The sequence below is a fragment of the Deinococcus radiopugnans ATCC 19172 genome, assembly GCF_006335125.1.
Classification (GTDB): Bacteria; Deinococcota; Deinococci; order Deinococcales; family Deinococcaceae; genus Deinococcus; species Deinococcus radiopugnans.
This window is the reverse complement of sequence record NZ_VDMO01000022.1, coordinates 1-55,518: the sequence shown is the minus strand read 5'-3', so window position 1 is coordinate 55,518 and position 55,518 is coordinate 1. Positions and strand designations below refer to the sequence as shown.

Annotated in this window: 54 protein-coding genes and 5 tRNA genes (1 of these 59 only partly in view); 26 read left to right on the top strand and 33 right to left on the bottom strand. The window is 68.0% G+C overall.

The window, feature by feature from the left end; all coding sequences use genetic code 11:
• Window positions 1-559, top strand: partial view of an NADP-dependent oxidoreductase gene (locus tag FHR04_RS16610; protein ID WP_139404376.1) — the 3' portion only. The gene continues 461 nt to the left of window position 1, outside the view; the window shows 559 of its 1,020 coding nt (coding positions 462-1,020); the start codon falls outside the window, past its left edge; the stop codon is at window positions 557-559.
• 145 nt (window positions 560-704) lie between these two features.
• Here the strand turns inward: FHR04_RS16610 and FHR04_RS16605 are convergent, their stop codons facing one another.
• The 4 genes from FHR04_RS16605 to FHR04_RS16590 form a co-directional block, all read right to left on the bottom strand.
• The gene (locus FHR04_RS16605) at window positions 705-1,346 is read right to left on the bottom strand and encodes a thiamine diphosphokinase (protein ID WP_139404375.1); all 642 of its coding nucleotides are present in this window, start codon (window positions 1,344-1,346) and stop codon (window positions 705-707) included.
• Between the two features lie 47 nt (window positions 1,347-1,393).
• Window positions 1,394-2,410, bottom strand: coding sequence for a hypothetical protein (locus tag FHR04_RS16600; protein ID WP_139404374.1), 1,017 nt, complete (start codon window positions 2,408-2,410; stop codon window positions 1,394-1,396).
• Between the two features lie 75 nt (window positions 2,411-2,485).
• Window positions 2,486-3,454, bottom strand: a complete 969-nt coding sequence (locus tag FHR04_RS16595) for an ABC transporter ATP-binding protein (RefSeq protein ID WP_375782589.1) — start codon at window positions 3,452-3,454, stop codon at window positions 2,486-2,488.
• A 55-nt stretch (window positions 3,455-3,509) separates the two neighbouring features.
• Window positions 3,510-5,057, bottom strand: coding sequence for an ABC transporter permease (locus FHR04_RS16590; RefSeq protein ID WP_139404373.1), 1,548 nt, complete (start codon window positions 5,055-5,057; stop codon window positions 3,510-3,512).
• A 125-nt stretch (window positions 5,058-5,182) separates the two neighbouring features.
• Between FHR04_RS16590 and FHR04_RS16585 the strand changes: the two genes are divergently transcribed.
• The 4 genes from FHR04_RS16585 (at window position 5,183) to FHR04_RS16570 (ending at window position 8,763) form a co-directional block, all read left to right on the top strand.
• The gene (locus FHR04_RS16585) at window positions 5,183-6,202 is read left to right on the top strand and encodes a 4Fe-4S binding protein (RefSeq protein ID WP_039681635.1); all 1,020 of its coding nucleotides are present in this window, start codon (window positions 5,183-5,185) and stop codon (window positions 6,200-6,202) included.
• 64 nt (window positions 6,203-6,266) lie between these two features.
• A complete protein-coding gene (locus FHR04_RS16580) occupies window positions 6,267-7,451 on the top strand; it encodes an acetyl-CoA C-acetyltransferase (protein ID WP_139404372.1) in 1,185 nt (394 codons plus the stop codon).
• A 1-nt stretch (window position 7,452) separates the two neighbouring features.
• A complete protein-coding gene (locus FHR04_RS16575; RefSeq protein ID WP_139404371.1) occupies window positions 7,453-8,115 on the top strand; it encodes an ankyrin repeat domain-containing protein in 663 nt (220 codons plus the stop codon).
• A 96-nt stretch (window positions 8,116-8,211) separates the two neighbouring features.
• Window positions 8,212-8,763 carry a hypothetical protein gene (locus tag FHR04_RS16570; protein WP_039681638.1) on the top strand — a complete coding sequence of 184 codons (552 nt, stop codon included), beginning with the start codon at window positions 8,212-8,214 and terminating at the stop codon, window positions 8,761-8,763.
• 56 nt (window positions 8,764-8,819) lie between these two features.
• Here FHR04_RS16570 and FHR04_RS16565 read toward each other — a convergent pair whose 3' ends face one another.
• The 7 genes from FHR04_RS16565 to FHR04_RS16535 all read right to left on the bottom strand — a co-directional run bounded on the left by FHR04_RS16565 (window position 8,820) and on the right by FHR04_RS16535 (window position 15,545).
• Window positions 8,820-9,146, bottom strand: a complete 327-nt coding sequence (locus FHR04_RS16565; protein WP_139404370.1) for a non-heme iron oxygenase ferredoxin subunit — start codon at window positions 9,144-9,146, stop codon at window positions 8,820-8,822.
• Between the two features lie 70 nt (window positions 9,147-9,216).
• Entirely contained in the window at window positions 9,217-9,849 is a 633-nt protein-coding gene (locus tag FHR04_RS16560; RefSeq protein ID WP_139404369.1) for an SDR family NAD(P)-dependent oxidoreductase, read from the bottom strand.
• A gap of 58 nt (window positions 9,850-9,907) precedes the next feature.
• Window positions 9,908-10,294 (bottom strand): hypothetical protein, encoded by a 387-nt coding sequence (locus tag FHR04_RS16555; RefSeq protein WP_139404368.1) that lies wholly within the window; start codon window positions 10,292-10,294, stop codon window positions 9,908-9,910.
• A gap of 42 nt (window positions 10,295-10,336) precedes the next feature.
• Window positions 10,337-10,870: a 2'-5' RNA ligase family protein gene (locus FHR04_RS16550; protein WP_139404367.1), complete on the bottom strand. Its 534-nt coding sequence runs from the start codon at window positions 10,868-10,870 to the stop codon at window positions 10,337-10,339.
• Window positions 10,871-10,881: 11 nt separating this feature from the next.
• Window positions 10,882-12,834, bottom strand: coding sequence for an acetate--CoA ligase (gene acs, locus FHR04_RS16545; RefSeq protein WP_139404366.1), 1,953 nt, complete (start codon window positions 12,832-12,834; stop codon window positions 10,882-10,884).
• A 186-nt stretch (window positions 12,835-13,020) separates the two neighbouring features.
• Window positions 13,021-13,097: transfer RNA gene (locus tag FHR04_RS16540), tRNA-Pro, on the bottom strand.
• A gap of 72 nt (window positions 13,098-13,169) precedes the next feature.
• Window positions 13,170-15,545, bottom strand: a complete 2,376-nt coding sequence (locus FHR04_RS16535) for a putative bifunctional diguanylate cyclase/phosphodiesterase (protein WP_170213995.1) — start codon at window positions 15,543-15,545, stop codon at window positions 13,170-13,172.
• A gap of 313 nt (window positions 15,546-15,858) precedes the next feature.
• Here FHR04_RS16535 and FHR04_RS16530 point away from each other — a divergent pair, with 313 nt between their 5' ends.
• From FHR04_RS16530 to FHR04_RS16510, 5 genes are all read left to right on the top strand, one after another.
• On the top strand, window positions 15,859-16,650 hold the full coding sequence (locus tag FHR04_RS16530) for a tetratricopeptide repeat protein (protein ID WP_139404364.1): 792 nt from the start codon (window positions 15,859-15,861) through the stop codon (window positions 16,648-16,650).
• 5 nt (window positions 16,651-16,655) lie between these two features.
• On the top strand, window positions 16,656-16,967 hold the full coding sequence (locus FHR04_RS16525; protein WP_139404363.1) for a hypothetical protein: 312 nt from the start codon (window positions 16,656-16,658) through the stop codon (window positions 16,965-16,967).
• 91 nt (window positions 16,968-17,058) lie between these two features.
• Window positions 17,059-17,622 (top strand): DUF2239 family protein, encoded by a 564-nt coding sequence (locus FHR04_RS16520; protein ID WP_139404362.1) that lies wholly within the window; start codon window positions 17,059-17,061, stop codon window positions 17,620-17,622.
• Complete coding sequence (locus tag FHR04_RS16515; protein WP_139404361.1) at window positions 17,619-17,957, top strand: GIY-YIG nuclease family protein; 339 nt, start codon at window positions 17,619-17,621, stop codon at window positions 17,955-17,957. Before FHR04_RS16520 ends, FHR04_RS16515 begins: the two co-directional genes overlap by 4 nt.
• A complete protein-coding gene (locus tag FHR04_RS16510; RefSeq protein WP_139404360.1) occupies window positions 17,903-18,496 on the top strand; it encodes a hypothetical protein in 594 nt (197 codons plus the stop codon). The genes FHR04_RS16515 and FHR04_RS16510 overlap by 55 nt, the downstream gene beginning before the upstream one ends.
• Window positions 18,497-18,566: 70 nt before the next feature.
• On the opposite strand, the gene rplL is transcribed toward FHR04_RS16510, so the two are convergent.
• The 13 genes from rplL to FHR04_RS16445 all read right to left on the bottom strand — a co-directional run bounded on the left by rplL (window position 18,567) and on the right by FHR04_RS16445 (window position 24,679).
• The gene (rplL, locus tag FHR04_RS16505; RefSeq protein ID WP_039681647.1) at window positions 18,567-18,932 is read right to left on the bottom strand and encodes a 50S ribosomal protein L7/L12; all 366 of its coding nucleotides are present in this window, start codon (window positions 18,930-18,932) and stop codon (window positions 18,567-18,569) included.
• A 75-nt stretch (window positions 18,933-19,007) separates the two neighbouring features.
• A complete protein-coding gene (rplJ, locus tag FHR04_RS16500) occupies window positions 19,008-19,523 on the bottom strand; it encodes a 50S ribosomal protein L10 (protein ID WP_039686277.1) in 516 nt (171 codons plus the stop codon).
• 212 nt (window positions 19,524-19,735) lie between these two features.
• On the bottom strand, window positions 19,736-20,431 hold the full coding sequence (gene rplA / locus FHR04_RS16495) for a 50S ribosomal protein L1 (protein ID WP_039681648.1): 696 nt from the start codon (window positions 20,429-20,431) through the stop codon (window positions 19,736-19,738).
• Entirely contained in the window at window positions 20,424-20,858 is a 435-nt protein-coding gene (gene rplK, locus FHR04_RS16490) for a 50S ribosomal protein L11 (protein WP_039681649.1), read from the bottom strand. The genes rplA and rplK overlap by 8 nt, the downstream gene beginning before the upstream one ends.
• 155 nt (window positions 20,859-21,013) lie before the next feature.
• Window positions 21,014-21,586: a transcription termination/antitermination protein NusG gene (gene nusG / locus FHR04_RS16485; protein WP_039681650.1), complete on the bottom strand. Its 573-nt coding sequence runs from the start codon at window positions 21,584-21,586 to the stop codon at window positions 21,014-21,016.
• Window positions 21,583-21,762 carry a preprotein translocase subunit SecE gene (gene secE / locus FHR04_RS16480; RefSeq protein ID WP_039681651.1) on the bottom strand — a complete coding sequence of 60 codons (180 nt, stop codon included), beginning with the start codon at window positions 21,760-21,762 and terminating at the stop codon, window positions 21,583-21,585. The genes nusG and secE overlap by 4 nt, the downstream gene beginning before the upstream one ends.
• A gap of 76 nt (window positions 21,763-21,838) precedes the next feature.
• Complete coding sequence (rpmG, locus tag FHR04_RS16475) at window positions 21,839-22,006, bottom strand: 50S ribosomal protein L33 (RefSeq protein WP_029479293.1); 168 nt, start codon at window positions 22,004-22,006, stop codon at window positions 21,839-21,841.
• 179 nt (window positions 22,007-22,185) lie between these two features.
• Window positions 22,186-22,749, bottom strand: coding sequence for a pyridoxamine 5'-phosphate oxidase family protein (locus FHR04_RS16470; protein ID WP_139404359.1), 564 nt, complete (start codon window positions 22,747-22,749; stop codon window positions 22,186-22,188).
• 100 nt (window positions 22,750-22,849) lie between these two features.
• Window positions 22,850-24,067: an elongation factor Tu gene (gene tuf, locus FHR04_RS16465; protein WP_039681653.1), complete on the bottom strand. Its 1,218-nt coding sequence runs from the start codon at window positions 24,065-24,067 to the stop codon at window positions 22,850-22,852.
• 209 nt (window positions 24,068-24,276) lie between these two features.
• Window positions 24,277-24,351 (bottom strand) — tRNA-Thr (locus tag FHR04_RS16460).
• Between the two features lie 32 nt (window positions 24,352-24,383).
• A tRNA-Gly gene (locus FHR04_RS16455) sits at window positions 24,384-24,456 on the bottom strand.
• Between the two features lie 15 nt (window positions 24,457-24,471).
• Window positions 24,472-24,557: transfer RNA gene (locus tag FHR04_RS16450), tRNA-Tyr, on the bottom strand.
• 46 nt (window positions 24,558-24,603) lie between these two features.
• A tRNA-Thr gene (locus FHR04_RS16445) sits at window positions 24,604-24,679 on the bottom strand.
• Window positions 24,680-25,176: 497 nt separating this feature from the next.
• Here FHR04_RS16445 and FHR04_RS16440 point away from each other — a divergent pair.
• Entirely contained in the window at window positions 25,177-27,147 is a 1,971-nt protein-coding gene (locus tag FHR04_RS16440; RefSeq protein WP_375782588.1) for an ABC transporter ATP-binding protein, read from the top strand.
• Window positions 27,144-29,027 carry an ABC transporter ATP-binding protein gene (locus FHR04_RS16435; protein WP_139404358.1) on the top strand — a complete coding sequence of 628 codons (1,884 nt, stop codon included), beginning with the start codon at window positions 27,144-27,146 and terminating at the stop codon, window positions 29,025-29,027. Before FHR04_RS16440 ends, FHR04_RS16435 begins: the two co-directional genes overlap by 4 nt.
• 265 nt (window positions 29,028-29,292) lie before the next feature.
• On the opposite strand, the gene FHR04_RS16430 is transcribed toward FHR04_RS16435, so the two are convergent.
• Window positions 29,293-30,261: an ABC transporter substrate-binding protein gene (locus FHR04_RS16430; RefSeq protein ID WP_139404357.1), complete on the bottom strand. Its 969-nt coding sequence runs from the start codon at window positions 30,259-30,261 to the stop codon at window positions 29,293-29,295.
• 236 nt (window positions 30,262-30,497) lie between these two features.
• Here FHR04_RS16430 and FHR04_RS16425 point away from each other — a divergent pair, with 236 nt between their 5' ends.
• Window positions 30,498-31,901 carry an RtcB family protein gene (locus FHR04_RS16425; protein ID WP_139404356.1) on the top strand — a complete coding sequence of 468 codons (1,404 nt, stop codon included), beginning with the start codon at window positions 30,498-30,500 and terminating at the stop codon, window positions 31,899-31,901.
• 95 nt (window positions 31,902-31,996) lie between these two features.
• On the opposite strand, the gene FHR04_RS16420 is transcribed toward FHR04_RS16425, so the two are convergent.
• Window positions 31,997-32,500 carry a GNAT family N-acetyltransferase gene (locus FHR04_RS16420; RefSeq protein WP_039681657.1) on the bottom strand — a complete coding sequence of 168 codons (504 nt, stop codon included), beginning with the start codon at window positions 32,498-32,500 and terminating at the stop codon, window positions 31,997-31,999.
• Between the two features lie 162 nt (window positions 32,501-32,662).
• On the opposite strand from FHR04_RS16420, the gene FHR04_RS16415 reads away from it, so the two are divergent.
• Window positions 32,663-33,727 carry a tRNA dihydrouridine synthase gene (locus FHR04_RS16415; RefSeq protein WP_139404355.1) on the top strand — a complete coding sequence of 355 codons (1,065 nt, stop codon included), beginning with the start codon at window positions 32,663-32,665 and terminating at the stop codon, window positions 33,725-33,727.
• Entirely contained in the window at window positions 33,724-34,305 is a 582-nt protein-coding gene (locus tag FHR04_RS16410; protein WP_139404354.1) for a DinB family protein, read from the top strand. The genes FHR04_RS16415 and FHR04_RS16410 overlap by 4 nt, the downstream gene beginning before the upstream one ends.
• Before the next feature lie 242 nt (window positions 34,306-34,547).
• Here FHR04_RS16410 and rocF read toward each other — a convergent pair whose 3' ends face one another.
• Complete coding sequence (rocF, locus tag FHR04_RS16405; RefSeq protein WP_139404353.1) at window positions 34,548-35,447, bottom strand: arginase; 900 nt, start codon at window positions 35,445-35,447, stop codon at window positions 34,548-34,550.
• A gap of 211 nt (window positions 35,448-35,658) precedes the next feature.
• On the opposite strand from rocF, the gene FHR04_RS16400 reads away from it, so the two are divergent.
• Window positions 35,659-36,066: a hypothetical protein gene (locus FHR04_RS16400; RefSeq protein ID WP_139404352.1), complete on the top strand. Its 408-nt coding sequence runs from the start codon at window positions 35,659-35,661 to the stop codon at window positions 36,064-36,066.
• A complete protein-coding gene (locus FHR04_RS16395) occupies window positions 36,063-36,230 on the top strand; it encodes a hypothetical protein (protein WP_156122934.1) in 168 nt (55 codons plus the stop codon). Before FHR04_RS16400 ends, FHR04_RS16395 begins: the two co-directional genes overlap by 4 nt.
• Here FHR04_RS16395 and FHR04_RS16390 read toward each other — a convergent pair.
• Window positions 36,227-36,754 carry a GNAT family N-acetyltransferase gene (locus FHR04_RS16390; protein WP_139404350.1) on the bottom strand — a complete coding sequence of 176 codons (528 nt, stop codon included), beginning with the start codon at window positions 36,752-36,754 and terminating at the stop codon, window positions 36,227-36,229. The genes FHR04_RS16395 and FHR04_RS16390 overlap by 4 nt on opposite strands.
• Before the next feature lie 127 nt (window positions 36,755-36,881).
• On the opposite strand from FHR04_RS16390, the gene FHR04_RS16385 reads away from it, so the two are divergent.
• The 3 genes from FHR04_RS16385 to FHR04_RS16375 all read left to right on the top strand — a co-directional run bounded on the left by FHR04_RS16385 (window position 36,882) and on the right by FHR04_RS16375 (window position 40,360).
• Window positions 36,882-37,538, top strand: a complete 657-nt coding sequence (locus tag FHR04_RS16385) for a metallophosphoesterase family protein (RefSeq protein WP_245616382.1) — start codon at window positions 36,882-36,884, stop codon at window positions 37,536-37,538.
• 310 nt (window positions 37,539-37,848) lie between these two features.
• Complete coding sequence (locus FHR04_RS16380; RefSeq protein WP_139404349.1) at window positions 37,849-38,703, top strand: SDR family oxidoreductase; 855 nt, start codon at window positions 37,849-37,851, stop codon at window positions 38,701-38,703.
• 391 nt (window positions 38,704-39,094) lie between these two features.
• Window positions 39,095-40,360, top strand: coding sequence for a dihydroorotase (locus tag FHR04_RS16375; protein ID WP_139404348.1), 1,266 nt, complete (start codon window positions 39,095-39,097; stop codon window positions 40,358-40,360).
• 16 nt (window positions 40,361-40,376) lie between these two features.
• Here FHR04_RS16375 and FHR04_RS16370 read toward each other — a convergent pair whose 3' ends face one another.
• Window positions 40,377-40,994, bottom strand: coding sequence for an NAD(P)-dependent oxidoreductase (locus FHR04_RS16370; protein ID WP_139404347.1), 618 nt, complete (start codon window positions 40,992-40,994; stop codon window positions 40,377-40,379).
• A gap of 242 nt (window positions 40,995-41,236) precedes the next feature.
• Here FHR04_RS16370 and paaZ point away from each other — a divergent pair, with 242 nt between their 5' ends.
• The 4 genes from paaZ to FHR04_RS16350 all read left to right on the top strand — a co-directional run bounded on the left by paaZ (window position 41,237) and on the right by FHR04_RS16350 (window position 46,721).
• A complete protein-coding gene (gene paaZ, locus FHR04_RS16365; RefSeq protein WP_139404346.1) occupies window positions 41,237-43,366 on the top strand; it encodes a phenylacetic acid degradation bifunctional protein PaaZ in 2,130 nt (709 codons plus the stop codon).
• A 64-nt stretch (window positions 43,367-43,430) separates the two neighbouring features.
• A complete protein-coding gene (locus FHR04_RS16360) occupies window positions 43,431-43,820 on the top strand; it encodes a VOC family protein (RefSeq protein ID WP_139404345.1) in 390 nt (129 codons plus the stop codon).
• Complete coding sequence (locus FHR04_RS16355) at window positions 43,817-44,038, top strand: hypothetical protein (RefSeq protein ID WP_139404344.1); 222 nt, start codon at window positions 43,817-43,819, stop codon at window positions 44,036-44,038. The genes FHR04_RS16360 and FHR04_RS16355 overlap by 4 nt, the downstream gene beginning before the upstream one ends.
• Window positions 44,039-44,147: 109 nt before the next feature.
• Entirely contained in the window at window positions 44,148-46,721 is a 2,574-nt protein-coding gene (locus tag FHR04_RS16350) for a DUF937 domain-containing protein (RefSeq protein ID WP_170213992.1), read from the top strand.
• Between the two features lie 84 nt (window positions 46,722-46,805).
• On the opposite strand, the gene FHR04_RS16345 is transcribed toward FHR04_RS16350, so the two are convergent.
• Together FHR04_RS16345 and gmd are read right to left on the bottom strand one after the other, a co-directional pair.
• On the bottom strand, window positions 46,806-47,762 hold the full coding sequence (locus tag FHR04_RS16345) for a GDP-L-fucose synthase family protein (protein ID WP_039681667.1): 957 nt from the start codon (window positions 47,760-47,762) through the stop codon (window positions 46,806-46,808).
• Complete coding sequence (gene gmd / locus FHR04_RS16340; RefSeq protein WP_039681668.1) at window positions 47,762-48,808, bottom strand: GDP-mannose 4,6-dehydratase; 1,047 nt, start codon at window positions 48,806-48,808, stop codon at window positions 47,762-47,764. Before gmd ends, FHR04_RS16345 begins: the two co-directional genes overlap by 1 nt.
• A gap of 441 nt (window positions 48,809-49,249) precedes the next feature.
• On the opposite strand from gmd, the gene FHR04_RS16335 reads away from it, so the two are divergent.
• A complete protein-coding gene (locus FHR04_RS16335; RefSeq protein ID WP_139404342.1) occupies window positions 49,250-51,997 on the top strand; it encodes an AAA family ATPase in 2,748 nt (915 codons plus the stop codon).
• Window positions 51,998-52,333: 336 nt separating this feature from the next.
• Entirely contained in the window at window positions 52,334-53,074 is a 741-nt protein-coding gene (locus FHR04_RS16330) for an NAD-dependent epimerase/dehydratase family protein (RefSeq protein WP_170213991.1), read from the top strand.
• Window positions 53,075-53,157: 83 nt separating this feature from the next.
• On the opposite strand, the gene FHR04_RS16325 is transcribed toward FHR04_RS16330, so the two are convergent.
• Complete coding sequence (locus FHR04_RS16325) at window positions 53,158-53,829, bottom strand: NUDIX domain-containing protein (RefSeq protein WP_039681669.1); 672 nt, start codon at window positions 53,827-53,829, stop codon at window positions 53,158-53,160.
• The gene (dnaB, locus tag FHR04_RS16320) at window positions 53,829-55,175 is read right to left on the bottom strand and encodes a replicative DNA helicase (RefSeq protein WP_039681670.1); all 1,347 of its coding nucleotides are present in this window, start codon (window positions 55,173-55,175) and stop codon (window positions 53,829-53,831) included. Before dnaB ends, FHR04_RS16325 begins: the two co-directional genes overlap by 1 nt.
• Window positions 55,176-55,518: the final 343 nt, after the last annotated feature.

Below are 55,518 nucleotides of genomic sequence, written 5' to 3'. Positions count from 1 at the left end.
GGTGTTCGTGTCGGGCGCGGCGGGCGCGGTGGGCAGCGCCGTGGGCCAGATCGCCCGCTTGAAGGGGGCGGGGCGCGTGATCGGCAGCGCCGGGTCCGCCGACAAGGTGGCTCACCTGACGGGTAAACTGGGCTTCGACGCCGCCTTCAACTACAAGGACGGCTCGGTCACCAAACTGCTGCGGGAGGCCGCCCCGGGCGGCATTGACGTGTACTTTGACAACGTGGGTGGCGACCACCTGGAAGCCGCGCTGTTCGCCTTCAACACATTCGGGCGCGCGGCGCTGTGCGGGGCCATCAGCCAGTACAACGCCACCGAAGCCCCCAGTGCCCCGCGCAATCTGGGGCTGGCGATTGGCAAGCAGCTCACCCTCAAGGGCTTCATCGTCGGCAGCTACAACCACCTGTTTCCCAAGTTCGTGCAGGAGGTCGGCGGCTGGATCGCGTCCGGCCAGTTGCATTACGACGAGACGGTGGTGGAAGGCATCGACCACATGCCAGGGGCTTTCATGGGCCTGCTGGACGGCCAGAATACCGGGAAAATGGTGGTCAAGCTGTAATACGGATTCCGTTTGTTTCGTGTAGGAACCAGGAGAGCGCCGGTTCCTACACTCCACGTCCGGAACCCGTTTTTCTCTTTCTCGCTCTGCTCGGATTTCCAGGTGTTTCCAACACCTTTCAATCGGAGTCCGTATAATTCAAACTTCAGGGATGGAGGGCGGAAGGCTCGCCCTTCCACAGCGCGGTGACAAGGCCGTAACCGTCCTGCAAAGACGCAGTTACGGCCTCACCGTTGGTCTCGTTGCTGACCGTCCAGCCGCTGCCCAGCGGCACGTCCGCGCCCTGCAGCGGCCAGCGCACCCCACCCAGGATCAGGCCGTGCAGGTCGTGGCAGGCCACCACGCTCAGGGTCACGCCGGGGGGCAGGGCCAGCGACAGGGGAGAGGCGGGCAGCAGCGGCCAGGCCCACTCGTCGCCGCTGCTCAGGGTCACGCGCAGGCCGTCGCGCGCCAGCCGCACGCCGCCCAGCAGCAACGCTGCCGCGTGGTCGAAACGCCCGCCGAAGGCCCCCAGGAACACCAGTTCGGTGGCCCCGCGCCCCAGCGCCACCTGCACCGCCAGCTCGGCGTCGGTCTCGTTCTTGGCCGCCGGGTGGACCTCGCGTGGGGCGTCCACCGTCACACCGTCCGAGGAGTCGAAGTCGCCCACCCAGGCGTCCACGGTCACGCCCAGGCCCGCCGCGTGGCGTGCGCCCCCGTCCGCCGCCACCACCAGGGCCGGGCGCGGCAGGGTGTCCAGCGCGGGGGTGAAGGTCAGCCGTCCGCCGACCAGAATCCAGGCGATCACCGGGGCAGTGGAGCGGCTCGTTGCGCCTGGACTTCTGGCACCGCGGCCTACAGTCCTGGCAGGCCCAGCGCCGCGTGCAGGTCACCCAGCAGGGTCTCGACATTGCGGCTCAGGCCGTCCAGCGCCGGGGTGGAGGTTCGCAGCGGGTTAAAGGCCGACAGGTACAGCAGGCGCGTGCCGCCGCGTGGGTTGAGGCTGGGATCGGCCGTGACCGCCAGCTGCACGAACTTTTCCTGGCCGCCGGGCAGCGTGTAGGTCACGCCAACCAGCGTGTAGGCCCCGGCCTTCTCGGTGGACGAGACCTTGAGCTGCACGCCCGAGGCGCGGGCCAGGGTGGCGCTGGTGGCCGCCGCGTTCAGCTCCTTGACCTTGACCGGGTTGTAGGGATCGCTGGTAAACAGCGCGTTCATGTCCGCGAAGGCCAGGGTCTTGAGCATGCCGCCCAGCTGTTCCACCGGCTGGCTGGCCTGGGCGGCCGGGGCCGGAGGCGCGGTGGGGGCTGCCGTCGGCGCGGCCACCGCCTGGACCGGCCCGGTCTGGCCCAGGTACGGGGTCAGTGCGCCGCTGGCGGTCAGCTTCTGCACCAGTTTCCCGGCGCAGTCGGCCACCGCCTTGCCCTCGTCGCTGTCGAGGTACACGCTGCCGCCCCACCAGCCCCAGGTGCTGACGCCGCCGCTGGTGCCCTCGCAGCTCTCGTTCCACTTGACCGCGCCGCTGGCCGTGTCGGTCAGTTCCATGCTAGCCCGCACCGTCTTGCCGCGCAGGCAGCCCACGATGGGCAGGCACACGCTGCTGCTGCTGCTGACATCGGTCACGCCTCCGGCCATCTGCAGCGGCGCCCCGTCCTTCTTGCGCACGGCCTCCACGTAGCCGCTGGCGGTCAGCGCCCGGTTCATCGCCTCCTCGAAGGCGGCGTAGACGCTGCCCGAACAGTACCCGCCCCGGCACCACCTGTCCCCGATATAGACCACAGCTTTGGGGCCGCTGTACGTCTGCGCGCCGGCCAGGGTACCCAGCATGGCCGCCGTGAGGCTCAGGTTGCGTTTCCACTGTGGGGTGTTCATCAGCGTGACCTCCAGAGACGAGGGGCGAGTGGACGGGGCTCTAGTTGACGGTGACCTGACAGTATGCCATCTCTGTTAGCCCCGGTCATCGGCCACCGTTCGGAGCCGCCCCTCGTCCACTTCCAGCCGCAAGCCTGCGCCGTCCAGCAGTCTCGCCTCCCGTGCGCTCAGGTTCAGGGTCAGGGGTCCCAGGACATGGGCCACCGTGACCGTCTCGCCCGCCTCGGTCACCTGCCGGGAGGTGACGGAAAAAGCGTCGCCCTCGCCCAGCCGCACGGCGTCCTCGGGCACCAGCAGGGCCTGACCGCCGCCTCGCCCCAGCACGTTCGGCCAGCCCAGAAAGGCGGCCACCCACGCGGTTGCAGGCCGGTCAAAAACTTCGCGGGCCACGCCGGTCTGCACGAGCTGCCCGGCGCGCATCACGGCCACCTGCCCGGCCAGCGCCAGCGCCTCACGCTGATCGTGGGTGACCAGCAGCACGCCCGCGCCGACGCGCGTGAACAGGTCGCGCAGGTCACCGCGCAACTCGGCCCGCAGGCGTTCATCCAGATTGCTCAGCGGCTCGTCCAGCAGCAGCAGCGGCGAATTCGTCGCCAGGGCGCGGGCCAGCGCCACCCGCTGTGCCTGCCCGCCAGACAACTGGCCGGGTTTGCGGGCCGCCAGTTCCGGCAGGTTCACCAGCGCCAGCGCCTCCTGCGCCCGGCGGTGCGCCCCTGCCCGCGCCGCGCCGCGCATACGGGGGCCGTAGGCCACGTTGTCCAGCACGCTCAGGTGCGGAAACAGCGCGTAGTCCTGAAACACCAGTCCGAGGTGCCGCGCCTCCGGAGGCAGGGCCGTCACGTCGCGCCCGCCCACCTCCACCCGCCCCGTGTCCGGGCGTTCCAGCCCCGCCACCATGCGCAGCACCGTGCTTTTGCCGCAGCCCGACGGGCCGAGCAGGGCCAGGGTTTGGCCTGCCTGGACCGTCAGGGACACGTCCTGGGCCGCCTGCACCGGGCCGTAGGCCTTGGAAAGGTGGTGGGTGGTGAGGGCAGGAAGGGGCACGCCGCTCAGGCTAGCGCCCTGCCCTTCTCCCAACCTGCCGGGGTCATACACGAGGTCACGTCACCTCCCCCTCGCCGCCGTCCAGCACCGTAAATGCCGTGGCCGACAGCAGCAGCAGCACCGTCGCCAGCGCACACGCCTCGCCCAGGTTGCGCTCGCCGGGGCGGCCCAGGCGGTCATACAGGCCCACGCTCAGGGTGGCCCACTCGGGGCGGGTCAGCACCAGGGTGGCGCCGAATTCGCCCAGCACGGTGGCCAGGGCCAGCGCTGCGCCGCCGCGCAGGGCCGGCAGCGTCAGCGGCAGCGTGACCGTTCGCTGCGCGGCCAGCGGGCCGGCGCCCAGGGTGCGGGCGGCCTCGAACAGCCGGGGCGGCAACGCCCGCAGCGCGGGCAGCACCGAGCGCACCACCAGCGGCAGCGCCAGCAGCGTGTAGGCCGCGATCAGCATGGGCAGCGTGGCCGCCAGCGCCGGGTACGCCAGCAGGTAGCCTACCGCCAGCGACACCGGCGAGACCATCAGCGGCAGCAGCGAGATCAGGTCCAGCACCCGCGAACGCGCCCGCCACGCGCCCAGCGCGTACAGGCCGCCCAGCAGGGTGGCGCCCACCAGCGCCATCGCCCCGAAGCGCAGGGTGTTGCCCAGCAGCAGCGGCGTGTCCGGGTCCGCGAGGATGCCCTGCCAGTACAGCAACGTCGGCCCCCCCGACCCCAGCAGCCCGCGCGCCACCACCGCCAGCAGCGGCGCGAAGCAGATCAGCAGCGTCACGGCGCCCAGCCCCAGAATGCCCGCCCGCACGCCGCCCCGCGCCGGGGGCAGGCCGCCCGCCGGCACGCCGGTTCCGCCGCGCGTCAGGCCGGTGTAGGCCCACGTCGCCCCCAGCGTCAGCAGCAACTGACCTGCGATCAGGGCGCTGGCCTCCGACAGGCGCAGTTGCAGGGCGGTCAGGGTGTAGATCTCCACCTCCAGCGTCGCGTACGGCTCGCCGCCCAGCGCCAGCGGCAGCCCGAAACTCAGGGCCGAATACAGGAAGACCAGAATGGCCCCCGCCGCCAGCCCCGGCAGCGCCAGCGGCAGCGCCACGCCCAGCGCCGCCTGCCAGCCGCTCGCCCCCAGCGTCCGCGCCGCGCCGATCAGGTGCGGGGGCACGCGCGAGAAGCCGCCGTAGGCCAGCCGGATCATCACCGGCAGGTTGAAAAACAGGTTGCCCAGGATGATCAGCGCGGGCGTGTCGCTGACGTCTATCCCCGTCAAGGTGGTCAGCCAGCCGCGCGGCCCCAGCAGCGCTGACAGGCCCAGCACCGCCACCAGCGTGGGCGTCACGAAGGGCAGCAGCAGTAGGCGCAGGAATAGCCCCTTGCCCGGAAGGTCGGCCCGCGACAGCAGATAGGCCAGCGGCGCACCGATCAGCAGCGCCAGCAGCGCGGTGCCGCCCGCCTGCGTCAGGGTCCAGGCCAGCCGTCCCAGGAAATACGGATCGCGCCACACGCCCAGGTTCACGCCGCCCTCGGCCAGCGTGCGCCCCAGCGGCACGGCCAGCAGCAGCGCCGTGAACACCAGCGCGGGCAGTGCCAGTAGCCAGCCGGACAGGCGGGAGGGAGTCATGGGCCGGAGTGTAGAGGCTGGGGCGGCCAGCTTCCCCTTGAGGCGGAGGCGTCGGCGGCCAGGCCAGCAAGCGTATAGACGCTGAGGCCCTCTTTGCCTCGCCTCCGCGCGCGTAGACTCCCCGTATGCTTCAGGGCCTCCTCTCCCGCCTCGACGATTCCGGCAACCTCGTCCCGCGCTACACGCCGCCGCGCTGCCTGCTGGAACGTCAGGCGGTGGGCGGCTGCACCATCTGCCACGACGTCTGCCCGCACAACGCCATTCTGACCGGGCTGGTGGGCGTGGCCGTGCAGATTGACCCCGACGCCTGCACCGGCTGCGGCCTGTGCGTGCAGGCGTGTCCCACCGGAGCGCTGGAGTACGCGCTTCAGCCCACCCTGCAAAACGTGCGTGACCAGAAAGCCGAGGACGGCGCGGCAGCCGGGGAGGGCGAGGCCAGCCTGACCTGCCCGCAGAGCGGTGCGGGCGGCCCGCAGCTGCCCTGCCTGGGCCGCGTGACCCCGGCGGTGCTGTCGGCGGCGGGCGCGTGGGGCACCCCACTCACCCTGATTCACGGCGCGTGCGAGACCTGCCCGGTGGGTGCGCCGGACGTGCCGCAGCGGCTGGACGCGGTGGTGGCCGAGACCGGGAAACTCCGCGCCGCCACCGGCCAGCCCGCCCGCATCACCGTGCGCGCCGCCACCCCGGAAGACGCCGAGCGGGCCGTGCGCGTCTCGCGCCGGGGGGCTTTCGGGGCGCTGTTCCGGGCCGGCAAGGCGCAACTGGCCCAGAGCATTCCCGAGTCGCCGCTGCCCTTCGTGGACTGGTCCGAACCCGAGGAACGCACCCCCGAGGAATGGAAGTGGCGCCGGCTGGCCCTCAAGCCCGCGCCTGCCGCCGAGACGCCCATTCACTGGCCTGCGCCGGTGGTGGACGACACCTGCATCGACTGCCCGGTGTGCCACAACGTCTGCCCCACCGACGCCATCGACCGCCAGATTCAGGACGACGGCGGCGTGAGCCTGCTGCTGAACCTCAGCGCGTGCACCGGCTGCATGGCCTGCCTGCGTTCCTGTCCGCCCCAGGCGATTCACGAGCAGCCCGAATGGTTGCCCGCCGCCTTCGCCGGGCCGATTCTGCTGCGCGAGGGCGAGAGCGTGATGTAGCGGGTGGCGGAAGCCGCGAGGGCGCTTCCATTCGCCTCCCGGCCTGTCCCGCTAGACTTGGGCCATGACTCAAGACGGAACGAAGATCGTGATCGTGGCGGCCCGGCGCACGCCGATTGGCAGTTTTCTGGGCGGGCTCAAGGACGTGTCCGCCGCCAAACTGGGCGTGGCGGCTGCGCGGGCCGTGGCCGAGGGACTGCCGGGCGACGACATCGCCGACGTGATCGTGGGCAACGTGCTACAGGCGGGCGTGGGCATGAACGTGGCGCGGCAGGTGGCGCTGGGCGCGGGCCTGGCGGACCATGTGCCGGGCCTGACGGTCAACCGCGTGTGCGGCAGCGGACTCCAGGCGGTGATCAGCGCCGCGCAGGGCCTCAAGGCCGGGGACGGCCGGCTGTACCTGGCCGGCGGCACCGAGTCCATGAGCCGCGCCCCGTACCTGCTGCCCCGCGCCCGTGAGGGCTACCGCCTGGGCCACGCGACGGCGCTGGACAGCATCCTGAGTGAGGGCCTGACCGACGTGTTCAACGACTACCACATGGGCATCACGGCGGAGAACATCGCCGCGCAGTGGGGCATCACGCGCGAGGACCAGGACGCCTTCGCGCTGGAAAGCCAGAACCGCGCTGCCGCCGCGCTGGCCGGCGGCCACTTCGCCGACGAACTGGTGGCGGTGGACGTGCCGGGGAAGAAGGGCCCCACCACCTTCGACACCGACGAGTACCCGCGCGCCACCTCGGCTGAGGCACTGGCGAAACTGCGCCCGGCCTTCAAAAAGGACGGCACGGTGACGGCCGGCAATGCCAGCGGCCTGAACGACGGCGCGGCCATGCTGGCGGTGACCACCGAGGACTACGCGAAAGCCAACGGCCTGAGCATCCTGGCCGAGATCAGCGGCTACGCGGCCATCGGCGTCGATCCGAAAGTCATGGGCATCGGCCCGGCGAAGGCCGTGCCCATCGCGCTGGAGCGGGCCGGACTGACCCTGACGGACGTGGACCTGCTGGAGCTGAACGAGGCCTTCGCCGCGCAGTCGCTGGCCGTGCTGCGCGATCTGGGGGCGGACCCGGCGCGGGTGAACATCACCGGGGGCGCGATTGCGCTGGGCCACCCCATCGGCGCTTCGGGGGCGCGGGTGCTGGTCACGCTGATTCACGCGCTGCGGCGCACCCGCCAGGAAACCGGGGTGGCCAGCCTGTGCATCGGCGGCGGCATGGGCATCGCCGTGGTGGTCCGGGCCAGGCAGTAGCGTGACCAGCACCTCCGAAAAGGAACTGTTCCTGGCGATCCGCGCGGGTGACGGGCCGGCGGTGCGTGACCTGGTGGCCCAGGACCGCACGCTGCTGGAGGCACTCAGCCCGCTGGGCGTGTCGCCGGTCCTGTTCGCGGCCTACTACCACCATCCGGCGATGGCCCGCGTGCTGGTGGAGGCGGGCGCGGCGCTGAACATCTTTGAGGCGGCGGCCATCGGGGAGGCGCAGCGGGTGGGGGCGCTGCTGGACGCCGATCCCGCCCTGCTGAACGCGGTCAGCCCCGATGGGTTCTCCCCGCTGGGCCTCGCAGCCTTTTTTGGACAGGCCGAGGTGGCGGCGCGGCTGCTCGACCGTGGGGCGGACGTGAACGCGGTCAGCCACAACGCCATGCGGGTGGGACCGCTGCTCTCGGCGGTTACCGGGAACCACACCGAACTGGCCCGGATGCTGGTGGCGGCGGGGGCGGACGTGAACGCCGCGCAGCAGGGGGGCTTCACCCCACTGATGGGCGCGGCGCAGAACGGCAACGCCGAACTGGTCAGGTTGTTGCTCTCGCACGGGGCGGTGCCGGACGCCGTGAACGAGAATGGACTCAGCGCCGCCGATCTGGCGCAGGAGGAGGGCCACGGCGAGGTCCTGATTCTCCTGGCGGGACGCTGACCCTGCCCCGCGCCCCCTTGCACCACTTCAGGGAGCCTCAAGAAACCGGGAAGGCGGGCCGCATCCGCCTCAAACGGTGACGGGACAGACTGGGGCATGAGTGACGAGCGCAAGACCGATGGTCCCAACCCCAACGTGATCGGCCCAGAAACGGATGGCAGAACGGGCGCAGTCACCGGCTTCGACACCCCTGACCCCAAGGACAACCACACCGTGGTCTACACCACCACCCCCGGCGATGACCGGGTGGGCAGCGTGGACCACGGACAGGGCGCTCCCGCGCAGGCGGCGCAGCCGGCCGAGAACATCACCGGCAAGTACGATCACCTGGCGACGAGGGACGTGGCGGCCATGGAACACACCCCTGAAGCCCCCGAATTTGCCGGCGCACAGACGGTCGAGGGCCTGGGCGGCGAGGCGCTGGACGAGGTGGTGCCCACCGCCGGTCTGGGCGTCAACCCGGCGGCGGCCCTGGACCCGTACCCGCTGGTCAATCCGGACCAGAACCCCGGTTACACCCCGCCCAGCGAAAAGGTGTCGCCGCATGTTCGCGAGCAGCCCGGCGACCTGCCCCCCGGCGAACCCAGCGAACTCCAGAACGAGATCGGCGGGACGAACCTGGGCGATACGGACCGCAACCGCCGCTAAGCCGCAAAACGACAGAGGCCGCGCCGGGCGAACCACCGGTGCGGCCTCTGTCGTTCCTACAGCGCCGAGACGTAGACCACGCCGTCCTCGATCTCGGTCCTGAACAGGCGGACGGGTTTGACGGCGGGCAGGGATTTGGCCTTGCCGGTGGCCAGTTCGAACTTCGCCCCGTGCTTCTGGCAGGTGATGCGGCCCATGCTCACCTCGCCGCCCAGCAGCGGGTAGTCCTGATGGGTGCAGTTGTTCCGCAGGGCGTAGAACCGCCCCTCGTAGTTCACGACCAACACGCTGATTCCGTCCATGTCCACGGCGGTCTGGAAACCCTCGGGCATCTCGCCCTGGGTGCCCACGCGAACCCGTTCGCTGTTCTGTGTGACGTTCATGAGCCAAGTGTAGGGCAGTGGACGGTGCAGACGCTGCCGCAGGTTGCTTTCCCCTATGTTCTGGACAGGCTCAGCCGGACACCCGGAGTTCTGGCTCACCTGCGCCGGCGCGGTCTGCGGCGATGGCCTGCGCCACCTGATCGGGCGAGATGGCGCCCCTGGGAGCCTTGCCCACCTGCGCCCACAATCCGGTGTCCACGGCGGGAGGCAGCACCAGCGTGACCGTGACGCCGCGCGCCTCCAGCCGGGCAATCTCGGCGGCGCGGGCCAGGGCCGCCTTGCTCGCGGCGTACTGCGAGAAGCCGCGAGCCGTCACCAGTTCCGGGCGGGCACCCAGCAGGTAGACCCGCCCGCCCTTGTTCATGCGGCCCAGCCCGTGCTTGAGGACCCACAGCGCCCCAAAATAGTTGGCGTTCCACACCGCCCGCACCCGGCCAGGGTCCGCGTCCTTCAGCGGTTCGGGCAGGGCGGCCCCCGCCGCGTAGACCAGGGTGTCCAGAGACTCCAGCCCTTCAAACAGCGCCTTGACGTGACTTTCATAGCCCACGTCGGCGACCCTGGAGGCCGCGCCCAGTTCGCTGCTCAGCGCCGAGAGCCGGGCCTCGTCGCGTCCGCTGAGGGTCAGGGTGGCGCCCGCCGCGGCCAGTGCGCGGGCTGTTGCCGCGCCGATACCGCCGGTGGCGCCCAGAATCAGGGTGTTCATGACCGCAGTAGACGACACATCCGGCGGGCCGTCGGTACGGGACGGTACGGACTGGGCTTCAGGCTGGCGGCGACATGCTCTCGGGGCGCACGCGGCGGTCCCGCTGGCCGGGGGTGCGGCGCATCCACGCCCGCAGCTCCTCCAGGCCGTCGGCGCTCAGGTGGCCGGTGGGGTTGCCGCCCTCCGGTCCCACCGTCCAGCCGCGCTTGTTGGCCTCGTCGGGCAGACCGCGCAGGGTGTAGGTGCCCGGCGACAGGGCAGCGGCCAGATGCAGCGTCACCACGTTCGAGAAATATTCCTGCTCGAAGCGCTGCTGCAGGCGCGCCTCGCGCCCGTGGTCCGTCCCGCTGATCCCGAAGAACATGAAAAACGGCCCGATGTCCAGCGTCGGCAGGCCTCGTCGCCGGGGCCGCACGCTCAGGCCCACCACTTCCGTCTCGTCCATGGCGTCCATTGTGGCCCACCGGGCGGCTGCCGGAAGTCCCGCCTACCCCAGCAGCGGCCAGTCTTCCAGCGGCGCGTAAACACCGCCCGGCCCCGGCTTGCGCATTACGGTGATGCTCCGGGCCGTGAATGTGAGCGGCGCCCGCTCCAGATCCGCGAATTCTGTCCGCGCCGCCGTCAGCACTCCGGGCAGATCCACGTCGCGCCGTTTCAGGGCCAGCGAGAGGTGCAGCGTCAACCCCGGCCCCTCGTAGCCGAAGAAGCGGGCGGGTTTCAAGGCCTCGAGCAGGGCCAGATGCAGACGCACCGCTTCGGGACTGCTCACCATCAGGTACAGGGCGGTGTCGTTGCCGAACTGGCGCGGCCCGCCGATAGACAGCGGCAGTGGCGCGTGCCGGGCCACCACCCCACGCAAGGTTTCCTGCCAGTCCAGTTCCGGGGGCAGGCCGCTGCGGGCCTTGACGGTGATGTGCGGCACCGCAGCGGCGTCTTTTAGGTGGTGGGCCGCCCGGAAAGTCTGGAGGCGCGCGGCCAGCTCAGGGGATGGCTGTGCGGCCAGCAGGAAGGAGGCGGCCATGCGCAGCCCGCCTAGACGGCGTCCGTTTCGGCCAGCCGCTCCAGCACGCCGGGGTCTTCCAGGGTGCTGGTGTCGCCCTCGATGGCCCGGCCCGCCGCGATCTGGCGCAGGAAGCGGCGCATGATCTTGCCGCTGCGGGTCTTGGGCAGCGCGTCGGCGATGTAGATGGCGTCTGGACGGGCCAGCGCGCCGATCTCGCGGGTCACGTAGGCGCGCAGGGCCGCCGGGTCCACTGTCTGATCGCCCTGCGGCAGCACGAAGGCCACCACGCTCTCGCCCTTGAGATCGTCGGGGCGGCCCACCACGGCGGCCTCGGACACGCTGGGATGGGCCACCAGGGCCGACTCGATCTCCATGGTGCCCAGGCGGTGCCCCGAGACGTTCAGCACGTCGTCCACCCGCCCCATCACGGTGATGTACCCGTCGGCGTCGCGCCTCGCGCCGTCCCCGGCGAAGTACACGTGCGGAATCTCGCCCCAGTACGTTTTGCGGTAGCGCTCGTCGTCGCCGTACACGGTGCGCAGCATGCTGGGCCACGGGCGCTTGATCACCAGCAGGCCGCCGTCGTCCGGCCCCAGCTCCTGACCATCCCTGGTCATGATCGCCGGTTCGATGCCGTACATCGGCAGGCCCGCGCTGCCGGGTTTGGCGGGATGTGCCCCCGGCAGGGTGGTCAGCATGATCGAGCCGGTCTCGGTCTGCCACCACGTGTCGATCACCGGGCAGCGCCCTCCGCCGATCACGCGGGCGTACCACACCCAGGCCTCGGGGTTGATCGGCTCGCCCACCGAGCCCAGCAGGCGCAGGCTGCTCAGGTCGTATTTGGCAGGGATCTCGTCGCCCTGCCGCATCAGCGCGCGGATGGCGGTGGGCGCGGTGTACAGAATGGTGACGCCATGCTTCTGCACGATGGCCCAGAAGCGCCCCCAGTCCGGGTGGTTGGGCGCGCCCTCGTACAGCATGACGGTGGCGCCGTTCAGCAGCGGGCCGTACACGCTGTAGCTGTGGCCGGTGACCCAGCCCACGTCGGCGGTGCACCAGAACACGTCGTCGTCTTTCAGGTCGAAGACCGTGCCGGTGGTCAGGTAGGTGCCCACCATGTAGCCGCCGGTGGTGTGCAGCACGCCCTTGGGTTTGCCGGTGCTGCCCGAGGTGTACAGCACGAACAGCGGGTGCTCGCTGTCCAGGGAGACGGCCTCGTGCTCGTCGGAGGCGGCCGCCAGCGCCTCGTGCCACCACACGTCGCGGCCCTCCTGCATCGGGGGGTTCGAGTCGGCCCGGTTGACCACCAGCATGTGCTCCAGGCAGGGCGTCCTGGCCGCAGCCTCGTCGGCGTTGGCCTTGAGGTTCACCAGCCCGCCGCGCCGCAGCCCCGCGTCAGCGGTGATCAGCAGCTTGCTGTCCGCGTCGTTCATGCGGTCACTTAGGGCCGAGACGGAAAAGCCCCCGAACACCACGCTGTGCACCGCGCCAATCCGGGCGCAGGCCAGCATGGCAATCGCGGCCTCCGGGATCAGTGGCAGGTACAGGGTCACGCGGTCGCCCTTCTGCACGCCCAGCGCCAGCAGCGCGTTGGCCGCCCGCTTGACCTGCGCGAGCAGTTCGGAATACGTGAAGGTTCGTACCTCGCCGTCCTCGCCCTCCCAGACAAAGGCCCGCTTGCTGCCCAGGCCGCGCTCCACCTGACGGTCCAGCGCGTTGTAGGCGAGATTGGTCTGGCCGCCCACGAACCACTGGGCGTGCGGCTCCTGCCAGTCGAGCACCGTGTCCCAGGGCTTCATCCAGCTCAGTTCCCCGGCCACGCCGGCCCAGAAGGTATCGGGATCGTCCAGGCTCTGACGGTAGCGGCGCTCGTACTCCTCGCGGGTGACCTGTGCCGAGGCCGCAAAGTCGGCGGGCGGCTGGATCACGCGGGTCTCGTGCAGGACATTGTCGATGTGATCGCTGGATGTCGGGTGCGTCATCGGGAAGAACCTCCGGGGCAGAAGAATCGGCTTGGGCGTGGCCCGGCGGTGCGGGCCGCCACAGGGCTTGCTTGGGCTGCCGTCTACTGTAGCGCCGTCTCCGGGTGCTCTGCCCCGGCGCCGCCCCCGCGACTTCCTCCAGTGCCGACCAAAAAAAGACCCGCTCCGTGAAGAGCAGGTCTGTGCTGGTCGAGGCGGCGAGATTTGAACTCACGACCCCTACCACCCCAAGGTAGTGCGCTACCAGGCTGCGCTACGCCTCGATTCCCAGCCTCAAGACTATAGATGGTGAAGGCACTTCGGTCAAGGGGAGCTGGCCCCGCCCGGTCCAGGCATCATCCCGGCGGGTGCGGCTGTTCCAGGGCGTGGCCCAGACGGGCGGTTGTTTTTGCCGTGTTCTGGGGATGGCCCAGCCAGAAGCCCTGGCCCAGGTCACAGCCCAGCGCCGTCGCTGCGGCCCACTGCGCGTGGGTTTCCACCCCCTCGGCCACCACGCTCAGGCCCAGCGCCCCGGCCAGGGCGACGCTGGCCTGCACGGCGCGTCGGGCCTGGGCCTGCCCGTCCGGGGGACCGTCCAGGGCGCCGATCAGGCCACGGTCCAGCTTGAGGGTCTGCACGGGCAGGCGCAGCAGGGGCGTCAGCGCCGACTGCGCCGCGCCGAAGCCGCACAGGGACCAGCGCACGCCCTGTTCCTGCACGGCGCGCATCACAGGTATGGCCTGCCCCTCAGCCCCGACGGGCAGCGGCGCGGCCAGCTCGAACTCCACACAGCTACCGCTGAGGCGGTGCCGGGCGAGCGCCGTGCCCACCTGCCCGGGCAGGTCCGGACGCTCCAGCTGGCTGCGCGAGATGTTCACCGCCACCCGCAGATCGGCGTGACCTGCCGCGTGCCAGCGCGCGAGCTGGGCGCAGGCCTCGTTCAGCACCCAGTCGCCCAGCCGGTCCTCCAGGCCCAGCCGCTGGGCCGCCGGCAGGAACTGGCCCGGCGCCAGCAGCCCCAGTTCGGGGCTGTGCCAACGCAGCAGCGCCTCCAGGGTCACGGTCTGCCGCGCCGCATTGCAGATGGGCTGGTAGAACAGGCTGAATTCACCGCGCTCCAGCGCGCCGCGCAGCCGCTCCTCGGGTGGCGTCTGGGACCGTTGCCCGGCCATCTGCGGCTGGAAGACGCGGGCCGCGTCCTTGCCGGCGCGCTTGGCCTCGTACATGGCGACGTCGGCGTGCATGTACAGGCTCTCGGCGTCCTGGCCGCTGTCCGGATACACGCTGACGCCCACCGATGCGCTGATCCTGACCGGGCGGCCCGACAGGTCAAAGGGGGCGGTGAACAGTTCCAGCACCTGCCGGGCACGGGCTTGCGGCGGCTGCGAGGTCAGCACCATAAACTCGTCGCCGCCCAGCCGGGCCGTGAATTCGCCGGGTTGCTGTGCGCCGCGCAGACGGGCCGCCACCTTGATCAGCAGCTGATCGCCCACCGTGTGGCCCAGCGTGTCGTTGATCCCCTTGAAGCCGTCCAGATCGAGAAACAGGACGGCCAGTAGGTCAGCCGGCAGCCCTGCCTCAGCCGGCGCCTGCTGACGCTCCACTGCCTCGCCCAGCGCGGTCAGAAAGCCGGCGCGGTTGGGCAGGCCGGTCAGCGAATCGTGGTGGGCCTGCCAGGCCAGCTCGAGGGCGTGTGCCTCCAGCTGGGCGCGGCCCCGCTCGACCTCGGCGGTGCGGGCGGTCACCCGGCTTTCCAGCGTGGCGTTCAGCGCGGCCAGCTGCGCGGTCAGGGCGGCATTGTCGGTCAGGGCGGCCAGCTGCCGGGCGGCCACCAGCAGGGTCACGCCCGCCGTCCCCCACAGCACGCCACGGGCGGCCAGCGTGTCCTCGCCGTGGGTCAGCAGGGCCATGGCGAAGCAGACGATCAGGCCCAGATAGGGGGCCAGGGTGTACAGCGGACGGGTGAACCGGGGCGCGGCGCGGATCACCGCCGTCAGCGGACGGCCCAGCGGCACGGCCCGCGGCGAATGCCAGGCGGCCAGCGCAAACAGCGTGGCCCCGGCGGTCCACAGCAGGTCCACCGGCAGCCCCGACGCGAAGCCGCCGTGGTCTCCCAGAAACAGGTACAGCGTGTCGGCGATCACGAAAATGATGAGGCCCAGCGCCAGCAGGCTTTCTTCCAGCTGGAAGCGTTCGCGGCGCCGGATCACCAGCAGCAGCAGGCCCAGCGCAGACAGCCCGGCGCCGGGGTAGGCCAGGCTGACCAGACTGCCGATCAGCGTGGTCTGGGCCGTGCCCAGCCGGGACGCCAGCGCGCCGTACCACAGCAGCACGCCCAGGGCGCCCGCCACGATGCCCACGTCCAGGGTCAGCCGCCACGCCTCGGCCTGGCGCAGGGGCCGCCGCGGCAGGGCCAGACAGGCCGCGCTGAACAGCCCGTAGAAACCCAGGTAGAACGCGTCCAGCACCGAGGGAAACGGCACGGCCCCGTTCCGCTGTTCCAGCAGGACGTAGACGGTATTGCTCACGGCGTAGATCCCCAGTGCCCACGCCATCCAGCGCCAGGTCAGCGCCGTCTCGGGGGTGACGCGCGCCGCGAACCAGCAGGTCAGGGCCGAGGCGTACAGGACCCCCAGCGAGCAGGTCTGGAGCAGCCGGCCCTGGCCGCCCGGGTGCAGCGCCGCCCAGCCCAGATGGGCCAGTGCCAGGAGCAGGGTGGCCAGCAGAGACACCCTCAGCGCCTGTCCGGTTGTCGGCTCCCCCCCACGTTTCACGGCGGGCTGACCCGGACACCACCCGGCAGAACGGGAGGTCGCGCCCGAAAGAGACATGCCCTGGACATTGGTCCCCATCCTAGAGGTCTGGGTGTCACCACTTTCTTGTGTGTCGGCGGTCAGAAGAGAGGGACTTCACCTTTTGACCTTCCGGTCAGTTGTGTGGGCCATCGGTGGCGTTGCCCGCGGCGTGCGGCCACCAGGCCGGAGAGGACCGCCCAGGCAATCCTGGACCCCATGTTCACGCAGCCCGCCGACTATCATGAGCCCAATGGACGCCATTCAACCCTACCTCCCCCTGATTTACAATGTCCTGCGCGGGCTCGCCGTGGTGGGCCTGGTGCACGCTATCGTGACCCGTCAGCAGATTTTCTGGATGTTCCTGCTGGGCTTTGGGGCGCTGCTGGGCAGCTTTTTCGGTCTGCTGGGGACGCTGGCTTATACCTTCATGGTGCTAATCCCCTCGCTGCGCGGCGGCGGGCGGGTGGCCGGACAGGCGGTTTCGCGCGGCGTGGAGGCGCTCAAGCCGCTGGACGTCCGCATTCGGGAGGCGGGCGAACGCCTGTCCGAGAGCGACACGCTGGCCAACCGCGCGGGGCTGGCCGCGCTGCTGGCCCGCGCCGGGCGCCGCGACGAGGCGCAGGCCACCCTCGATCCGCTGCTGAGTGGCATCTACGCCGACGATCCGGTGGTGCTGCTCACCAGCGCCGAGCTGGATCTGGCGCGCGGCAACCCTGCTGGCGCCGAGACCCGCCTGAACGCCGTGGATCTCAAGACCAGCGCCGCCACCCGCACCCGTGCCCTGACCCTGCTGGCCCAGGCGCAGGAGGCGCAGGGCAAGCCGGAGGCCGACGCCACCTACCGCGACGCCCTGACCGCCGCCACCACCGAGGAGCCGCGCGCCCGCTACGCCGCGTATCTGGTGGCGCAGGGCCGCGCCGCCGAGGCGCAGACGGTGCTGGCGGCCATCGCCAAGACCGAGAGCCGAGCCACCCCGCTGTACCGCCGCCAGGAACGTGAGTGGTTCGATCTGGCCTCGGGCCTGAGGCGCGGGCTGAAGTGAGGGCCGTGCTGGGGCCAGCGGTCAGGGTCTATCTGCTGGCGCTGGTCTGTACCGTTCTAAGCCAGTTCTATGTGCGCACAACCTATGTCCTCACCCAGCCGTGTCCGCCGGGAGCCACCTGCGCCGCGCCCGTTCGGGAGGCGGGCTGGCCGCTTCCCTGGATCAGAACGGCGCTGCATCCGGCGGACGAGCCGCTGAACCTGACCGCGCATGGGCTGACGCCGCCCGTGGCTCTGGCGCTTGATCTGGTTTTTTACGGCGTGCTGATCGTGTTGATCGGGCAGGGCCTCCGGTGGGTGGGACAGTCGAAAAAGTGAGGCGCCCTCCTGAAGCCGCCAGGCTGAGTCGGCTATTTATATTACCCGGATGGTATTGACGTTAGCTATTCTACCCGGATAATATCGGGTCATGTCTGACCCCCATACGCTGACTGTTTTCCAGGGCCACGAACGCCTTCTCACTGCCCCGCTGCCAGAAGTGCTGGCCCTGCTCAAGACCCGCGAACGCGGGGCCGCACCGCCCCTGCTGACCTTCGACGATCAGACCGGACGGCAGATCGACTTCGATCTGCGCGGCAGCCTGCAAGACGTGCTGGAGCGCTACGCCCCCGCACCCGCCAAAACCGGGCCGGGCCGCCCCAAACTGGGCGTCGTGGCCCGCGAGGTCACGCTGCTGCCCCGGCACTGGGAGTGGCTGGAGGGCCAGCGCGGCGGGGCCTCGGCGGCGTTGCGACGGTTGATCGACGAGGCCCGTAAAGCCGATCCGGACGGGGAACGCCGCCGCGCAGCAATGGCCGCCACAGACCGGTTCCTGGGCGTGATCGCGGGCGATCTGCCCGGCTACGAGGAGGCTGGACGCGCCCTGTACGCGGGGAATGGCGAGGCTTTTGAGGCCCAACTGAAAAACTGGCCCGAAGACATCCGTAGCCACACGCTGTATCTGGCCGCCCCGGCGTTTGCGGAGAACCCGTGACCGCGCCGCGCCAGTACAAGGATTTCACGCCGCGAATGGGCATCTACCGCGTGAGCCATCTGCCCAGCGGACGCACCCTGCTGGGCCACAGCCTGCATCTGGAGGGGATGCTCAACCGCATCCGCTTTCAGCTCCAGAATGGCCTGCACCCAGACAAGGCTATGCAGGCCGACTGGAAGGCGGACGGCCCCGACGCCTTCTCGTTCGAGGTGCTGGACGAGATCACGCCGAAGAATCCGGGAGATGAACCCGTGGACGATCTGAAGGAGCTGCTGACGCTATGGCAGGAGAAACTGAACCTTCCTCCCGCGCAGCTGTACTCGCGGCGAGGCTGACGGCAGCGCAGTTGGTGCTTCTGGCCAAGCAGCCATCTTCAGAAACCCGTGCCGCCGTGGCTGCCCATCCCAACACGCCTGCCGCCGTGCTGGGCCGTCTGGCGGCTGAACACCCCGCCCAGGTGCTGGCTAACCCGGCCCTGGGCCTGCTGCGGCTGGCGCATTCGGGATTGCTGGAGGGCTGGCCCACCGAGGCCGTGCTGTCGCTGGTGGCCCAGCCGCAAGCCCCCGGCTGGCTGCGGCGTTACGGGCTGGCCCACGCCGACGCCCGCTTTCAGGTGGCGGTGGCCGGACATCCCTCGCTGAGTGCAGCGGAGCTTGAACAGCTTGCGCGGCACCGGGTCTGGAAGGTGCGGGCGCGGGTGGCGGCGCGGCCTGACCTGTCGCTGGAACTGCTCGCCGGGCTGCTGGGTGACCCGGATTACGGTGTGCGGCTGGTGCTGGCATCCCGCCCTGACCTGTCGCCTAACACCTTGGAACAATTGCGCCGAGATAGCTCACTGCTGGTGCGGCAGGCAATGGCGCAGCGGCAAGGCTGAACCTCAAGGCATAAGAAAACCCCTCCAGCCACGCAGGGGCCAGAGGGGAATGCACTCCCGGTAGGGGGACTTACTTCAGCTCGACGGTGGCGCCGGCGGCTTCCAGCTGGGCCTTCATCTTCTCGGCCTCTTCCTTGGCCACGCCTTCCTTCAGCGCGCCGCCCTTCTCGCTCATGTCCTTGGCTTCCTTCAGACCCAGGCCGGTGATGGCGCGGATTTCCTTAATGACGTTGATCTTGCTGGCGCCGGCGCTCACCAGAACGACGTCAAACTCGGTCTTCTCTTCGGCTGCCGGAGCCGCCGCCGCCGCGCCGCCGCCCATCGAGACAGCCGCCGTGACGCCCCACTGCTCTTTAAGGCCGTCGATCAGGTCCGCGAGTTCCATGATGGTGAGGGTGCCGAGTTGATCGATCATTGCCTGCTTGTCGTATGCCATGTGATGTTCCTCCAGAAATGGATTGAATGCTGAGTTCAAGCTGTTGGGAAAAGGGGTGGGGAGAGGAGACAGGGCTTAAGCGCCCGTGCCCTCGGCCGCGCCGCCCTCTTCGAGTTTGGTCTTGTACGCTTCGAGGATGCCCACGAAGTTGCTGAGGTGCGCGCTGAGGACGCCGACCAGTTCGGCCTGCAGGGTTTCCTTGCTGCCCAGGCTGGCCAGACGGTTGACGACGCTCACGTCCACCTTGTTGCCTTCCAGGAAGCCGCCCTTGACGGTTGGGATGCCCCTGTCGTTGCCCTTGGCGGCGTCGGCCAGTGCCTTCGCCACGCCAGCGGGGTCGGAGTGGGCCAGCACCAGGGCGCTGGGACCTTTGAGGGTGTCGGCGAAGTCGCGTCCACCGTCCTGAAGGGCGCGGTCGATCAGGGTGTTCTTGGCAACGATCAGCTGCCCGCCCTTCTCGCGGATGTCTTGGCGCAGTTTGCTCAGCTGTCCGGCATTCAGGCCCTGGTAATCGACGACGTAAAACGTCTCGACTTCATTCAGGCTCTGTTGCAGGGTGCTGAGGGTCTGCACGTTCTTGGGATTCGCCACGCAGTGAACCTCCTCGTGGTTGAACAAGTCCAGGTGCAAGTTTCGCGCTTGGCGCTTCGCAGCCTGGCAACTCGGCGGGATCTTTATACCCTGGGCTGGGGTCCCCGCTGTCTTGGATGCCGCACTAGAAACGGATTGGAGAGGTGCGAAGTTGCACCGGGGTGCCGGAAGTTGGAAATGAGGAGGGGCCGCAGCCCCCGCTCAGAAAAAGGTCAGGACTGGGCGCTGAGGCTCAGCGGAATGCTCGGCCCCATGGTGGTGGTCAGGAAGGCGGTGCGCAGGAACACGCCCTTGGCGCTGCTGGGCTTGGCCCCTTCCAGCGCGGAAACCAGCGCGGCATAGTTGGCGCTCAGGTTGGCCGGATCGAAGCTGGCCTTGCCGATGGGCGCGTGGATCACGCCGGTCTTGTCGTTGCGGAACTCGATGCGTCCGGCCTTGAGGCTCGACACCATGCCGGTCACGTCGGGGCCGACGGTGCCGCTTTTGGGGTTGGGCAGCAGGCCGCGCGGCCCCAGCAGACGGGCCAGCTTCTGACCCACCGAGGCCATCATGTCGGGGGTGGCCACCACGGCGTCAAAGTCCATGAAGCCACCAGCGATGCGCTCGATCAGCTCGTCGCCGCCCGCCACGTCGGCGCCAGCAGCCTCGGCAGCGGCGATGTTGTCGCCCTTGGTGATCACGGCCACCCGCACGCTGCGGCCCGTGCCGTGCGGCAGCGAAACCGTGCCGCGCACGTTCTGATCGCTCTTGCGGGGGTCGATGCCCAGGCGGAAGTGGATTTCCACCGTCTCGTCGAACTTCGCCGTGGCGATGTCCTTGACCAGGGCGGCCGCTTCCTCAATGGTGTACTGCTTGTCGCGGTCGACCTTTCCTTCCAGTGCGCGGTAGCGCTTGCCGTGCTTAGGCATTGGGGCCTCCCTCAATGGTGACGCCCATGCTGCGCGCAGTGCCCGCGACGGTGTTGGCGGCGGCTTCCACGCTGCCCGCGTTCAGGTCGGGCATCTTGGTCTTGGCGATTTCCATGACCTGATCCCAGTTCAACTTGCCGACCTTGGCCTTGTTGGGCGTGGCGCTGCCCTTGGTCAGGCCTGCGGCCTTGCGGATCAGGTAGCTCATGGGCGGGGTCTTGGTGATGAAGGTGAAGCTGCGGTCCGCGAAGATGGTGATCTCCACAGGAATAATCGCGTCACCCTTGTCCGCCGTCTGGGCGTTGAAGGCCTTGGTGAACTCCATGATGTTCGCGCCGTACTGACCCAGCGCGGGGCCGACAGGCGGGGCCGGGGTGGCCTTGCCTGCAGGCAGTTGCAATTTGACGATGCCGGTGACTTTCTTCATTTCGACTCCTTAGCTCCCCCTGATGGGTCCGGGGTGCTGGCGCTAAGTTCCGCCTGCGCCGCCCGTCAGGGGCAGCTTGGCAGCAACTTTTTCATTTTACTCGCTCAGCCCTCTTCTGCCAAGTGCGGCAGGAAACAGACTGGGTTTTTCCGGGCTTACTTGGCCACCTGGCTGAAATCCAGTTCCACCGGCGTTTCGCGGCCAAAGATGCTGACCAGCACCTTGACCTTGGCCTGCGGCACGTTGATCTCGCTGATCACGCCGCTGAAGTCCGCGAAGGGACCGCCGGTGACGCGCACCATGTCGCCCGCCTTGAAATCGGCCTTGACGCGCGGGGCTTCGGCGGCCTTGGGCTGCACGCCCACGCCCACCGAGGACAGCAGACGCTGGACCTCCTCGTAGGACAGTGGCACGGGACGGGTGGCGGTGCCGACAAAGCCGGTCACGCCGCTGGTGCCGCGCACCACTTCCCACGACTCGCCCAGTTCGCCAGGGGAGTCGTCGTCTTCCACATCCATCTGCACAAAGACGTAGCCGGGAAACAGCTTGCGCTCCACGGTTTCCTTCTTGCCGCCGTCGCGCAGTTCCACGGCCTTCTCGGTGGGTTGCAGCACCTGGAAGATCTTGGTGCCGCGCATGCCCAGTTTGCCCGCGCGGTCCATCAGGTGCTGTTCCACACGGTCTTCCTGGCCCACGTAGGTGTGGACGGCGTACCATTCGATGCTCATGGCAGCACCAGCTGGATCACGTTGCTGAAGAGCAGGTCCAGCACGTACACGATGAGAGACAGGGCCACGACGAAGATCAGCACGGCCTGCGTGCCTTCAAGCACCTGCTGGCGCGTCGGCCACGACACGCGCGAGAGTTCGGCGCGCGAATCACGGAAGTACTGAATCAAATTCATGCATTCACCTGCGGGAGAGGAAGGGCACTGAATGGGCCGCTCCAGACCAGCATGTGCGGCCGGGAGCACACCGCAATCAGACCTTCTTCTCCTTGAAGACCACATGCTTTTTCGCCATGGGGTCATACTTGCGCAGTTCCAGCTTGGCCTGCGTGTTGCGGCGGTTCTTGGTGGTGGTGTAGTAAAAGCCCGTGCCGGCGGTGCTTTCCATCTTCACAATGATGCGGGGTCCGTCTTTCGCCATGCTGTTCGCTCCTTTCGCCGTTTTCCGCCCATTGCAGCCTTGCAACAGCGGGAAACTGCTCCCAGCGCCTGCCGGGCGTCACTCTGACGGGGCAGGATCATTCGCTGGTAAAAGCCCGCCGGGGTGGCGGGCAACACCCACGAGTATAAACCGTCATGGGCGGGCTGTCCACCGCCGCTTCAGGACGGCTGCGGCTCGGCGGGGCGGGGCAGGTCCGTCGGGAATCCGTCGATGCTCCGCGCGTTCTTGCGTTGCCGGTAGTCATCCAGCTGCTGGTCACTCAGCTTGCGGTGAACGTCATTGAGGGTCTCGCGTTCCTCGCGGAACTCCATCAGCGGCACGGCCATGCCGCACGAGGTCTGCACCAGATCGACGTCCAGCAGGTAGATCTGACGCGCGGCGGGCAAGGGCGGAAACTGGCCGTAAAGGTCTGCCCACTCGGCCTGATCCGGCTGGACCATGCGGGCCGTGCCGTACAGGCGCAGGATCAGCGGCGCACCCTCGAAGGCGCAGAACATCAGCGTCATGCGCGGCAGCTGCAGCAGATGCGCAGCCGTCTCGTTGCCGCTGCCGGTCACGTTCAACCACATCACCCGGTTCGGCCCCAGGACCCGCAGGCTGTCCATGCCTTTGGGGGAGACATTGACCCGTCCGTCGGGGGCTGCCGTGCCGACAAAGAAGACCGGTTGCCGCTCGATGAAGCCCTGGTGGTCCGGGCCGATGGCCGCAAACTGTTTTGCCATAGCGTCAGGCTAACGCAACGCCTTCCGGCTGAGGCAACGACAACTGAGGCAACGAAAAGGGGAGGCCCGCAGGCCTCCCCCCTTCAGTTGACATGGAACCTTATTCGATCACCTTGGTGACAACGCCGGCGCCGACGGTGCGGCCGCCTTCACGGATGGCGAAGCGCAGGCCTTCTTCCATGGCGATGGGCTTGATCAGCTCGACGGTGAAGGTGATGTTGTCGCCGGGCATCACCATTTCCACGCCTTCGGGCAGTTCCACCACGCCGGTCACGTCCGTCGTGCGGAAGTAGAACTGCGGGCGGTACCCACCGAAGAACGCCGAGTGACGCCCACCCTCATCCTTGGACAGCACGTAGGTGCTGGCCTCGAACTTGGTGTGCGGCTTGATGCTGCCGGGCTTGCTCAGCACCTGACCGCGTTCCACGTCGTCACGGGCCACGCCGCGCAGCAGCACGCCCACGTTGTCGCCGGCCATGCCGGAATCCAGCAGCTTGCGGTGCATTTCCACGCCGGTCACGGTGGTCTTCTTGGTGTCGCGCAGGCCCACGATCTCGACTTCGTCCTGAATCTTGACGATGCCGCGCTCGATGCGTCCGGTGGCCACGGTGCCGCGCCCGGTGATGGTGAACACGTCTTCGACCGGCATCAGGAAGGCCTTGTCGGTGTCACGCTCGGGGGTGGGGATGTAGCTGTCGATGGCGTCCAGCAGCTCCCAGATGTGGTCGACCCACTTGTCTTCGCCGCGGGCGGTCTTGGGGTTCTTCTGCAGGGCTTCGAGGGCCTGCAGCGCGCTGCCCTTGACCACCGGCAGATCGTCACCGGGGAATTCGTACTTGGAGAGCAACTCGCGCACTTCCATTTCCACGAGTTCCAGCAGTTCTTCGTCGTCGACCATGTCGACTTTGTTCATGAAGACGACCATGTAGGGGATGCCGACCTGACGGCCCAGCAGGATGTGCTCGCGGGTCTGGGGCATGGGGCCGTCAGCGCTGCTGACGACCAGGATGGCGCCGTCCATCTGGGCCGCGCCGGTGATCATGTTCTTGACGTAGTCGGCGTGACCGGGGCAGTCGACGTGGCTGTAGTGGCGGCTCTCGGTCTGGTACTCGACGTGCGAGGTGTTGATGGTGATGCCGCGGGCCTTTTCTTCAGGGGCCTTGTCGATCTGGTTGTAGTCCATCGTTTCGATGGTGGGGTCCATGGCGGCGGCCGTGAAGGTGATGGCGGCCGTCAGGGTGGTCTTGCCGTGGTCCACGTGACCGATGGTCCCGATGTTCACGTGCGGCTTCGTGCGCGTAAAGGTTCCTTTTGCCATGTTCGTGTCCTCCTGAGAAAGACTGAAAGAGCGGGGTGGAAACTGTCCGGTTCCCGGACAAGCCCCGACAGTGTAGCCGTCTGCACCGTGTGTGCAAAGGACTTCCTTACCTTTGGCGGGTGGGGTGCGCTGGGCGGGTCATCAAAAGCGGCCCACACATGAACATGGGGGCCGCCTTCGATCAAACCGTGGAACTCTGCCGAGATTGCTGGAGCTTCTGATCGGGTTCGAACCGATGACCTCTCCCTTACCAAGGGAGTGCTCTACCACTGAGCTACAGAAGCGCGTCTGAAAGGGGCGAAGGGGAAAAGAAGAAAGCGGGAAACGAGACTTGAACTCGCGACATTCAGCTTGGGAAGCTGACGCTCTACCAACTGAGCTATTCCCGCAGAAAGGTAAAACGCTGGTGGGCAGGGGCGGATTCGAACCGCCGTACACGTACGTGAACAGATTTACAGTCTGTCGCCTTTAACCACTCGGCCACCTACCCGCAGTTGTCATGGTTTCACCGTCAAACGACGCCGGCAGCGAAACTGTGGAGCCACCCATCGGAATCGAACCGACAACCTTCCGATTACAAATCGGGTGCTCTACCAGTTGAGCTAGGGTGGCTTGAGCGAAGGTGAATCTGTCCCGCCTGAGTGCGGAAGGGGTCGTGCAAGCACAGTCACTTCCGGCTGGGAATAGTAGCACCGCCTATGAAGGGTGTCAAACCTCGGTGGAGGCGACATTGCTGAAAGGGCGCCCCTGCCCTCGGATAACGTCTTGTCGGCGCATCCGAACAGCTTCGATTTTGCCGCTGGGCGCCCGTTTTCTGCCGCTGCTGCTGTGACCATCGTTCATCAGCCGCAAGGACATCAAGGATGGGCGGGCCACGCCGCTGAAGCGAAGATACGCTGCCTCGTAGACGCATCGTGAGGTGGTTCCGAAGGCCCATTGCGCCGTCCTATTCCCAAGAAAAACCGAATCGTATGGGCCATTCGGCGCATTCGCTGGTTCGCCATCAGGCGTATGCTGTCCGGCGCACGGGCTGTTCCAGGCATATTCTGGGTGTTCTAGAACAGCCGCTGAAGCTTCGCCCCTCTTTTTTTCTTACGACGAGGTTTTCCTTGGACAGTCTGCGATCCCTGTGGCCCTATCTCAAGATGCACCAGCGCCAGTACATCATCGGCATGGTGCTGGTCATCTTTGCCAACAGCATTAACCTGCTTCCCTTCTACTTCATTCGCCTGGCCATCGATGGCCTGACCGGCGCGCGCGACGGCGATCCCGGCACTCCCGGCATCACCCTGGCGCAGGCGGGCTGGTATGCGCTGGGCATCGTGGCGGCGGCCTTGGCGGCGGGCGTGTTCATGCTGTACATGCGCCGCCTGATCGTGGTGGCCTCGCGCCAGACCGAGTACGAGGTCCGGCGCGACATCTTTGCCCACCTGCAGGGGCTGGACAAGCCGTATTACGACCGCGCCAGCACTGGCGATCTGATGAACCGCCTGACCGGCGACCTGAGTGCCGTGCGCGAAATGCTGGGCTTCGGCGCGTGGCAGATCGTGAACATCGTGTCGGGATTCGTGACCTCGTTCGCCGTGATGTTCAGCCTGAGCTGGCAACTGACCCTGATCGTGCTGGCGGTGGTGCCGGTTATCGTGGGCGTGCTGACGTACCTGGCGCGGCTGATCAACGTGCGCCACCGGCTGGCGCAGGAGCAGAACAGCAAGATCGCGGGCAAGGCGCAGGAGAACTTCAGCGGCGCGCGGGTGGTCAAGGGCTACGCGATTGAAGACCGCGAAATCGCCGAGTACAAGGCCATGAACCTGGAACTGCTGAAGCGCAACATCGCCCTGACGAAGGTGGACGGCCCGCTGCGCTCCTTCATGGGGCTGCTGCTGGGCCTGGCCTTCGCGCTGATCCTGCTGGTGGGCGGGCGGCTGATCCTGACTTCCAACGGAGCGTTCACCGTGGGGATGTTCGTGCAGTTCGTGGGCACGCTGGAACGCCTGACCTTCCCGATGCTGATGATCGGCTGGATTACCGGCGTGACCCAGCGCGGGCTGGCCTCCTGGCTGCGCCTGCGCGAGCTGTACGACGCCCGCGCCCAGGTGCAGGACGTGCCGGGGCGCACCGACCGCAGCATTCAGACCCTGGACGGCGACCTGCGCTTCCAGAACGTGTCGATGAATTACGGTAACCGTGAGGTGCTGAAAAATATCGACCTGCATGTTCCCGCCGGGACGTTCCTGGGCATCACCGGCCCCACTGGCAGCGGCAAGACCGTGCTGGGCCAGCTGATCACCCGCAGCATGGACCCCAGCTCCGGCGTGATCCGGATGGACGGCCACGACCTGCGCGTGATTCCGCTGAAAGTGCTGCACGACGCGGTGGCGGTGGTGCCGCAGGAGCCTTTCCTGTTCGGGGACACCCTGGCCAACAACATCGCCTTCGGGGTGGAGAAGCAGGAATTGCCCCTGGTAAAAACGGGCGTGAGCGTGGTGGGCGCGCCGCCGGTGCCGGACATCCCGCAGCAGCCGGACCCCGAGCGGGTGCGCAATGCCGCCCGCCTGGCCGGACTGCTGGAGGACATCGAGGGCTTTCCCGAGGGCTTCGAAACCCTGCTGGGCGAGCGCGGCGTGACGCTTTCGGGCGGCCAGCGCCAGCGCACCGCCATTGCTCGGGCCATCGTGCGCGAACCGGCGATTCTCATTCTGGATGACAGCCTCTCAGCGGTGGACACCGAGACCGAGCGTAAGATTCTGGACGGCCTGCGGGAAGTCAGTCAGGGCCGCACCGTGATTCTGATCGCCCACCGCGTCAGCACCCTGCGCCACGCCGACCACATCGTAGTGCTGGAAGAGGGCCGCGTGACCGAGCAGGGCAGCCACGACGAACTGCTGACATTGAACGGCCACTACGCCGAGCTGGAGCGCCTGCAACGCCTGGCCAGCGATCTGGACGAGGACGACGACGCGATCAGCGATCCTGAGGCAGCGGCGGACCGTCTGGCCGCGCGCCGGGAAGCCATCCGGGAGGCCCAGGCGACACAACTCCAGCCCAACCAGCAGACCCGTCAGGAGGTGCTGAAGTGACCGCCCCCGACGACAGCTACAAGAAGGAATTCGACGCCCAGCTCACGCGCCGCGTGCTGCGCTACGTTCAGCCCTACCTGCGGCTGGTGATCGGCGGCATCGTGCTGGCGCTGCTGATCTCGCTGGCCTCGCCGGTGTTCGCGCTGATTCAGCGCCACGCCATCGACGCGTACCTGACGCCGCTGGCGCTGCAAGGCAACAGCAACCTGGACGCGCTGTACCGGGGCCTGACCCTGACCGCGCTGCTGTACGCGGGCCTCAAGGTGGTGCAATTCGGTCTGCAGTACGCTTTCGCCCTCGCCATCGGCTACCTGGGCCAGAACGTGCTGCGCGACATCCGCGCCGACGTGTTCAGCAAATTGCAACGCCTGCAACTGGCCTACTTCGATCAGAACCCGGTGGGCCGCCTGATTACCCGCGTGACCAGCGACGTGGACGCCATCAACCAGTTCATCACCAACGGCCTGGTCAGCCTGATTCAGAGCACGTTTATCATCGTGGTGTACGTGGTGATCATGCTCAGCGTGAACTGGCGGCTGGCCCTGATCAGCTTTTCCGTGCTGCCGGTGCTGTACTTTTCCACCAACTTCTTCCGCACCAAACTGCGCGACGCCTTCCGCAACACCCGCACCCAGCAGGCCACCGTCAACAGCAAGCTCAACGAGAACATCACGGGGATGCTGACCGTGCAACTGTTCGGGCGCGAACGGCGCAGCGCGCTGGATTTCGACCACAGCAACCGCGCCCTGCTGAGGGCCAACGAGGACAGCGTCCACTGGTTCTCGCTGTTCATGCCGGTGGTGGCGGTGCTGGGACAGGTGGCCGTGGCCCTGATCCTTTACTTCGCCTCCCGGCAGATTCTGGGCGTGGGCGTGGACGCCAATGGGGCGCTGCAAACCGGCGTGGTGGCCGGGGCCATCACGGTGGGGACGCTGTTCGCCTTTATCCAGCTGTCGCAGCAATTGTTCCAGCCGATTCAGGATCTGGCCGACGTGTTCAATACCCTGCAAGCGGCGATGGCCTCCAGCGAGCGCATCTTCGGCGTGCTGGACACCGAAGAGGAGATTGCCGACAAGCCCGACGCCAAGACGCTGCCCCATTTCGAGGGCCGGGTGGACTTCGAGAAGGTCTGGTTCGCCTACGATCAGACCGTGACCGCCGAGACGCCCGACAGCGATGACCGCTGGATTCTGCGCGGCATCGACCTGCACATCCAGCCGGGCGAGAGCGTGGCGCTGGTGGGCGCAACCGGGGCGGGCAAGACCAGCGTCACGGCCCTGGTCAGCCGCTTCTATGACGTGCAACGCGGGGCCGTGAAGGTGGACGGCGAGAACGTGCGCGACCTGGCCCAGCATGACCTGAGAAAGCATGTGGGCGTGGTGCTGCAGGACGTCTTTTTATTCGCCGGCACCATCGAGAGCAACCTGACCCTGAACAACGAGACCATTCCCCACGAGCGCGTGGTGGAGGCGTGCAAGTACGTGGGTGTCCACGACTACATCCTGTCGCTGGAAAACGGCTACCAGACCGAGGTGCGCGAGCGCGGCGCGACGCTGTCCACCGGGCAGAAGCAGCTGCTGGCCTTCGCCCGCGCGCTGATCCAGAACCCCGACATCCTGCTGGTGCTGGACGAGGCCACCGCCAACGTGGACACCGAGACCGAGCTGCGCATTCAGCAGGCGCTGGTCAAGGTGATGTCCGGGCGCACCAGCATCATCATCGCGCACCGCCTCAGCACCATCGAGCACTGTGACCGCATCGTGGTGATGCGCAAGGGCCGCGTGGTGGAGCAGGGCAGCCACAGCGAACTGCTGGAGCACGGCGGCTACTACGCCCGGCTGCACCGCCTGCAGTACTCGCAGGCCGACGCGGCGGACTGAGACCGACTCCGATTGAAAGGTGTTGAAAACACCTGGAAATCCGAGGGGGAGGAGCAGCGTCCTCATGGGCGTCTGTCCGCGACGATAGCGAGAAGGAGAAAAACATCCCTCCGGGCGTGGAGTGTAGAAATCGGAGCTGTCCCGATTTCTGTCGCGTTACAGACGGAATCCGTATGACGCGGGGAACGGGGAGAAACAGAGAAGAGGCCGGAAGCGCAATGCACTCCGGCCTCTCTTTTCGGTCTTTTTGTGGCGCTTACTTCAGCTACTTCAGCGTCTTGCTGATGAAGCTGTTGGTGTAATAGTCGGTTGCCTTCGCCCCGGCGGGCAGATTGCCCTGCTTGATCAGCGCCGCCACCGCCTTGGTCCACGCGGCGGGGCTGCTGGCGCCGATGCCGTTGGCCTGGGTGTAGGCGCTGGTCATCAGCGGCGTGCTGGCCTTGAGAATCTCCAGCGTCCCGGCCTTGCCGAACACCGGTTGCGCCAGCTTGAAGGCGCGGGCCGGGTCCGCCACCGTGAATTTCAGGCCGCGCTGGCTGGCCCGCACCACCTTGGCCGCCAGATCACCGGTCAACGACTTGCCGCTGGCGATCAGGCCCACGCCCACCATCGGGTACGCGTCCGAGATGTCCAGGGTGTAGACCTTCTGGCCCACCGACTGGCCCAGCAGCACCACGTCGTTGTTGAGGTACCCCACGGCGGCGTCCACCCGTCCGGCCCGCACGGCGTCCTGCTGCGTGAAGCCGATGGTGGACAGCTTGATGTCCTTGCCCTCCGTGAGTTTGGCGCTGTCCAGCAGGGCCTGGATGGCGTGGTAGCTGCTGCCGTAGGGGCCAGGAATGCCCACCGTTTTGCCCTTTAGGCTGGCAATCCCGTTCAGCGGCTTGAGACTGAAGACCGTCACCGGATTCTTCTGGTACATGGTCATGATGTACTTCACGTCCGCGCCCTGATTTTTGGCGAAGATAGCGTCCTCGGGATCGCCCACCACGAAGTCCAGCTTACCCTGCAACAGCAGCGGTATGAGCTGGGGAACGTAGCCGTGCTGGTAGTTGACCTTGAGGCCCTCGGCGGCAAAGTAGCCCAGCTTGTCGGCCACGTAAAACGGCGTGAACTGCACGTCAGGGTTGTAGCCCAGGCCGATGTTGACGGTTCTCGTCGGGGACTGGGCCTGACTGGTCTGAACGCTGATTCCCAGCAGCAGGGTCAGGGAGAGGAGGGCAAGTCGCTTCATGGGCCCGAGTATAGAAGCGGGCACTGACGGGTCTGTGATGGGCCACGCTAAGCCACCCACCCGCCATTGTGCGGATACCGCCGCGTCCAGCCATGCGGCACAGTGGAACGCGGACAGGGAGGTGGACATGCCAGCGGACTGCAATTCCTACGGAGAAGACACGCGGCGCGGCGACGACGCCCCCGATCAGAGACAAGGCCAGAGGCACCGTCGCCTCTGAAGCAAAGGGAAGGACCATGAACGGAAAGCAAATTACCAAACTGGGATTCGAGAAGAAGGCCATCGGGCTGGCCGTGGCCGCCGCCGCTGTGCGCGAGGGTGCAGGGCTGGAACGTGGCGCGGTGCTGGACGAACTGCGTGCGGTACAGGCCGATCCTGCCGCGTATCTGGCGGGCGGCGTCTACGCGGCGCTGGCCGCAGAACTGAGCGCGCAGCACGCCGTGAACGAGAGCAAAAAGGGAGCGGCCCTGCTGGGTGCGCCGCTGCCCTACGGCGTCTGGGGCGCGGACCTGATCGAGCCGGGCGCACGCGCGCAGATGGACGTGGCGATGCGCCTGCCGGTCACCCGTGCCGGGGCGCTGATGCCCGACGCGCACGTGGGCTACGGCCTGCCCATCGGCGGCGTGCTGGCGACGGAAAACGCGGTGATTCCGTATGGCGTGGGCGTCGATATCGGCTGCAGCATGCGCCTGAGCGTGTTTCCCATCCAGCCGGATGCCCTGAAGCTGGAGGAAGCCAGGACCCTGCTGCTCAAGCACACGCGTTTCGGCGCGGGCGTGGCCTTTGAAAAGCGCGAGCGCGACGATCACGCCGTGTTGCATGAGGGAACCTGGGAGGATCAGCCCCTGCTGGGCCACCTGTTCGAGAAGGCGGCGGCGCAGATCGGCAGTTCCGGCAGCGGCAACCACTTCGCCGAGTTCGGCACGCTGAGTCTGGCGCAGCCCGACCTGGGGCTGGATGCCGGGAACTACCTGGCCCTGCTGTCCCACAGCGGCTCGCGCGGCTTCGGGGCACAGGTGGCGGGACACTTCACTGCTCTGGCCGAGCGACTGCATCCCCATCTGGACCCGGCGGCCAGGAAGCTGGCGTGGCTGTCCCTGGATTCCGAGGAAGGGCAGGCGTACTGGCAGGCCATGAATCTGGCCGGACGGTACGCGCTGGCCAACCACGAGCTGATCCACGCCCGACTGGCCCGCGCGCTGGGGGTGGATGTGCTGGCGTCCGTCCACAACAGCCATAACCTGGCCTGGAAGCAGCAGGTGAATGGGCAGGAGCTGATCGTCCACCGCAAGGGGGCGACGCCCGCCGCGAGCGGACAGCTGGGCCTGATTCCGGGCAGCATGGCCGATCCTGGCTTTGTGGTGCGCGGACGGGGCCACGCGGACGCGCTGGCCAGCGCCAGCCACGGCGCAGGCCGCCAGCTGGGGCGCAAGGCCGCCGCCAGCACGCTGGTCAAGAAGGAGGTGGCCGCCTACCTGAAAGGGCGCGGCGTCACGCTCATCGGCGGCGGCATCGATGAGGCCCCACAGGCCTACAAGCGCATCGAGGACGTGATTTCACGCCAGAGCGATCTGGTGGACGTGGTGGCCCGCTTCACGCCGAAGGTCGTCCGCATGGACAGCGGCAGCCAGGATATTTAAACCCCCGTCCCCCGGCCCTCTTCGTCTGGAGAGGGCTTTTTTCATGGGTCAGTGGACAGCAGGCGCAGGTAGGGGGAACAGCTGAACAGCAGGCCTCAGTCGCTCGCCACGCTCAGGCCAGGATCGGTGTCGTGCAGACGGGCGTGCAGCGGCTTGGCGTACCACGTCATGACCGGGCGGGCGTCCACGGTGAACTCGAAGCCCAGCCGTTCCCAGAAGCGGGCGCCGCGCGGATTGTCGCCCAGCACGCTGGCGAGAACGCGCGTGATGTCGGCGGGCAGGCGCTCTTCCAGGTCGCGGACGGCCTGTTCGCCCAGCCGCTGGGACTGACGGTCCTCTCGGATCAGCAGCAGGTTGATGGTCACGTCGCCCGCCTGGGGATAGTCGAGTTTGTAGTCGAGGCTGCCCACCAACTCGCCGTCCGCGTCGTGCAGCAGTTCTAAGCGGCGGCGCGGATCAAGCAGGGCGATCTCGACGTCGCGCTCGACCTCGCACAGCGACGGCACCCGGCTGCCCAGCAGCGCGAAGTAGCCGGGTGCGGCGGAGTAGAGCATGTGCAGCAGCGGCGCGTGGTGAAGCGCCAGCGGAGTGGAATTCAAGGTTGAGCCTCCTGTCCAGTGCGGCAGGAATAGGGAAGGGCGGAAGGGACTGGACTGAAAAGAGCATACACCCGGCCCTCTGACACGCGTATGAATTGCCTTTGGTTCGACGCTTGAGCGGGCGTTCACGTCGTGGAGGGGGGGCTGCGCTACCCTGCAGGGATGAGTGCCGATGTCTCCTCCTCCTTGTCTGCCAGTGCGCCGGGGTTTTACGCCGCCCGGCTGGCCCGCCCCGGCGCGGTCCTGGCCCCGATGGCCGGGTACAGTGACGCGCCCATGCGGCAGCTGGCCGCCGAGCAGGGGGCGCTGTGGACCGTCAGCGAGATGATCAGCGCACGCGGCCTGGTGATGGGGGGCGATACCGAGAAGCTGAACCTGGGCCGCCCCTACGCCGGGGAACAGGGCCGGGCCGTGCAGCTGTTCGGCGCGGAGCCCGAGTTGCTTGCGGATGCGGTGGCCCGCGCTGAGGCGTGGTTTGCCCCGGCCGCCATCGACCTGAACATGGGCTGCCCGGTGCCCAAGATCCGCGGCAAGGGCGGCGCGTGCCTGTTGCAGACGCCGGAAGTGGCCTACACGCTGCTCCAGGCCATGCGCGCGGCCACCATCCTGGACGTGAGCGCCAAGATTCGCCTGGGCTGGGACACGGACCGCAGCGTGGAGGTGGCGCAAGGGCTGGAGGCGGCGGGCGCGTCGCTGATCACGGTGCATGGCCGCACCAGCCGCCAGCGCTACACCGGCGAGGCCGACTGGGACGCGATTGCCCGTGTGGCCGCCAGCGTGGCGGTGCCGGTGGTGGGCAGCGGCGACATCCTGAGCGCGGCGGCCGCCCGGCAACGGCAACGCGAAAGTGGGGTGGCCGCCGTGATGATCGGGCGCGGCTCGGTGGGCAATCCGTGGATCTTCCGGGCCCTGGCCGGGGGGCACGGCGGCGAGGAGCGGCCCAGCGCCCCGGTGCGTGCCCGGACCGCCCTGCGCCACGCCGAGTTGCAGACCCAGTTCTACAACGACGACACCGGCCGCCTGACCCTGCGTCCACTGCGGAAAGTGCTGCCCCGTTACCTGCCGGAGTATCCCGAACTGCACGCCGAGCTGACGCAGGTGGTCACCGTGGCTGATGTCGAGCGGGCGCTGACGCCTCTGCTGCGTGACGCGGAGCTGAATGACGGGGCCATGCAGACAGGCGCGACGGCGACGGCCGCCGCAGAGTATGCTGTGAGTTACCCATGAACGTTCGCGAGTACTACACCTACCTGTCTGCCGCGCGCGAGCAGCTCTGGAATTATCTGCGTGCCCTGCCCACTGCCGATCTGGACCGCGATCTGATCGAGTCCGGGGACCGCTTTCACACCATCAAGGACCTGCTGCTGCACATCACCGATGTCGAGGACCACTGGGTCCACTACATCGCGCGCGGCGAGGACCTGCAGAGTGATGGACGCTTCAAGCACGACTGGGTCAAGCCGCAGGCCCAGCAGTACGACCTGTCGTGGATCATCGATTACGGGCGCACGGTGGGGCAGCAGACACAGACGTTCCTGGATTCCAACCCGGATCTGGACCGCAGCATCAAGCTGATTCAGGACGATCCGGCCAGCGATACCGTGACCCTGGACCAGTTGATGTGGAACGTCATGACCCACGAGGTTCGCCACACGGCCCAGATCGCCTTGTTGATTCGCCAGCTGGGCCACACGCCGCCCTGGGCGGATTACCTGCGCTTTGCCCGGCCCCAGGTGACCGAGGGAAGTCAGGTGGACGCCCCGGAACCAGAGGACGCCGAGGAAGGCGATTCCACGCAGGGCTGATCCGGATTCCGTTTGTTTCGTGCTCGCTGCCGTCATGGACAGACGCCCATGACTGGGACAGCTCGAAGAGAGGACGCTCTTCCTCTGCTAGCGCAGCTCTGCGAGTCTCGCTCGGATGTCCAGGGGTTTTCAGCACCTTTCAATCGGAGTCCGTATGACCTCTCACCGGGATCAACGCAGGCCAGAACATCAACGCGCCCCACATCCTTCTTCAGGTGGGGCGCTTTTGCTGTGGTGCGGCCCTACAGAATGCGCTGGCCCAGCAGGCTCGCCGCCATGCCCACCATCACTTCCGCCGTCTGGTTGCGGGTGTCGAGAATCGGGTTGACCTCCACGATGTCCATGCTGGTGACGCGCCCGGTTTCCGAGAGCAGTTCCATCAGCAGGTGGCCCTCGCGGTAGGTCAGGCCGCCGGGAACCGGGGTGCCGACGCCGGGGCACAGGCCGGGGTCCAGTGCGTCGGCGTCGAAGGACACGTGCAGGCGCTCCAGGCGGCCCAGGCGCTCCATCGTTTCGTCCACGATGCGGGTGATGCCCAACTGGTCCACCTCTTTCATGGTGTAGGCCAGGATGCCCGCCTCCTGCATCAGGGCGCGTTCCCGCTGATCCACGCTGCGAATACCGATCATCACGATGTCCTCAGGGCGCATGTGCCAGCCGCCGCCCAGGTTGCTCAGGCGCGGGTCGCCCAGCCCGGTCAGGTGGGCCACCGGCATGCCGTGGATGTTGCCGCTGGGGCTGCTCTGCGGCGTGTTGTAGTCGGTGTGGGCATCCACCCAGATCAGGCCGCTGCGAACGCCTGCCGGGTTGCCGCGCAGGGCGTTGCCGGTCACGGTGCCCATGCTGACGCTGTGATCGCCGCCCAGGGTCAGGGGAAAGGTGCCCTCCGGCAGCGCGGCCACCCGCCCGGCCGCGTCACGGCAGGCGTTGATGATCGGGTCCAGAAACACCAGTCCCGCCTCCTCGTGCTTGTCCAGCGTCTCGGGCAGGGCCACGTCGACGTCGCCCAGGTCCTTGACAGTGTGCCCCAGTTCGCGCAGATGCGTCGCCAGATGCGCGTTGCGCAGCGCCGACGGCCCCATATCCACACCGCGCCGTCCCGCGCCCAGATCCATCGGAATACCCAGAATAGAAACGTTCATGCATTCAGTGTAGGGGAGGCAAGGGCTTATGCCTTGCGGCTGCAACATTATTTTTGCGAACATAGCGTCACACGGACTTAAGCTGTATTCAGTTGAATATTCATGCTTTCCGGAGAGCTGGAGGTGGGGAGTGACGGCTGGACGGCGCAGGGGAGGACGGGCTTCTGGAACGCAGGCGCTGGGGTGGGGGCTGCTCCTGGGTAGGGGTCTGGTGTGCGCCGTGCTGGGCGTGTCTGCGGCGTTCGGCTGGTTTGATGTTCGGGGCCTTGAGGCCGTCCCAGGCGTCAACGTTCCATGGGACTTCATGCGTTGGAGTTATTTCGCGCGCCAGGCTGGCTGGCAGGTCATCCAGTCGCTGTGGGAGGTGGCTTTCCTGTGCTCCCTCGCGCTTGGCCTGCTGCGGCGGGTGCTGCCGTTGCCTCTCGCCGCCCTTGGGGCGTCACTGGTCTTCGGCCTGACGCACCTGTGGAATCCACACGCCACGCTGCCCACCGGCCTGAATGTCGCTGTCGTCGTTGGTCTGCCCACCTGCGCGGTTTATGCCTGGGCACGCTCGTCCTGGGCAGGTTCGGGTTTCACTTCACGTGGAATCTGGTGCTGGGGCCGGTGTTTGGGGTGATCGTCGCCGGACATCCGCGCTTTGGACTCCTGCACTCCGAACTGGCCGGGCCGGGCGTCTGGACGGGCGGGCTGTATGGGCCGGAGGGTGGACGGTTGGCCCTGCTGCTGAACGGTAGAGCGGCGCTGGCGTTGCTGCGCGCAGCCCTACGCCGCGCGACTTAACCCTGGTGCGCCCACACCGTCAACTCGCCCTCTTCCTCGTCCCACCCCTTGCCCGTACGCACGAAGCCCAGTTTTTCCAGCACGCGCTCGCTGGCGCGGTTGGACAGGGCCGTCTGGGCGGTGACCGTCTGCACGTCGGGCCGGGCGTGCAGGTGGGCGACCAGTGCGCCGACCGCCTCGGTGGCCAGCCCCTGCCCCCAGACGTCCGGGTTCAGGCCGTAGCCGATTTCCAGCTCTCCTGCCGCGTTGGGCTTGCCCTTGCTGCCCAGTTGCCCGATGGCCCGCATTCCCTCACGCGTCACGGCCACGAAGGAACCGGGCTTGATGCCCTGCGCGTCGGTCTGGGTCAGGTAATAGGGAAAGGCCCCCAGCGGCGCGCCGGGCCACTCGGCGGGGAAGAAGATCGTCATTGGGCCGTCTGGCGTGTCACAGATTAGGGAAAAGTCCTCGGCCTCCAGACGGGCGACGATCATGGCGCGGGTCAGGGGAATCAGCTGTAAACGAGGGGTAAAGAGAGAGGACACGTGGGCAGGGTATCGTGAATCTTTCGCCCGGTCCCGTCCTGGACGTGCCGCTGTCGGTGGCTGCCATACACTCGGCACACTGACCATCCACCCGCCTACTCATGCCCTGCGAACACCCCCTGCCCCGATGACCCAGACCGTTCCCGACGCCTCCCCTGCCGTTCAGCCGCGCGTGCTGGGCAAAAGGGTCATGCTGCTGGCGGACTACGTGCATCCTTTCGTGTACCGCGAGGGCTTTCCAAAGGGCGTCCCAGACGTGGACGCCGTGCTGGCCGCCGGGGACCTTCCCGGCTATTACCTGGAATTCCTGGCGACCAAATTGACCGTGCCGATCATCTACGTGCACGGCAACCACGAGGAGGAGTACGTCAACGAGGGCGACGGACGCATTCCCGCGCGTGGGGTGATCGCGGCGCATGGGCGCGTGGTGGAGGAAGCGGGGCTCAGGATCGCGGGTTGGGGCGGCGCACCGCGTTACCGCGAGAAGGGGCGCGGGCAGTACAGCGCCCACGAGGCCCGCTGGGGGCTGGGGAAACTGGCCTGGCGGACCCGGCGCGGCGTGGACCTCCTGCTGACGCACGCGCCGCCCACCGGCCCCCATGCGGGCAGCGACTACGCCCACCGGGGCTGCCCGGAACTGAACCGCTTCATGCAGCGGCGTCACCCTGCGCTGCTGGTCCACGGGCATATCCACGAGTACGAGGGCCGCAAGCTGGAATACGTGGACGCGGCCTCAGGGACACGGGTGGTCAACGCCTACGGCTACCGGGTGCTGGACGTTTAAAGCATTTGTCAAAAGAGCTGTTTCCTTTTGACCGAACGGACTGGCACAGCTCGCAGAGAGTGAGTGAATTTCAACGAGCAGTTGGGAGAATGGAGGCATCAGAAGTCTTCTTTTCTGATGCTGCAATTCGGACAACTGCTCTAGGTTGGGGAGAGGGGCCGGGTCTGGCATGTCACGTCTCCCGAGACACGCGCCGGGCAAAACCCATTTCGCGCTACAGTGCTGGGCAATCCGCCCACAGGCGAGGGGACGGCGTTTTCGTGCCCTTGCCCGCATCTTCCCCACGTTCTGGTTTTTTAAAGGAGTCCCCATGACCCTCAGCGCAGGCACGCCCGAATCCACCTTCCGCCCCGACCTGTTGCAGGGCAAACACGCCCTGATCACCGGCGGTGGCAGCGGCATCAACCTGGGCATTGCCCAGAGCTTCGCGGCGCACGGCTGCGCGGTCACGATCCTGGGCCGCAACCTGGAAAAGGCCCAGAAGGCCGCGCAGGGCATCGTGGACGCGGGCGGGCGGGCCATCGGCGTCAGCGCCGACGTGCGTGACTTTGCGGCGATGGAGGCGGCGGTGGCGCAGGCGGTGGAAGCGCACGGCGACTTCGACATCGTGCTGGCGGGCGCGGCGGGCAATTTTCCGGCCCCGGTGGACGGCATCTCGCCCAACGGCTTCAAGAGCGTGGTGGACATCGACCTGATCGGCACCTTCCACACCATCAAGGCGGCGGCCCCGTACCTGAAGGCCCCCGGCGGCAACGTCCTGAGCATCAGCGCCTACGGCGTCCCGGTGCCGATGCAGGCCCATGTGGTGGCGGCCAAGGCCGGGGTGGACGCCCTGACGCGCACGCTGGCCGTGGAATGGGGCCTGCGTGGCATCCGCGTGAACGCCATTATTCCCGGCCCCATCGACGGCACCGAGGGCATGGCGCGGCTGGCCCCCGACGAGAAGAGCCGCAGCCGGGTGGCCGGGTCCGTGCCGCTGGGCCGCATGGGCGTGCCGCAGGACATCGCCAACGCGGCGCTGTTCCTGGTGAGCGACGCGGCCAGTTACGTGACCGGCGTGATCTTGCCCGTGGACGGCGGCCAGAACATGCTGGGCGGCGCGCCGCAGTACCAGACCTTCCAGGCGATGGGCTTCGGGCAGAAGGACAGCGGGCAGAAGGGCTGAGCGAACGGAGGGGGGGCCGGGGGCGACGGTGGCGGAGAACGCGCCGGTCTTCCCCCGAGTCCCCTGCGAGGGCTGACCGCACCCCCTTTTTCTGGCTGTATGGGCTTCTGTCCGGCTGGGCGTAGTGGAAACTCCCGCCCTCCTGCCGATGGGCCATGCCGCTGAACGCCGTATTCACGGGCGCCTGCTGCCGCGCCCCTGCCCTGACTGCTGTCACGGACGTCCGCCGCCTTATACGGATTCCGTCTGTTTCGCGTAGAAACCGGGACAGCACCGGTTTCCACACTCCACGCCCGGAACCCGTTTTTCTCCTGCTCGCTCCGCTCGGATTTTCAGGTGTTTTCAACACCTTTCAATCGGAGTCCGTATTACACTCTGATTCGAGGTTGCCATGACTTTAACCATCACCAACATCCGCCGGCCCAACGCCACCGAGACCGAGTCCGTCACCATCGAGAACGGCGTGATTAAGGGCTGGAATATTCCGGCAGAGGGCGAGACCATCGATGGGCAGGGCGGTACGGTGGCCCCCGCACTGATCGAGCTGCACGCCCACCTGCGCGAGCCGGGGCAGACCGAGAAGGAAGACCTGGCCTCGGGCCTCGCGGCGGCGGCGGCGGGCGGCTACGGCACGGTGGTCTGCATGCCCAACACCTCGCCGGTGATTGACGAGCCGGCCGTCGTCCGTAGCTTGATCGGGAAGGCGGAGGAGCTGGGCCTTGCCCGCCTGAAACCGGCGGCGGCGCTGACCAGGGGCCAGAACGGCGAGGCGCTGGCCGAACTGTCGTACCTGAAAGACGCCGGGGCCGCCATGTTCACCGACGACGGGCGGACCAACGAGAACGCGCGGGTGCTGCGGCTGGGGCTGGAGTACGCCGGGAGCCTGGGCATGGTGGTGAGCGTGCATGCCGAGGACGCCTCGCTGCGCGCCGACGGCGTGATGAACGAGGGGCCGGTCAGTGAGGCGCTGGGCCTGCCCGGCAACCCGGCGGCGGCGGAGGCGGCCCGCGTGGCCCGCGATCTGGAGATTCTGGCCGGGCTGCACGCGCAGGGCAGTGAAGCCCACCTGCACATCCAGCACCTGTCCACCGCCCGCGCCCTGGACCTGGTGCGCGGTGCGAAGGCGCGCGGCCTCCGGGTGACCTGCGAGGTCTGCCCCCACCACCTGACCCTGACCGACGAGGCGCTGCGTGGCTTCGACGCGATCTACAAGGTGGCCCCGCCGCTGCGAACCCAGCGTGATGCCGACGCCCTGCTGGAGGGCCTGAAAGACGGCACGGTGGACTGCCTCGCCACCGACCATGCCCCCCACACCCGCGCCGAGAAGGAACGCGATCTGCTGGACGCGCCCAGCGGCATCGCGTATATCGAGCTGGCCTTTCCGCTGATGTACACCCGCTTTGGCAAAGAGCTGGGCCTGGACAAGCTGCTGGACCTGATGACCGCTGCCCCCGCCCGCGTGATGGGCTGGCCGGTGCCCTCGCTGGAAACGGGTGCCCCCGCCGATCTGGTGATTCTCGATCTGGAGACGGAACACGAGGTCAACCCCGCCGAATTCAAGTCCAAGGCGAAGTTCACGCCCTGGGCCGGGGAAACGCTGAAAGGCTGGCCGCTGCTGACGGTGGTGGCCGGGCAGGTGGCCTACCGGCGGGAGTAAGGGTCAGAATTCAAAATTAGTAGGCGATGCCCACCCGGTAGCCGACGTGTTCCCCCTTCAGCAGTTCGTCGTAGGCGAAGGCCGCTGTATCCCCGGTGGAGATCTGCTGGCCGCCCACGGGCAGGTAATCCCGCTCCGTTCGGTAACCGCCCACCGCCTCGCCCTCTGGCAGATACGTTGGACACACCACTGTCCAGTCCAGCGAGGAACCACGCAGCAGCTCATAGGCCCGCCGGTGTTCCTCGGCCGCAAACGTCTGCGTGCGCTGCGACTCGCTGGACTGGTAGCGCAGTTTCCCCGGCTCGGTTCTACTCTCCAGAATGCCGGCTGTTCCGATGGTCACGATTCTGGAGACCCCATGCGTTTCCAGCCCGGCGATGAGGGCGGTCATGGCCTCGGTCAGCGTGGTGGTCTGGTCTGTGCTGAGGGCGCTCACCACGGCGTCTGCTCCGGCGACGAGTTGCGTCACCGTGTCGGCGTTCCTGGCGTTTCCCCGAAGCAGCGTCAGCCTCTGCTGCGGCTCACGGTCTTCCAGAGACCGCACCAGCGCCTTGACGTCATGGCCGCCTTGCAAGGCGCGGCGCAGGATCTCACGGCCTGTTCTCCCGGTTCCACCCAAAATCGCTATGTTCATCTGCTGGCACTCCTTTTTTCACTCTGGTGGACCATCTGCTTTGACTGGCACAGCAACGCCCTGCTGCCCCCGGTTCGGGCGGAGCTGATCTCGCTGGGCTGACCCCGTTGCGCTCACCTTATTGTGCTGGGCGCGGCTGATCCAGGCTGGACTCGGGCGGCGCTCTCAAATCCTTCTGGGCGCATCGCGTATGCTGATTTTCAATACTCAGCCGCCCTTTCGCCTTGCCCTCAGGAGTCCCCATGACCACCCAGATTCAAGCTCAGGCCCAAGCCCCAACCATCCTCCGCCCCGCCTCCTACGTGTCCGGCCAGTGGCACGCCAACGCCGACGGACAGACGCTGGTGGACGCCGTGTATGGCCGCCCCGTCGCTGTCATTTCCTCCGAGGGGGTGGACTTCGCACAGGCGCTGGAATATGGCCGCCAGAAGGGCGCGGCGCTGCGAAAGATGACCTTCCACACGCGGGCGCGGGCGCTGAAGGCCCTGGGCCTGTACCTGATGGAGCGCAAGGAGGAGTACTACGCCCTGAACCTGCTGACCGGCGCCACCCGCCGCGACGGCTGGGTGGACATCGAGGGCGGCATCGGCACCCTGCTGAGCTACAGCAGCATGGCCCGGCGCGAACTGCCCGACGAGCGCTTCCTGCCCGAGGGCAAGGTGGAGACGCTGGGCAAGGCCGGAACCTTCGTGGCCCGCCACCTGCTCGTGCCCCGCGAGGGCGTGGCCGTGCAGATCAACGCGTTTAACTTTCCGGTGTGGGGCATGCTGGAAAAACTCGCCCCGGCCTTTATCGCCGGGATGCCCAGTCTGGTCAAGCCCGCGCCGCAGACCGCCTACCTGACCGAGCGCGTGGTGCGCGACATCATCGAATCTGGCCTGCTGCCCGAAGGCGCGTTGCAACTGGTGATCGGTGAGCCGGGCGACCTGCTCGACCACGTGCGCGAACAGGATCTGGTGGCCTTCACCGGTTCGGCGGCGACGGCGGCCAAGCTCAAGGTGCACCCGAATATCATCGCCCACTCGGTGCCGTTCAACGCCGAGGCCGACAGCCTGAACGCCTCGGTGCTGGGCCTGACCGTCACTCCCGACAGCCCCGAATTCATGCTGTACGTCAAGGAGGTGGCCCGCGAGATCACCGGCAAGGCGGGCCAGAAATGCACCGCCATCCGCCGCGCCATCGTGCCTTCGGGAATGGTGGAGGCGGTGACCGAGGCGTTGCGCAAGGAGCTGGGCAAGGTGACGCTGGGCGATCCGGCCCGCGACGACGTGCGGATGGGCGCGCTCGTCAGCGTGGAGCAGCGCGAGCGCGTGCGGCAAACGCTGGCCGAGCTGGGCAAGGAGGCGCGCGTCGTGATCGGCGGCGGCGCGGAGGGCGAGCTGCTGGGCGGGGACCGCGAGAAGGGCGCCTTCCTCGATCCCACCGTACTGCTGTGCGACTCGCCCCTGACCGCGACGGGGCCGCACGAGCTGGAAGCCTTTGGTCCGGTGGCGACGCTGCTGCCCTACGACTCGCTGGACGACGCGGTTCAGCTGGCGCGCATGGGACGCGGTTCGCTGGCCGGCAGTGTGATCACGCATGACCGCGCCGAGGCCACCGAGCTGGTGCTGGGGCTGGCCAGCACGCACGGGCGCCTGCTGGTGCTCAACCGCGACGACGCCAAGGAAAGCACCGGCCACGGCTCCCCGCTGCCGCAGCTTCTCCACGGCGGCCCCGGACGGGCGGGCGGCGGCGCGGAGCTGGGCGGCATCGCGGGCGTCAAGCACCACATGAACCGGGTGGCGGTGCAGGCCGATCCCACCACCCTGGCCGCGATCACCCGCGAGTACGTGCCGGGCGGCGAGGTGCGCGAGGACGTGATTCACCCCTTCCGCAAGAGCTTCGACGAGATTGGGGTGGGCGACAGCCTCCTGACCCACCGCCGCACCGTCACCGAGGCCGACATCGTGAACTTCGCGGGCCTGACCGGCGATCACTTTTACGCGCATGTGGACGAGATCGGCGCCAAGGAAGGCATCTTCGGCAAACGGGTGGCACACGGTTATTTCCTGATTTCCGCCGCCGCCGGCATGTTCGTCTCGCCCGCGCCGGGGCCGGTGCTGGCGAACTACGGGCTGGAGAACCTGCGTTTCGTGGAGCCGGTGGGCATCGGCGACACCATCCGCACCCGCCTGACCTGCAAGCGCAAGATCCGCAAAGACCTGCGCCCGGACGACAAGCAGCCCACCGGGGTGGTGGAGTGGCGCGCCGAGATCACCAACCAGAATGATGAACTCGTCGCCACCTACGACATCCTGACCCTGGTGGTGCGGGCGCGCGATGACTTTGATCCTCCGGCCCAGGGTGGGGGAGAGGGGGCCGCGCAGGCGTAGTCTCGACGTGTTGTCCCTGGAGGAGTAGCAAACAGGGGCGACTCTGCTTGCTACGCTTTCTTGTATGCCTACCCTGATCACCGGACTTGATCACTTTCAGGTGGAAGCCCCCGCCGGGTGCGAGGCCGACGCCCGCGCCTTTTACGGCGATTTCCTGGGCCTGCCGGAGCTTCGTAAGCCTGCCGCGCTGGAGAAGAACGGCGGCGTATGGTTCGCCCTGCCCGATGGGCGACAGCTACACGTGGGCGTGGCCCCCGACTTCGTGCCGCGCGAGAAGGGGCATCCGGCGCTGCGCTGCGATGACATCGGCGCGTTCGTGGCGCACTGCGACGCGCACGGCATTGCCCATACCTCCGACGCCGAGGCGGGCGTGCCGCGCGTGTTTCTCAAGGACATCTTCGGCAACCGGCTGGAAGTCGTCGAGGGTTCGCACCCCAGCGTCCCCCTGGAATGACGGAAGACGCGCGCGGCGAACTGCTGGACGGACGTTTTGACTACCGCGCGCTAAAAGATGGGCGGGTGATCGTGTCGCACTACGGGCGGCCCGTGACCACGCTGGCGGGCCGCGACGCCGAGCGGTTCCTGAGACGGGTGGATGGGCTGGAGGATCACGCGGCACAGCTGCTGATGGCGCGCGTGACTGGCAACTTCAAGCGTGGGAATGAACGTTGAGCCTGGGTTGGTGAGATGGACCGCCGCTGGCGAAGGTGCCTTCCGCCGGACGGTTGCCCAATTCAGCCGCGCGCCGCGCTCTCTGGCCCTTCACCCTATGCTGTGGGAAATGTCCATCAATGCAACCGATCTGATTCAATCCTACTTTGACCCCGACGCGGTGGCCCGGCTGGCGCCGCTGGTAGGCCTGGAGCCGGAACTGGCCGGGCAAGTGCTTGAAGCTGGACTGCCCCTGCAACTGCGGGCGCTGGCCCACTCGGCGCGGACACCCGAAGGCGAGGCCATGATCGCCGAAACGGTGGCGGCGTTGCCTCCCTTTGGCAGCGTGGCCGGGGCACTGGAAGAATCGGGCGGCGCGGACCACCTGCAACAGGCCGGAGAAATGCTGGTTCCGGCGCTGCTGGGCGAGGCCGCCGACGGCCTGCCCGCACAGGTGGCCGCCCAGACGGGGGCGGACCCGGCCAGGGTTCAGGCCCTCCTGCAACTGGCGCTGCCGCTGCTGCTGAGTGCCCTGGGGCAGCGCGGCCTGAAGGCGGGGAATGTGGCGCCGATGCTGCTGGATCTGGAGGGTCCGGAGCCGGCCAAGGCGGCGACAGCCTTCAATGAGCCGCCGGCAGGAGCAGCGGACGCGGCGCCTCCCCTGGAACCGGAGGGTGCGGAGGCCGTGCCCGCCGAAGGGACTCCTGTGGAGCCCCTGCCCGTGGTGCCGGAGCCACCTGCGTCAGAGTCCATGCCGCTCGCATCAGAGGTCATGGAGACGCCGGAGGTTCCGGTGGAGGCGCCCGAGCCGCCGGCCTCGGCTGTCCCTGTGGACGCAGCCCCCACCGCCCCGCCGGACCCCAGCACCCCGCAAGGGCTGCTGAAGCATCTCCAGACGCGCTTCGGCGGCGCGGTGGGACAGCAGATCGGTGCGGTGGCTGGTTTCGGTGGTGGCGTTCGCAAGCAGGCCGCCCTGGCCGCGTTGCCGGTGGTGCTGGCGGCGCTGGCAGGCAAGGCCGGCGCTGGGGGCAACCTGGACACGCTGGCCCGGCCCTTCGCGCCCCTCACCTCGGACGACGGGCAGGTCAACACCGCGCTGCTGGACAGCCCGGTGGAGGTGGCCCGCATCGAGGGCCAGGGGCGCGGGCTGCTGGCCTCGCTGTTCGGGGACGTGAATGCGGTGACCGGACGGCTGGGCAGCGCGCTGGGCGGCAGCGGCGACAGCTCGCGCCGCCTGCTGGCCCTGCTGACCCCGCTGGTGCTGTCGGTCCTGACCCGTGCCCATCCAGGCGGCCTGGGTGCCGTGCCCTGGGGCGGGCTGGCCGACGGCCTGAAAGGGGCGCTGCCGCCCGGCTTCTCCAGCCTGGGGGTGCTGATCGCCAGCCTGACCAGCGGGACGCCGCTGCCCGGCGCGGTGTCCAGCGCTGTGCAGACCACGCCCCGCGCCACCGTGCGGCAGGGTCCGCCCGCTTCGGCGTCGCCCAAACCCTCCCCCCTCAAGCCGCCCCGGCCCGCCCGTTTCGAGACGCCTGCCGCGCCCCCACCCCCACCGGCCCGCAGGCGCGGCAGCCTGCCGCTGTGGCTGATTCCGCTGCTGCTGGTGCTGCTGCTGGGCGGCTGCTGGCTGGTGCAAAACCGCCAGTCTGCCCCTCCAGTCACCCCTGTGCCCGAGACGGCACCCAGCGCCGCGCCCACCTCTGGGGCCGGCACCACGCCGGACGCCACCAGCGGCGGGGCCATGCCCGGCATGCCCGTGCAGCCGGTCTTTACTGCTCCGCCCAGCGGCGCGAGTGTGCCGGCGGGCGGCTTTGCGCTGCGCGGCACCGGCCCGGCCGGGGAGGACGTGGAGGTGTTCCTGGGCGACAGCCCGGTCGGCCGCGCCACCATCGGCCCCGATGGCACCTGGAGTCTGGACGTGCAGGAGGCCCCCACGGGACCGCAGACCTACACGCTCAGGAATGGGGCGGGCGGGGAGATGGCCGTGCTGAACGTCGTGGTGGATGAGGCAGACGCTGCTGCCCCTGATCCCACGGCAGCCGGAAACACCGTCCCCGCTGGAACGGGCGGGGCAGATGCGGCGGCGCCGGAGACCACGGCCACGCCAGACACCGTGCCCGCCACTTCGGCAGATGCAGGCAGCGCGGCAGACCTGAGCGTCGACCGTCCGGCCAGCGGCGCACAGGTGTCCGGTGCGGGCTTCACGCTGTCGGGCACGGGCACGCCGGGCCAGAGTTTCGAGGTGCTGGAGGACGGCGTCAGCATCGGCCGCTTCACGGTGGGCGCGGACGGCGCCTGGACCCGTGCGGTGCCCGCTCCCGGCGAGGGCGAAAAAACCTACGTGATCCGCTCGGCGGTGGGCGACGAGGTGGCGACCGTCCCCGTCACGGTAGAGGCCGCCACCAACGCCCAGGGGGCCGCCTGCACGCAGCCGCTGAGCATCAGCCTGAACGACGGTGAGACCGTCACCGCGCCGTACCGCTTTGGGGGCCAGGGCAGCGGGGACGCCTACATCGTGACCGTCAAGCGGGGCGACCGCACCGTGGGCCGCAAGACGGTGCCGGTGGGTGCGGGCTGCGGCTGGAGCTTTACCAGCAATCCCGGTGTCCGCGCCGGACAGGCCGTCAGCGTCACCTACGAGATTCGCCCGGCAGGGGCGGACGCCAGCGATGCCCCCGGCGCCCGCCTGACCCTGAACGTTCGCTAGACCCTGGACTGCCGGCAAGGCAGTGGTCCGCCTTCCCATTGGGAAGACGGACCACTGTTCTTCGCGCTGCGTGGCGGGCCAGTTCTACCCGGCCACGGCCTCGCCGCGCACCTGACCGCGGTGGGCCAGATACCACTCCACGGTGCTGCGCAGGCCCTCGTCCAGGGCGATGCGGTGGTGCCAGCCCAGCGCGTGGATGCGGCTGACGTCCGTGATCTTGCGCGGCGTGCCGTCGGGCTTGCTGGCGTCGAAGGCCAGTTCGCCTGTGTAGCCCACCACGGCGCGAATCTGCTCGGCCACCTCGCGGATGCTCAGGTCCTGGCCGGTGCCCACGTTGATCGGTCCCGGCTCGGAAACATTCTTCATCAGGAAGAGGCAGGCGTCGGCCAGATCATCGACGTGCAGGAATTCGCGCAGAGGTGTGCCGCTGCCCCACACGCTGACGGTGGGCGCGCCGGCCTCGCGGGCGTCCACCATCTTGCGGATCAGCGCGGGCAACACGTGGCTGCCCATCAGGTCGAAATTGTCCCCCGGCCCGTACAGGTTGGTGGGCATGGCCGAGACGAAATCGTCGCCGTACTGCGCGCGGTACTGGTCGCACAGCTCAATGGCGGCGATTTTCGCCACCGCGTAGGCGCGGTTGGTGTCTTCCAGCGGCCCGGTCAACAGGGCGTCCTCGCGCAGCGGCTGGGCCGCGTCGCGCGGGTAGATGCAGGTGGAGCCCAGGTTTAGCAGCTTCTCTACGCCGGTCACGTGGGCCGCGTGGATCACGTTGGCGGCGATCATCAGGTTGTCGTAGAGGAACTCGGCGGGGCGGGTGCTGTTGGCGTGGATGCCGCCCACCTTGGCCGCCGCCAGGAACACGTACTGCGGGCGCTCAGTCTCAAAAAAAGCCAGGGCCGCCCCCTGATCGCGCAGGTCCAGCTCGCGGCTGCTGCAGGTCAAGACGTTGCTGTAGCCGTCGGCTTTCAGGCGCCGGAGCAGCGCGCTGCCGACCAGGCCGCCGTGCCCGGCCACGTAGATGCGGTCTGTGAGGCGCATCAGAACGCCCCGGCTCCCTTCAGCGCCACCGTGTGGCCCGCCTCGCGCAGGGTGCGCTCCTGGCGGGCCAGTTCCAGGTCGTGCTCCACCATCTCGCGGACCAATTCCTCGAAGGTGGTTTTGGGGGTCCAGCCCAGCTTCTCGCGGGTCTCGGCGGCGTCGCCCAGCAGGTAATCGACCTCGGCGGGGCGGAAGTAGCGGGGGTCGATCTCCACGTAGTCCTCGTGGTTCAGCCCGGCCAGCGCGAAGGCCCGCTCGGCAAATTCGCGCACGCTGTAGGCCTCGCCGGTGGCGATGCAGTAGTCGCGCGGGGCGTCCTGCTGCAGCATCATCCACATGGCTTCCACGTAGTCGCGGGCGTGGCCCCAGTCGCGCTTGGCGTCCAGGTTGCCCAGGTACAGCTTCTTCTGCAGGCCCATCTTGATGCGGCCCACCGCGCGGGTGATCTTGCGGGTCACGAAAGTCTCGCCGCGCCGGGGGCTCTCGTGGTTGAACAGGATGCCGTTGCAGGCGTACAGGTCATACGCCTCGCGGTGGTTGACGGTCTGCCAGTACGCGTAGACCTTGGCCACCGCGTAGGGGCTGCGCGGATGGAACGGGGTGTGCAAGCCCTGCGGGGGCGGGGCCGCGCCGAACATCTCGCTGCTGGACGCCTGGTAAAAGCGCATGGGGTTGCCGGTGCGTCCACCCACGTCGCGAATGGCTTCCAGCAGTCTCAGCGTACCCAGCCCGGTCACGTCGGCGGTGTACTCGGCCTGGTCATAGCTGACCTTGACGTGCGACTGCGCGCCCAGGTTGTAGACCTCGTCGGGCTGCACCTTTTCCAGCAGGGCGCGAATGCCCGAGGCGTCGGCGAGGTCACCGTAATGCAGGAACAGCCGGGCGTCGGGGTCGTGCGGATCGTGGTACAGGTGATCGATGCGCTCGGTGTTGAAGGTGCTGGCCCGGCGAATCACGCCGTGAACCTCGTAGCCTTTGTCCAGCAGCAGTTCGCTGAGATAACTGCCGTCCTGTCCGGTGATGCCTGTGATCAGTGCTTTTTTCATAAGTCTTCCTTCGTGCCGCGCCCGACTGCTGCCGGCTGCCCATCCACTCTACCGGGCCACTGTAGCGGGCGCGCTGGCCCCATATGTGCCGGAGTGTTGCCAAGCCTGCGTTTCAGAACCGTAAACAGGGTCTGTAAGTTCCCTGCCAGAACCCCAGGATTAACATAAATTCCGGCGCGAGCGCTCCTTTTTCACCAGAAAAGCACGTCACCGGGCCGAATCGGCCAGAATCTGACCTCAAGCTGATGGCAAATGAGAGATAATTAACGAGACTCAAGAATCCCAGGCTATGCTGGGTCGCAGACTGGGACCCTGCGAGCAGGAAATGAAGACAGCCATGTTGCCCCGCCTTTGCCCCTGTCCCCCGGCACAGCCCCCATTCGCCGGGCTGTTCCACGGCGATGATCGGCCCCTGCCCATCACCTCGCACGGAGTTTAGCCATGCTCACCGTACATCTGCTGGGACATGCCCACGTCACCTACAACGGTCGCCCGGTGCCGTTGTCGGCCAAGGCAGTGGCGCTGATCACGTACCTGACCATCGAGAAGTTGCCCCAGCACCGTGAACGGCTGGCCGATCTGCTGTGGAACACCCCCGAGGCCCGCAAGAACCTGCGCGTTGAGCTGGCCCGTATCCGCTCCGCCGGGCTGAACCTGTTTCCGCTGAGCCGCCAGCTGCTGTACCTGGAAAACGTCGACACCGATCTGAACAGCTGGCTGTCGCAGCTGGGCACCGAGCTGGACCAGGCGGGGCTGGCGCAGTGGCTGTCCACCCTGCGCGGGGTGCCGCTCAGCGGCCTGGAGGACCTGGGCAGCCCGGCCTTTCAGGAATGGATCGACCACCAGCGCTGGGTGCTGACCGAGCATGTCGAGGAGGTGCTGGGCCGGGCCTACCGGCAGTTCGAGCGCGGCGGCAAGGGCTGGGCCACCCGCGCCATTGCCGCGCGCGCCGAGGCGCTGGGCTTCGTGCATCCCGGTGAGTTCGCGCTGGAGGGCCGGGAGCCGGAGTCGGCCTTCCTGACGGCGCCCGCTCCTGTCGGTGCGCGGGGAACGGCGGATCAGGGCGCCCGTCCGGAGTCCCGGCCCGCCGAGCCCGGCCATGAGGCGGACACGGCCCTGGCTCCCCCCGCCACCGTGGGGGAGGCCGGGGCACTGCATTTCAGCGCCCCGGTTCGCGAGCAGAGTCTGCGCCGCAGCCTGCAGCGCGCCGCTCAGGGACCGCAGGTGGTGGTGCTGCATGGCCCCACCGGCAGCGGCAAATCCTACGAGGCGGACCGGGCGCTGGCCGCGGAAGATTGGCTGGCGTTGCGGGTCAGCACCAGCCGCGCAGGCCGCCTGGTGGTGGCGACGCTGGCCCAGTCGCTGCTGGCCCACCCCTTTCTGGCCCCCCCACCGGCGCCTGACGCCGCAGCCTTCGAGGCGCCTTCCCTCTCCACCCAGTCCCCCCCGGCCCAGCCCTCCGGCGCGCAGACCGATGCGGTCCGGACCCTGCAGGACGTGCTGCTGCGCCCCGGCAGCCTGGAAGAGGATCTGGTCAAGGTGGCGACGGTGCTGGCCACCCTGCCGCAACCGCTGGCCATCGTCCTCGATCATGCCCACACGGCGCCGGTCGAACTGGCCTCGCTGCTTGAATTCCTGCTGAATGTTCCGGCGGCCCATCCCCGCGCCCTGATCATGCTCAGCCGCACGCCGCCGGCCCAGGCGCCGCTGTGCCGCGCCCTGCTGCGCCGTTTTGGAGAGGCGCAGAGTCTGGTGCTGGAAGTCACCCCGCTGTCCCTGAGCAGCGTGGTCCAGGCGCTGGGGGCACGCGGCGGACTGGACCTTGACCCTGCTGCTTCCGGCGCGGACCTGTACGCGCGGGCCGCCGTGATCCTGCAGCGCAGCGGCGGCAATCCGCTGCACCTGCTGGCCCTGCTGGAAGAAGAGGGCCTGCCACAGGCCGGCTTTGCCCTCGCAGCCGCAGCGCGCGGCGCTGGCATGTTGGCGGGCGGGGCGCTGCCCATGGGCCGCCTGCCCAGCTGCATGCGCGACACCTACCTGGGTGAGATCGACGGCTGGCCCGCGCCGCTGCGCGAGGCCCTGAGCCACCTGAGCGTGATTCAGGGTGATTTCAGTTTCACGCTGGCCGAGTCGCTGCCCGACGCGGCGCGCTCGGGCCTGCCGGCGGCGGCGCTGCTGCGCGAGGCGCTGGACCGCCGCGCCCTGATCGAGACCGAAGCGCCCAGTGCCCTGGGCTGGCCCGCTTTCGGCTCGCTGGGGGACGTGACCCGCAGCGAGCCGTGCTACCGCTTCCGTTCCGAGGGGCTGCGAATTGCGCTGGCGGGCCTGCTGCCTCAGGCAGAGCGGCAGGCGCTGCGGCGTCATCTGGCCGCGCAGCTGGAAGCCAGCCAGCCGGGTCTGGCCCTGTATTACGCCGAACGGGCCGGGGCCGATCAGGACGCCGAGCGTCTGCGCAAAGCCTACCGCGCCCGCCTGGGGCCGGGCAGTCCGTTGCTGCGGTCCCTGTCCAGGACCGGCGGACCCAGGGCCGAGCCGTTGCTGGGACCGATGGCGGCCCAGGTGCTGTCGGCCCCGGCCCTTCCCGCGCGCCCGGTTCAGGGTGTGACTGAACCGCGGCGGACGCACGCCGCGGCCAGCGCCGCCGTGACATGGCAGGGTTACCGGCTGGCCTGGGAGCCGGGCGGCTGGCTCAGCGTCCTGAGTCAGGGCCGCTACGGGCATCCGCACACCCTGCGGGTGCAGGTGCCGGTGCCCGCCGGGCTGCGCGACGTCCCGGTTCTGACCCTGAGGGTGGTGTGGCGGCTGGACGTTTTCCACGGCGGCCACGAACTGGGGCCGAGTCAGGTGGCCTTTCCGCTGCGCTTTGCCGTGCCGGGCGCGGACGGCGCGCGGGTGCTGACCCCCGAACCTACGCCCGACTACACCGAGGAGGGCCAGCGCCAGGTCGTTCACAGCGACGTAGCGTTGGGCACCTGGATGCAGCATGAGCTGGTCTTCAACATGGCGGGCCAGGCGGCCGAACGGCTGGAACTGCACGCCCGCGCCCTGGACCTGGCCCTGACCGTGGGCGAGCTGAGCCTCAACGGTCAGCCGCTGCTGCCCCTGGCGGCGGCCCCGGAGCGTGTGGGGGTTGCCGGCCCGCAGGAGGACCGGCCTGCCGCCGTGCTGCCCTTGACCGTGCAGCGCTGATCTGGTCACGGCCTCCGCGCAGGCTGCCTCACCTGCCTCCTGGGTCACGCCGGTTCCCGCAGTGAAGGCCTGTCGGCAAGCTGCGGTCCCGGCCCGCCGTACCCCTGCACAATTAACGCCGTAGTAACGCCGCTTCATGAACACTGCCGTCACCGTGAGGGCTTCGGCGCCGCGAGGTCTGCGCCCAGCGTGAGGACCGGAGCGTCGCTGGTGGGCCCGGTGGGTGGGTCATCCATTCGGGATGGGCTGCCGCTAGGACCAACCGTTCTGGCGACGTGCCAGGGACGGAGACATGCGGGTCAGAGGGTGGGGCGAACGATGCGAATGGGAATTCCGGTGGATGCCAAAATCTACGTGGCGGGACATGACAGCCTGATCGGCGCCGTGGTCTGCCGAAAGCTGGAAGAATTGGGCTACTGGAATCTGGTCACCCGAACCGCCGAGGACCTTGATCTGCGCTCGCAGGGGGCGGTGCAGGCCTTCTTCGAGCATGAACTGCCCGACTACGTGTTCCTGGCCACCCTGACCGGCGAACACGTGCTTGACGGTCTGCTGCGCCCCGCCGAGTCGCTGTACAGCAAGGTCATGATCGCCTCCAACATCATTCACGCCTCTTATCTGTACGAGGTCCGCAAGCTGCTGAGCATCATCGATTGCCAGTTTGACCTGCAGGCCCTGCACTACGAGGCCGACGAATTTGCCATCCGCGCCTATCAGCAGGAGGGCCGGGACAGCGATCAGCTGATGCGGTCACTGGTCACCGGGCTGTGTGACCGCTACCGCAAGCAGTACAGCTGCGATTTCATCTCGGTGGTGTTTCACATGGACGGCGCGCAGGACGAGTGCGACGTGACCCTGGCCTCCCTGTCAGGCGGCGCATCTACTACTGCCGCCGCCTCCTTCGGCCAGATGTCGGTGGTCGGCCCGCGCAGCCTGCAGGAGAGCGCCGCCGTGTGGCAGCGCAATCAGCTGTACGCTGAGGACCCGGCCCACGCCTGTCTGTTTCTGATGGAGAACTTCTCGGCCACCGGACCGATCACGGTTCGCACGGGGACGCGCGGCGGCAACGTGGCCTGAGGCGGGCCATTGCGGGCAGGACGGAAAATCACCCTGGGTGGGGACACAGCAGTCCGCCCAGGGTGATTCCTTGCGGCCTCCCGCTACAAATCCGGTTCGTCGGTCAGGTCCGAATCGACCACGCTCACGCCGCCCTCGCCCACGCGGCGGCGTTTGCGCAGCATGGCCGGTTCCTTGTCCAGGTTAAAGACGAAGTGGCGCGGGCGGCGTTCGCGCAGCCAGGTTTCCAGCGCCACCAGCCGCGGACGGAAGCGGATGAACTCGCGCAGGTGCCGGATCGGCACGAAGCGGGCCTCCTGCACGTCACGGTCCGGGTCACGCGGCTCCAGCTTGCCGCTGACCTCGCGCCCGGTGTAGAAGAACTGCAGGTGGTGGCCCCAGGTCTGCGCCTTGAACTCCACGATAAACGCCAGATCGCGCAGTTCGACCACCAGACCGGTTTCCTCGAAGGTCTCGCGGCGCGCGCCGTCCTGAATCAGCTCGCCGCCTTCCAGGCCACCCTTGGGTAGGGACCAGCGCCCCCGCTCGCGCACCAGCAGGATCTCCTCGCCGCGCAGTACGATGCAGCCCACCGCGATGCGCGGTCCCTCCACCACCCGTTTCTGCCCGCGTTTGCTGGGCGCGGCGGGCACCGGCACCGCCACCGTGTTGGTGACCTGTCCTGGCCCCGGCGTGCTGCTACCGGGCGTGCGCCGCCGCCGCCGCCTGCGCTGGCCGCCTGCCGCCGCGTTCTTGGCCCCGCCGTCGCCGGTCATCAGATGCCCTCCGGCGCGAGGTCGTTGAAGCGGACGTGCGAGCTGTGGAACTGCAATTTGACCGTGCCCACCGGGCCGTTGCGCTGCTTGCCGATGATGATCTCGGCGATGCCCTGCTGGTCGGTTTCCTTGTTGTAGTACTCGTCGCGGTAGATGAACATCACGATGTCGGCGTCCTGCTCAATGGCCCCCGATTCACGCAGGTCGCTGAGCATCGGGCGGTGGTTGGGGCGCTGCTCCACGGCGCGGCTCAGCTGGCTCAGGACGATGATCGGCACCTCCATCTCGCGCGCCAGCCCCTTGAGGCCGCGCGAGATGGTGCTGATCTCCTGCTGGCGGTTGTCGCTGCCGCCGTTGCTCTTGCCGCCGGACATCAATTGCAGGTAGTCGATGACCACCAGCCCCAGCTGTCCATGCTGCGCGGCCATGCGCCGCAGCTTGGAGCGCAGACCGTTGAGGGTCAGGTCCGGCTCGTCGTCGATGACCATCGGGGCCTCGGCCAGTCGGCCCGCCGCGTGCGCGAGCCGCTCGAAGTCGCGCTCGTTGAGCTGCCCGCTGCGGATGCGGTTCATGTCTACCCTTGCCTCGGAACACAGCATCCGCAGGGCCAGCTGCACGCTGGGCATTTCCAGGCTGAACACCGCCACGGTCTTCTCGCGGCGCAGGGCGACGTTCTGGGCGATGGACAGCGCGAAGGCCGTTTTTCCCATCGAAGGCCGCGCCGCCAGTACGTTCAGGCTGCCCTTCTGCAACCCTGAAATCTGCTCGTCCAGATCCTTGAAGCCGCTGCTCACGCCGTCGGGAATACCCTTGTTGGCGTGCAATAGCGTGATGTACTCGAAGGTGTCGTGGACCACCTCGCCCATCGCCTGGTACTGCTCGCCCTTCTTCTTCTGCTCGGCCACCTCGAAGATCATCTTCTCCGCGCGGTCCAGCAGGTCTTCAAGCGGCAACTGCGCGTCGTAGGCCAGCTGCATGGCCTTGCCCGACGCGCTGATCAGCTGGCGCAGCGTGTGCTTTTCCTGCACGATGCGCGCGTAGTGCTCGGCGTAGGCGGCGGTGGGCACCTGGTCCGACAACCCGATCAGGTAGGTCAGCCCGCCCACCTCGTCCAGCGTGCCCTTGCTGCGCAGGTCCTCGCTGAGGGTCACCAGATCCACCGGTTCGCCGCGCTCCTGCAGGTCCCGCATGGCGGTGAAGATCTTGCGGTGGCCCTCGCGGTAGAACATCTCCGGGGCCACCGTGTCGCCCAGGTTGGTCATGGTGTCGTTGTCCAGTAATACACTGCCCAGCACGCTGATCTCGGCGTCGTTGCTGTGCGGTGGAACGCGCGGCGTGAGTTCCAAAAGCCTCTCTCCTTTGCCCGGTCGTGCCAGCCAGCGCCTTCCCGCAGAGGGGGAAGCGCGGCACACGCGGGAATCAATTCGCGGTGTAGATGGGGACGGATGGGCGGTCCCATTCGCCAGACCGGGGTCCGGCTGAACTGGGGAGCAGCATAGCACCCACGCGCCGTCGGGGCATGGGCTTCCCGCTCACTCTGACAAAGTTCTTTTCAAGAGCTGCTCTGTACCGGACATCTTCGAGTTGAGGCTGTGCTGGACGGGAAATCCCTGAACGTGTGACAGGTTGCGAATCGGCAGGATAAACGGCGGTGTTTTGGGTGTGTGACGACTCCAAAACCCGCCGATC

What these genes read in the sequence shown, in the direction of transcription:
- FHR04_RS16590 (WP_139404373.1), bottom strand. Translation starts at nt 5,057, where the DNA reads ATGACTCCCTCCCGCCTGTCCGGCTGGCTACTGGCACTGCCCGCGCTG.
- rplL (WP_039681647.1), bottom strand. Translation starts at nt 18,932, where the DNA reads ATGGCATACGACAAGCAGGCAATGATCGATCAACTCGGCACCCTCACC.
- FHR04_RS16510 (WP_139404360.1), top strand. Translation starts at nt 17,903, where the DNA reads ATGGCAGGAGAAACTGAACCTTCCTCCCGCGCAGCTGTACTCGCGGCG.
- nusG (WP_039681650.1), bottom strand. Translation starts at nt 21,586, where the DNA reads ATGAGCATCGAATGGTACGCCGTCCACACCTACGTGGGCCAGGAAGAC.
- FHR04_RS16550 (WP_139404367.1), bottom strand. Translation starts at nt 10,870, where the DNA reads ATGGCCGCCTCCTTCCTGCTGGCCGCACAGCCATCCCCTGAGCTGGCC.
- FHR04_RS16520 (WP_139404362.1), top strand. Translation starts at nt 17,059, where the DNA reads ATGTCTGACCCCCATACGCTGACTGTTTTCCAGGGCCACGAACGCCTT.
- gmd (WP_039681668.1), bottom strand. Translation starts at nt 48,808, where the DNA reads ATGAAAAAAGCACTGATCACAGGCATCACCGGACAGGACGGCAGTTAT.
- FHR04_RS16530 (WP_139404364.1), top strand. Translation starts at nt 15,859, where the DNA reads ATGGACGCCATTCAACCCTACCTCCCCCTGATTTACAATGTCCTGCGC.
- rplK (WP_039681649.1), bottom strand. Translation starts at nt 20,858, where the DNA reads ATGAAGAAAGTCACCGGCATCGTCAAATTGCAACTGCCTGCAGGCAAG.
- secE (WP_039681651.1), bottom strand. Translation starts at nt 21,762, where the DNA reads ATGAATTTGATTCAGTACTTCCGTGATTCGCGCGCCGAACTCTCGCGC.
- FHR04_RS16335 (WP_139404342.1), top strand. Translation starts at nt 49,250, where the DNA reads ATGCTCACCGTACATCTGCTGGGACATGCCCACGTCACCTACAACGGT.
- FHR04_RS16470 (WP_139404359.1), bottom strand. Translation starts at nt 22,749, where the DNA reads ATGGCAAAACAGTTTGCGGCCATCGGCCCGGACCACCAGGGCTTCATC.
- FHR04_RS16360 (WP_139404345.1), top strand. Translation starts at nt 43,431, where the DNA reads ATGCCTACCCTGATCACCGGACTTGATCACTTTCAGGTGGAAGCCCCC.
- FHR04_RS16580 (WP_139404372.1), top strand. Translation starts at nt 6,267, where the DNA reads ATGACTCAAGACGGAACGAAGATCGTGATCGTGGCGGCCCGGCGCACG.
- rocF (WP_139404353.1), bottom strand. Translation starts at nt 35,447, where the DNA reads ATGAACGTTTCTATTCTGGGTATTCCGATGGATCTGGGCGCGGGACGG.
- acs (WP_139404366.1), bottom strand. Translation starts at nt 12,834, where the DNA reads ATGACGCACCCGACATCCAGCGATCACATCGACAATGTCCTGCACGAG.
- FHR04_RS16375 (WP_139404348.1), top strand. Translation starts at nt 39,095, where the DNA reads ATGACTTTAACCATCACCAACATCCGCCGGCCCAACGCCACCGAGACC.
- FHR04_RS16385 (WP_245616382.1), top strand. Translation starts at nt 36,882, where the DNA reads ATGACCCAGACCGTTCCCGACGCCTCCCCTGCCGTTCAGCCGCGCGTG.
- FHR04_RS16345 (WP_039681667.1), bottom strand. Translation starts at nt 47,762, where the DNA reads ATGCGCCTCACAGACCGCATCTACGTGGCCGGGCACGGCGGCCTGGTC.
- FHR04_RS16350 (WP_170213992.1), top strand. Translation starts at nt 44,148, where the DNA reads ATGTCCATCAATGCAACCGATCTGATTCAATCCTACTTTGACCCCGAC.
- FHR04_RS16370 (WP_139404347.1), bottom strand. Translation starts at nt 40,994, where the DNA reads ATGAACATAGCGATTTTGGGTGGAACCGGGAGAACAGGCCGTGAGATC.
- FHR04_RS16325 (WP_039681669.1), bottom strand. Translation starts at nt 53,829, where the DNA reads ATGACCGGCGACGGCGGGGCCAAGAACGCGGCGGCAGGCGGCCAGCGC.
- FHR04_RS16565 (WP_139404370.1), bottom strand. Translation starts at nt 9,146, where the DNA reads ATGAACGTCACACAGAACAGCGAACGGGTTCGCGTGGGCACCCAGGGC.
- FHR04_RS16555 (WP_139404368.1), bottom strand. Translation starts at nt 10,294, where the DNA reads ATGGACGAGACGGAAGTGGTGGGCCTGAGCGTGCGGCCCCGGCGACGA.
- FHR04_RS16415 (WP_139404355.1), top strand. Translation starts at nt 32,663, where the DNA reads ATGAGTGCCGATGTCTCCTCCTCCTTGTCTGCCAGTGCGCCGGGGTTT.
- FHR04_RS16425 (WP_139404356.1), top strand. Translation starts at nt 30,498, where the DNA reads ATGAACGGAAAGCAAATTACCAAACTGGGATTCGAGAAGAAGGCCATC.
- FHR04_RS16560 (WP_139404369.1), bottom strand. Translation starts at nt 9,849, where the DNA reads ATGAACACCCTGATTCTGGGCGCCACCGGCGGTATCGGCGCGGCAACA.
- paaZ (WP_139404346.1), top strand. Translation starts at nt 41,237, where the DNA reads ATGACCACCCAGATTCAAGCTCAGGCCCAAGCCCCAACCATCCTCCGC.
- FHR04_RS16585 (WP_039681635.1), top strand. Translation starts at nt 5,183, where the DNA reads ATGCTTCAGGGCCTCCTCTCCCGCCTCGACGATTCCGGCAACCTCGTC.
- FHR04_RS16430 (WP_139404357.1), bottom strand. Translation starts at nt 30,261, where the DNA reads ATGAAGCGACTTGCCCTCCTCTCCCTGACCCTGCTGCTGGGAATCAGC.
- FHR04_RS16355 (WP_139404344.1), top strand. Translation starts at nt 43,817, where the DNA reads ATGACGGAAGACGCGCGCGGCGAACTGCTGGACGGACGTTTTGACTAC.
- FHR04_RS16570 (WP_039681638.1), top strand. Translation starts at nt 8,212, where the DNA reads ATGAGTGACGAGCGCAAGACCGATGGTCCCAACCCCAACGTGATCGGC.
- rpmG (WP_029479293.1), bottom strand. Translation starts at nt 22,006, where the DNA reads ATGGCGAAAGACGGACCCCGCATCATTGTGAAGATGGAAAGCACCGCC.
- FHR04_RS16600 (WP_139404374.1), bottom strand. Translation starts at nt 2,410, where the DNA reads ATGAACACCCCACAGTGGAAACGCAACCTGAGCCTCACGGCGGCCATG.
- FHR04_RS16380 (WP_139404349.1), top strand. Translation starts at nt 37,849, where the DNA reads ATGACCCTCAGCGCAGGCACGCCCGAATCCACCTTCCGCCCCGACCTG.
- rplA (WP_039681648.1), bottom strand. Translation starts at nt 20,431, where the DNA reads ATGCCTAAGCACGGCAAGCGCTACCGCGCACTGGAAGGAAAGGTCGAC.
- FHR04_RS16410 (WP_139404354.1), top strand. Translation starts at nt 33,724, where the DNA reads ATGAACGTTCGCGAGTACTACACCTACCTGTCTGCCGCGCGCGAGCAG.
- tuf (WP_039681653.1), bottom strand. Translation starts at nt 24,067, where the DNA reads ATGGCAAAAGGAACCTTTACGCGCACGAAGCCGCACGTGAACATCGGG.